This is a genomic window from Campylobacter sp. CNRCH_2016_0050h, from assembly GCF_025772605.1.
Taxonomy (GTDB): Bacteria; Campylobacterota; Campylobacteria; order Campylobacterales; family Campylobacteraceae; genus Campylobacter_D; species Campylobacter_D lari_D.
Window position 1 is genome coordinate 1 of the sequence record NZ_JAKMSK010000003.1, and the last position, 57,671, is coordinate 57,671.

At 29.4% G+C, this 57,671-nt stretch carries 52 protein-coding genes, 1 tRNA gene, 1 other RNA gene and 1 pseudogene (1 of these 55 running past the window's edge); 17 read left to right on the top strand and 38 right to left on the bottom strand.

The genetic code is table 11. From position 1 onward, the window contains the following. Nucleotides 1–1,113: DUF2920 family protein (locus L8X28_RS02020; RefSeq protein ID WP_263665377.1), on the top strand; the 1,113-nt coding region annotated here is incomplete at its 5' end. A 12-nt stretch (nt 1,114–1,125) separates the two neighbouring features. Here the strand turns inward: L8X28_RS02020 and L8X28_RS02025 are convergent. The 10 genes and pseudogenes from L8X28_RS02025 to dcd all read right to left on the bottom strand — a co-directional run bounded on the left by L8X28_RS02025 (nt 1,126) and on the right by dcd (nt 9,828). Beyond that, a complete protein-coding gene (locus tag L8X28_RS02025; RefSeq protein WP_214100219.1) occupies nt 1,126–1,344 on the bottom strand; it encodes an acyl carrier protein in 219 nt (72 codons plus the stop codon). After that, nucleotides 1,337–2,404, bottom strand: coding sequence for a beta-ketoacyl-ACP synthase III (locus L8X28_RS02030; RefSeq protein ID WP_263665378.1), 1,068 nt, complete (start codon nt 2,402–2,404; stop codon nt 1,337–1,339). The genes L8X28_RS02025 and L8X28_RS02030 overlap by 8 nt, the downstream gene beginning before the upstream one ends. Next, complete coding sequence (locus tag L8X28_RS02035) at nt 2,394–3,917, bottom strand: HAD-IIIC family phosphatase (protein ID WP_263665379.1); 1,524 nt, start codon at nt 3,915–3,917, stop codon at nt 2,394–2,396. The genes L8X28_RS02030 and L8X28_RS02035 overlap by 11 nt, the downstream gene beginning before the upstream one ends. Beyond that, entirely contained in the window at nt 3,914–4,816 is a 903-nt protein-coding gene (locus tag L8X28_RS02040) for a class I SAM-dependent methyltransferase (protein WP_173787020.1), read from the bottom strand. The genes L8X28_RS02035 and L8X28_RS02040 overlap by 4 nt, the downstream gene beginning before the upstream one ends. Continuing rightward, a complete protein-coding gene (locus L8X28_RS02045; protein WP_087699877.1) occupies nt 4,810–5,034 on the bottom strand; it encodes an acyl carrier protein in 225 nt (74 codons plus the stop codon). Before L8X28_RS02045 ends, L8X28_RS02040 begins: the two co-directional genes overlap by 7 nt. 2 nt (nt 5,035–5,036) lie before the next feature. Next, a complete protein-coding gene (locus tag L8X28_RS02050; RefSeq protein ID WP_263665380.1) occupies nt 5,037–5,819 on the bottom strand; it encodes an AAC(3) family N-acetyltransferase in 783 nt (260 codons plus the stop codon). Continuing rightward, nucleotides 5,816–7,078, bottom strand: a pseudogene (locus L8X28_RS02055) (DUF4910 domain-containing protein). Before L8X28_RS02055 ends, L8X28_RS02050 begins: the two are co-directional and overlap by 4 nt. 4 nt (nt 7,079–7,082) lie before the next feature. Beyond that, nucleotides 7,083–8,213, bottom strand: coding sequence for a UDP-4-amino-4,6-dideoxy-N-acetyl-beta-L-altrosamine transaminase (gene pseC / locus L8X28_RS02060; protein WP_263665381.1), 1,131 nt, complete (start codon nt 8,211–8,213; stop codon nt 7,083–7,085). After that, entirely contained in the window at nt 8,210–9,217 is a 1,008-nt protein-coding gene (pseB, locus tag L8X28_RS02065; RefSeq protein WP_258108148.1) for a UDP-N-acetylglucosamine 4,6-dehydratase (inverting), read from the bottom strand. The genes pseC and pseB overlap by 4 nt, the downstream gene beginning before the upstream one ends. Before the next feature lie 50 nt (nt 9,218–9,267). Further along, nucleotides 9,268–9,828: a dCTP deaminase gene (gene dcd, locus L8X28_RS02070; protein WP_012661997.1), complete on the bottom strand. Its 561-nt coding sequence runs from the start codon at nt 9,826–9,828 to the stop codon at nt 9,268–9,270. Between the two features lie 131 nt (nt 9,829–9,959). On the opposite strand from dcd, the gene accB reads away from it, so the two are divergent. Further along, a complete protein-coding gene (gene accB, locus L8X28_RS02075; RefSeq protein WP_039626958.1) occupies nt 9,960–10,409 on the top strand; it encodes an acetyl-CoA carboxylase biotin carboxyl carrier protein in 450 nt (149 codons plus the stop codon). A gap of 1 nt (nt 10,410) precedes the next feature. Beyond that, nucleotides 10,411–11,742 carry an acetyl-CoA carboxylase biotin carboxylase subunit gene (locus L8X28_RS02080; protein ID WP_263665382.1) on the top strand — a complete coding sequence of 444 codons (1,332 nt, stop codon included), beginning with the start codon at nt 10,411–10,413 and terminating at the stop codon, nt 11,740–11,742. A gap of 18 nt (nt 11,743–11,760) precedes the next feature. On the opposite strand, the gene L8X28_RS02085 is transcribed toward L8X28_RS02080, so the two are convergent. Further along, entirely contained in the window at nt 11,761–12,588 is an 828-nt protein-coding gene (locus L8X28_RS02085) for a peptidyl-prolyl cis-trans isomerase (RefSeq protein WP_263665383.1), read from the bottom strand. A 64-nt stretch (nt 12,589–12,652) separates the two neighbouring features. Between L8X28_RS02085 and gltX the strand changes: the two genes are divergently transcribed. The 4 genes from gltX to gdhA all read left to right on the top strand — a co-directional run bounded on the left by gltX (nt 12,653) and on the right by gdhA (nt 17,572). After that, nucleotides 12,653–14,044 (top strand): glutamate--tRNA ligase, encoded by a 1,392-nt coding sequence (gene gltX / locus L8X28_RS02090; RefSeq protein WP_263665384.1) that lies wholly within the window; start codon nt 12,653–12,655, stop codon nt 14,042–14,044. Beyond that, entirely contained in the window at nt 14,044–15,279 is a 1,236-nt protein-coding gene (locus tag L8X28_RS02095; RefSeq protein WP_263665385.1) for a malic enzyme-like NAD(P)-binding protein, read from the top strand. The genes gltX and L8X28_RS02095 overlap by 1 nt, the downstream gene beginning before the upstream one ends. Before the next feature lie 247 nt (nt 15,280–15,526). Beyond that, a complete protein-coding gene (locus tag L8X28_RS02100) occupies nt 15,527–16,192 on the top strand; it encodes an MqnA/MqnD/SBP family protein (RefSeq protein ID WP_133319772.1) in 666 nt (221 codons plus the stop codon). A 12-nt stretch (nt 16,193–16,204) separates the two neighbouring features. Then, a complete protein-coding gene (gene gdhA, locus L8X28_RS02105) occupies nt 16,205–17,572 on the top strand; it encodes an NADP-specific glutamate dehydrogenase (protein WP_263665386.1) in 1,368 nt (455 codons plus the stop codon). Nucleotides 17,573–17,594: 22 nt separating this feature from the next. On the opposite strand, the gene L8X28_RS02110 is transcribed toward gdhA, so the two are convergent. From L8X28_RS02110 to selA, 4 genes are read right to left on the bottom strand one after another with little or no spacing between them, the layout of a single operon-like run. After that, nucleotides 17,595–18,122 (bottom strand): hypothetical protein, encoded by a 528-nt coding sequence (locus tag L8X28_RS02110; RefSeq protein ID WP_133319770.1) that lies wholly within the window; start codon nt 18,120–18,122, stop codon nt 17,595–17,597. Further along, nucleotides 18,109–18,822: a thioredoxin fold domain-containing protein gene (locus L8X28_RS02115; protein ID WP_220566922.1), complete on the bottom strand. Its 714-nt coding sequence runs from the start codon at nt 18,820–18,822 to the stop codon at nt 18,109–18,111. Before L8X28_RS02115 ends, L8X28_RS02110 begins: the two co-directional genes overlap by 14 nt. A gap of 53 nt (nt 18,823–18,875) precedes the next feature. Then, nucleotides 18,876–20,681 carry a selenocysteine-specific translation elongation factor gene (gene selB, locus L8X28_RS02120; RefSeq protein ID WP_263665387.1) on the bottom strand — a complete coding sequence of 602 codons (1,806 nt, stop codon included), beginning with the start codon at nt 20,679–20,681 and terminating at the stop codon, nt 18,876–18,878. Further along, the gene (gene selA, locus L8X28_RS02125) at nt 20,674–22,005 is read right to left on the bottom strand and encodes an L-seryl-tRNA(Sec) selenium transferase (RefSeq protein WP_263665388.1); all 1,332 of its coding nucleotides are present in this window, start codon (nt 22,003–22,005) and stop codon (nt 20,674–20,676) included. The genes selB and selA overlap by 8 nt, the downstream gene beginning before the upstream one ends. 89 nt (nt 22,006–22,094) lie before the next feature. Between selA and L8X28_RS02130 the strand changes: the two genes are divergently transcribed. Further along, a complete protein-coding gene (locus L8X28_RS02130) occupies nt 22,095–23,747 on the top strand; it encodes a 4Fe-4S dicluster domain-containing protein (protein WP_263665389.1) in 1,653 nt (550 codons plus the stop codon). An 86-nt stretch (nt 23,748–23,833) separates the two neighbouring features. On the opposite strand, the gene L8X28_RS02135 is transcribed toward L8X28_RS02130, so the two are convergent. The 3 genes from L8X28_RS02135 to modA are packed head-to-tail and all read right to left on the bottom strand — an operon-like array spanning nt 23,834 to nt 25,814. Continuing rightward, complete coding sequence (locus L8X28_RS02135) at nt 23,834–24,688, bottom strand: ABC transporter ATP-binding protein (RefSeq protein ID WP_258108839.1); 855 nt, start codon at nt 24,686–24,688, stop codon at nt 23,834–23,836. After that, nucleotides 24,682–25,071, bottom strand: a complete 390-nt coding sequence (locus L8X28_RS02140) for a hypothetical protein (protein WP_263665390.1) — start codon at nt 25,069–25,071, stop codon at nt 24,682–24,684. The genes L8X28_RS02135 and L8X28_RS02140 overlap by 7 nt, the downstream gene beginning before the upstream one ends. Continuing rightward, complete coding sequence (gene modA / locus L8X28_RS02145; RefSeq protein WP_263665391.1) at nt 25,068–25,814, bottom strand: molybdate ABC transporter substrate-binding protein; 747 nt, start codon at nt 25,812–25,814, stop codon at nt 25,068–25,070. Before modA ends, L8X28_RS02140 begins: the two co-directional genes overlap by 4 nt. 211 nt (nt 25,815–26,025) lie before the next feature. On the opposite strand from modA, the gene L8X28_RS02150 reads away from it, so the two are divergent. The 3 genes from L8X28_RS02150 to L8X28_RS02160 are packed head-to-tail and all read left to right on the top strand — an operon-like array spanning nt 26,026 to nt 29,720. Beyond that, entirely contained in the window at nt 26,026–26,712 is a 687-nt protein-coding gene (locus tag L8X28_RS02150; protein WP_263664929.1) for a VacJ family lipoprotein, read from the top strand. 9 nt (nt 26,713–26,721) lie between these two features. Further along, the gene (locus tag L8X28_RS02155; RefSeq protein WP_263665392.1) at nt 26,722–27,291 is read left to right on the top strand and encodes an ABC transporter substrate-binding protein; all 570 of its coding nucleotides are present in this window, start codon (nt 26,722–26,724) and stop codon (nt 27,289–27,291) included. After that, the gene (locus L8X28_RS02160) at nt 27,291–29,720 is read left to right on the top strand and encodes an efflux RND transporter permease subunit (RefSeq protein ID WP_263665393.1); all 2,430 of its coding nucleotides are present in this window, start codon (nt 27,291–27,293) and stop codon (nt 29,718–29,720) included. Before L8X28_RS02155 ends, L8X28_RS02160 begins: the two co-directional genes overlap by 1 nt. 61 nt (nt 29,721–29,781) lie before the next feature. On the opposite strand, the gene L8X28_RS02165 is transcribed toward L8X28_RS02160, so the two are convergent. Beyond that, a complete protein-coding gene (locus tag L8X28_RS02165; RefSeq protein WP_263665394.1) occupies nt 29,782–30,399 on the bottom strand; it encodes a non-canonical purine NTP pyrophosphatase in 618 nt (205 codons plus the stop codon). A gap of 76 nt (nt 30,400–30,475) precedes the next feature. Here L8X28_RS02165 and L8X28_RS02170 point away from each other — a divergent pair, with 76 nt between their 5' ends. After that, nucleotides 30,476–31,777 carry an MFS transporter gene (locus L8X28_RS02170; RefSeq protein WP_263659273.1) on the top strand — a complete coding sequence of 434 codons (1,302 nt, stop codon included), beginning with the start codon at nt 30,476–30,478 and terminating at the stop codon, nt 31,775–31,777. 6 nt (nt 31,778–31,783) lie between these two features. On the opposite strand, the gene L8X28_RS02175 is transcribed toward L8X28_RS02170, so the two are convergent. Both L8X28_RS02175 and ruvB read right to left on the bottom strand, forming a co-directional pair. Continuing rightward, nucleotides 31,784–32,827 carry an AI-2E family transporter gene (locus tag L8X28_RS02175; RefSeq protein WP_133319757.1) on the bottom strand — a complete coding sequence of 348 codons (1,044 nt, stop codon included), beginning with the start codon at nt 32,825–32,827 and terminating at the stop codon, nt 31,784–31,786. Beyond that, nucleotides 32,817–33,827 carry a Holliday junction branch migration DNA helicase RuvB gene (gene ruvB / locus L8X28_RS02180; protein WP_220566281.1) on the bottom strand — a complete coding sequence of 337 codons (1,011 nt, stop codon included), beginning with the start codon at nt 33,825–33,827 and terminating at the stop codon, nt 32,817–32,819. The genes L8X28_RS02175 and ruvB overlap by 11 nt, the downstream gene beginning before the upstream one ends. Before the next feature lie 88 nt (nt 33,828–33,915). Between ruvB and L8X28_RS02185 the strand changes: the two genes are divergently transcribed. The 4 genes from L8X28_RS02185 (at nt 33,916) to L8X28_RS02200 (ending at nt 41,362) form a co-directional block, all read left to right on the top strand. After that, a complete protein-coding gene (locus L8X28_RS02185) occupies nt 33,916–34,326 on the top strand; it encodes a hypothetical protein (RefSeq protein WP_039619086.1) in 411 nt (136 codons plus the stop codon). A 1-nt stretch (nt 34,327) separates the two neighbouring features. Beyond that, nucleotides 34,328–34,686: a transfer-messenger RNA gene (gene ssrA, locus L8X28_RS02190) on the top strand. Between the two features lie 225 nt (nt 34,687–34,911). Continuing rightward, a complete protein-coding gene (locus tag L8X28_RS02195) occupies nt 34,912–38,664 on the top strand; it encodes a class I SAM-dependent DNA methyltransferase (RefSeq protein ID WP_263665395.1) in 3,753 nt (1,250 codons plus the stop codon). 1 nt (nt 38,665) lies between these two features. Continuing rightward, a complete protein-coding gene (locus L8X28_RS02200; protein WP_263660185.1) occupies nt 38,666–41,362 on the top strand; it encodes an AAA family ATPase in 2,697 nt (898 codons plus the stop codon). Between the two features lie 32 nt (nt 41,363–41,394). Here L8X28_RS02200 and L8X28_RS02205 read toward each other — a convergent pair whose 3' ends face one another. Continuing rightward, a complete protein-coding gene (locus L8X28_RS02205; protein ID WP_039619082.1) occupies nt 41,395–42,324 on the bottom strand; it encodes a ribose-phosphate pyrophosphokinase in 930 nt (309 codons plus the stop codon). 64 nt (nt 42,325–42,388) lie between these two features. Next, the gene (locus L8X28_RS02210; protein WP_133319755.1) at nt 42,389–42,793 is read right to left on the bottom strand and encodes an acyl-CoA thioesterase; all 405 of its coding nucleotides are present in this window, start codon (nt 42,791–42,793) and stop codon (nt 42,389–42,391) included. 64 nt (nt 42,794–42,857) lie between these two features. On the opposite strand from L8X28_RS02210, the gene ciaB reads away from it, so the two are divergent. After that, nucleotides 42,858–44,693: an invasion protein CiaB gene (ciaB, locus tag L8X28_RS02215; protein WP_263665396.1), complete on the top strand. Its 1,836-nt coding sequence runs from the start codon at nt 42,858–42,860 to the stop codon at nt 44,691–44,693. Nucleotides 44,694–44,711: 18 nt separating this feature from the next. On the opposite strand, the gene L8X28_RS02220 is transcribed toward ciaB, so the two are convergent. The 15 genes from L8X28_RS02220 to L8X28_RS02290 form a co-directional block, all read right to left on the bottom strand. Continuing rightward, the gene (locus L8X28_RS02220) at nt 44,712–44,906 is read right to left on the bottom strand and encodes a hypothetical protein (RefSeq protein ID WP_263665397.1); all 195 of its coding nucleotides are present in this window, start codon (nt 44,904–44,906) and stop codon (nt 44,712–44,714) included. Then, nucleotides 44,899–46,368 carry a DNA methylase gene (locus tag L8X28_RS02225; protein WP_263665398.1) on the bottom strand — a complete coding sequence of 490 codons (1,470 nt, stop codon included), beginning with the start codon at nt 46,366–46,368 and terminating at the stop codon, nt 44,899–44,901. The genes L8X28_RS02220 and L8X28_RS02225 overlap by 8 nt, the downstream gene beginning before the upstream one ends. Nucleotides 46,369–46,467: 99 nt before the next feature. After that, a tRNA-Ser gene (locus L8X28_RS02230) sits at nt 46,468–46,557 on the bottom strand. Between the two features lie 49 nt (nt 46,558–46,606). Then, entirely contained in the window at nt 46,607–47,161 is a 555-nt protein-coding gene (locus L8X28_RS02235; protein WP_263660189.1) for a PepSY-associated TM helix domain-containing protein, read from the bottom strand. Nucleotides 47,162–47,222: 61 nt separating this feature from the next. Further along, the gene (gene pssA, locus L8X28_RS02240) at nt 47,223–47,933 is read right to left on the bottom strand and encodes a CDP-diacylglycerol--serine O-phosphatidyltransferase (protein ID WP_133319743.1); all 711 of its coding nucleotides are present in this window, start codon (nt 47,931–47,933) and stop codon (nt 47,223–47,225) included. Then, the gene (locus tag L8X28_RS02245; protein WP_263665399.1) at nt 47,930–48,547 is read right to left on the bottom strand and encodes a phosphatidylserine decarboxylase; all 618 of its coding nucleotides are present in this window, start codon (nt 48,545–48,547) and stop codon (nt 47,930–47,932) included. The genes pssA and L8X28_RS02245 overlap by 4 nt, the downstream gene beginning before the upstream one ends. Further along, on the bottom strand, nt 48,547–50,469 hold the full coding sequence (gene ftsH, locus L8X28_RS02250) for an ATP-dependent zinc metalloprotease FtsH (RefSeq protein WP_263665400.1): 1,923 nt from the start codon (nt 50,467–50,469) through the stop codon (nt 48,547–48,549). The genes L8X28_RS02245 and ftsH overlap by 1 nt, the downstream gene beginning before the upstream one ends. Beyond that, on the bottom strand, nt 50,469–51,305 hold the full coding sequence (locus L8X28_RS02255; protein WP_263665401.1) for a 50S ribosomal protein L11 methyltransferase: 837 nt from the start codon (nt 51,303–51,305) through the stop codon (nt 50,469–50,471). Before L8X28_RS02255 ends, ftsH begins: the two co-directional genes overlap by 1 nt. Before the next feature lie 12 nt (nt 51,306–51,317). Continuing rightward, on the bottom strand, nt 51,318–51,695 hold the full coding sequence (locus L8X28_RS02260; protein WP_039619063.1) for a chemotaxis response regulator CheY: 378 nt from the start codon (nt 51,693–51,695) through the stop codon (nt 51,318–51,320). 113 nt (nt 51,696–51,808) lie between these two features. Then, nucleotides 51,809–53,572: a UDP-N-acetylglucosamine 4,6-dehydratase (configuration-retaining) gene (gene pglF, locus L8X28_RS02265; protein ID WP_263665402.1), complete on the bottom strand. Its 1,764-nt coding sequence runs from the start codon at nt 53,570–53,572 to the stop codon at nt 51,809–51,811. 1 nt (nt 53,573) lies between these two features. Continuing rightward, a complete protein-coding gene (gene pglE, locus L8X28_RS02270) occupies nt 53,574–54,734 on the bottom strand; it encodes a UDP-N-acetylbacillosamine transaminase (RefSeq protein WP_263665403.1) in 1,161 nt (386 codons plus the stop codon). After that, complete coding sequence (gene pglD, locus L8X28_RS02275) at nt 54,731–55,327, bottom strand: UDP-N-acetylbacillosamine N-acetyltransferase (RefSeq protein WP_133319737.1); 597 nt, start codon at nt 55,325–55,327, stop codon at nt 54,731–54,733. Before pglD ends, pglE begins: the two co-directional genes overlap by 4 nt. Continuing rightward, a complete protein-coding gene (gene pglC / locus L8X28_RS02280; protein ID WP_039626890.1) occupies nt 55,314–55,916 on the bottom strand; it encodes an undecaprenyl phosphate N,N'-diacetylbacillosamine 1-phosphate transferase in 603 nt (200 codons plus the stop codon). The genes pglD and pglC overlap by 14 nt, the downstream gene beginning before the upstream one ends. Further along, on the bottom strand, nt 55,909–57,036 hold the full coding sequence (pglA, locus tag L8X28_RS02285; RefSeq protein WP_263665404.1) for a N,N'-diacetylbacillosaminyl-diphospho-undecaprenol alpha-1,3-N-acetylgalactosaminyltransferase: 1,128 nt from the start codon (nt 57,034–57,036) through the stop codon (nt 55,909–55,911). The genes pglC and pglA overlap by 8 nt, the downstream gene beginning before the upstream one ends. Beyond that, a protein-coding gene (locus L8X28_RS02290) for an STT3 domain-containing protein (RefSeq protein ID WP_263665405.1) crosses the window boundary here: on the bottom strand, nt 57,033–57,671 show its 3' end. Its footprint extends 1,500 nt past the window's final position; the window shows 639 of its 2,139 coding nt (coding positions 1,501–2,139); the start codon falls outside the window, past its right edge — the gene reads right to left on this strand; it ends in the stop codon at nt 57,033–57,035. The genes pglA and L8X28_RS02290 overlap by 4 nt, the downstream gene beginning before the upstream one ends.

Here is a 57,671-nt window from a genome sequence, read left to right on the forward strand (position 1 = left end):
GTTATAAATGGTATTGGTGGAGATATAAAAGATGATTTATATATAAGTGATTATTGTGCTAGAAATTATAATGTAGCAGTTTTAAATGTAAATTATCATTGTATAGGGAATAGAACTCAAACAGGAGCGGAATCTTTTCTTGATAATATCGATAAGCTTATTTTTGATGCAAGCTTAAAAGCTATTGATATAGAAATTCCTTATGATATATCAAAACTTAATACTTTTGAAGAATTTCATCCTGCTATGGAATATCTTAATAAAGAAATTCAAAAAAAGAAAGACGCCTGGGATTTTGATAGAGATTATTATTTGGATTTAAGTGTGAGCTTACAGCCTACCAAAAATGAATATCAAAATTTTGGCATCATGCAAGCAACAGATATACTAAATGCTCTTTTATATATTAGAAAAAATTCTCCTTTTAAAGCTATGGGGGGGGGTATAAAGCATATTTTAATAGGATCATCCCATGGAGGATATTTAGCAAATTTATGTGCAAAGTTAGCTCCTTGGCTTGTTGATGTTGTAATAGATAATTCTTCTCATGTTAGTCTTACTAATTTATGGAGAGTTATAGGTTTTGGTAAAGAAATTGATTATACTAAATACTACTGCTTTGCATTTCTTAATTTTTATAGTAATATGAAGTTATATTTTTTCGATAAAACACTATGGACTACAAACAAACAATCCCCTTATTATTTTTCGCCTGCTAGAAAACTCATTAGAGAAACACTAAATAAAGATCATCTAAATATACAAGCAAAATATCCAAATCCAAAACACATTACTTATCATTCTAAATTTGATGAATATGTTCCTTTAGAAGAAAAAGAAGAATATGTTAATATCTTAAAAGAACATGGACTTGATGTTGAATTTATAAAGGTTGTAGATGAAAAACAAATAGATGGCAAATTTATTAAAGACTTAACTCATGGTATGGGTATACCTATAAAACTACTTATTAAAAAACACTTACCACAAATTTTACAAGAGCCTTTAAAAGATAAAACTTGTAAAAAAGAAATCTCATACAAGTGTGATGATTTAATATATACTTTTAAAGAGGAAAATGAGCAGATTGTTTTAAGTGTGGAAAGGGTTTAAACAAATATTTGTTTAAACACCAGCTAAAGCTAAAAGATCGCTTACTTTTTCACATTTTTTAAGATCATCACCGCTAATTTGCTTGCCAAGTGAGTTTTTAAATAATACCATGATAGATACAAAAGCTAAGCTATCCCATTCATCAATATCATCTAAAATCATATCTTCTTTTAGTGTTTCATCCATATGCATAGCTTCGCTAATAGCTTCTAATAATTCTTCTTTAGTCATTTTTTTCTCCTTTATAAATTGAAATTGTATCAGTTTTAAAGTTTTTATCAAAATTTATATAAGTACTCCCCCAAGCATATCCAGCACCAAAAGCACTTAAAATGGCATTAAAATCATTTTTTTGTATTTCACAAAGTAAAGCAGGTAAAGAGCAAGCACTTAAATTAGCATATTTTGACATCAAAAAATTTGGTGCTTTAGAGCTATCAATACCCAAGTCATTTATAATAGAATCAACTAAAAATTGATTGGATTGATGTAATAAAAAATAATCCACTTCATCTTTACTTTTTTCACAAAAATCAAGCATTTCTTTTATGCTTTGGCTCTCAAGATTAAGCGCTTGATTAAAAATTTCAGCCCCATCCATGTAAAGATTATCTAAGCTCCTATGCTTATTGGTTTGAAATATTTCTTTATTGGAGCTTTTACTCTCATCAAGTTTAGTAAAAGCTCTATTGGGTATGATGAGTTTGTCAAAACCTTCTCCATTAGAATAAAGCTTAAAAAACGATTTTTCATTTGCACTGCTTATGAGTGTTGCACTTACTCCATCGCCAAAGATTGGAGCTAAATTTGCATTTAAAGGGTTTATGGTTTTGCTTAAAGTATCACCACAAATTAATAAAATATTTTTTGCATTTTGATTTTCTAAAAAAGAAAAAGCTATAAATAAGCCATATAAATACCCCGAACACGCTTGATTTACATCAAAAGCTATGGTTTGAGGTTTTAAATTTAATCGTTTGTGAAGATAGTTTGCGCATGATGGCATAAAAAAATCAGGAGTTTGTGTAACAAAAATCACCATATCAAGCTTATTTTTATCAAAATCGAGCATTTTAAATAAATTTATACTTGCTTCATAGGCTAAATCTGTTGTGCTAATATTTTCATCAGCGATAAATCTTTCTTGTATGCCTGAAATTTTTTTCATTCTTTTTAGCATTTTGACATCATTTTGAAAAACATCTTCTAAGCAATCATCTATATTTATACATTTATTAGGCACGCAAACGCTTATGCCTGCTATTTTGGCTTTATTAAAACTAGCTTTCAATTATAAGTCCTTCGTAATTTATCATTTCTTTTTGGATTAGAGTAAAATTTTCTTTTATATTTGCATTTAAACTATATAAAAATTCTAAAAATGGCATATTTTTTTCACCCTTTTGAAAGTATAAAATACATTCTTTTGTATTAAAATGCACATGTAATAACTCTATAGCCTTATATAGCATAATTTTTTCAAGCTTTCTTCCTAAGGCTCTGCAACTTATGCAAATATCTTTTATGATTAAATTTGCTTCATCTTTATAAGCTACAAAAATTGCTATAATGCCACTATCACTTAATTTATCACTCATGCTTATAGTCAAAATAGCATGTTTTTGCATAAATTCTTCACACTCTTTTAAGCTTAATCTTGAGTAATTTGATATAAATTGATTAGTTTTATTAAGCAGTTGTGAAATTCTTTCAAGTTCATCTGCGTGGTTGATGTGAAATTTCAAACAAATTTGTAATTTTTCAAAATACTCTTTAGGGTTAAGCTTGCTAAGCTCTTGTCTTTGTAAATTTGCTTTAATATCAGCACTTCTTAACTCATCTTCCTTGCTAAAGCTTGTTTTTAAAAGTCTAGGATAGAGCTTTAAACTATAAGCACTATTTTCATCAGCTAGTAAGGTGTTAATATGAAGGTGTGATACATTTTCAATTTCGGCTATATTATCATCAATGAATAGCACACTATCAAAAGCTATATTAAAAAAATTTACAATTTCTTTAATATTTTCGTCTTTACTTTTCCAATTAGCCTTGATCATACTAAAATCATCAAGTTGTAATAAAAAGTCTTTTCTTTGTGAAAAAAGTTTTTTTACATCTTCTTCTTCATTTTTTGAAGCGATGGCGAGTAAAAAACCTTGATTTTTTAAATTTAAAAGCTCACTTTGCAAGGCTTTATGATTGCTAGATAAAGCAAGATTTTCAATGCCATCTTCGCCTAAAATTCCTTGGTATAAGGTATTATCAAGATCTATGATGATTGCTTTTAAAGTTGGTTGCAAGAAGCTAGGTAGGATTTTTAGTCCTAGAATTTGGGCTAATTTTACACAAGCTTTATTACTAAGTCTGCTTGCATTTATTTCAAAATTACTATCATCTATGATGAGATTTTCATCTAAAAAGGGCTTTAGTATTTTGCAAATACTATATTCTTTTAAGCTTGTATTACCAAGTAAAAGTGTGATGATAGGAGCGTTGCTAATGCTTGATAGTTCTTGTATTTTTTCTTTGATAAAATCATCTACATTTTTTTTATAATTGTTTAAATCTATAAATATGATGTTTAAATCTGCTTTTTGAAAATTATCATAACTTAAACTATCATCATAAGAGCTTATGTTAAATTCAGCCTTTAATTTACTAAAGGCTAAAAATGCATTTAGTATGCTTGAAATCACTTCAAAAGAGTGATTTCTAAAAACATTAATAGTAATTTTTTTATAATGATTTTCCTTGCTAAGTTTTATAAGATCATTTCTTTTTAAATTTGGTGAAAAAAGATTCATTCTTTGACCAAAACTACTGCCATTACAATAGCATTTTTTGTTTTTAGTGCTTTTTCTAAAGAATAATTATTCGCCATAAAATATTCACATTCTTTGATTTTCAATCCTGCTTTATTAAGTAATTCTTTAACTTCATCAGGATGAGAAAATAAATAAATATGATCAATTGCAGGAGCGTTGATAGGTATAGTCGCAAAGATTTCTCCATTATCATTTAATAAGGCTTTTACATCTTTCATAAATTGTAAAGGTTGTTCAACATGTTCTAAAACCTCTCCCATTACTACCAAATCAGCTTTGTTGTTAAACTCACATTTGGTAAAATCTTTACATATAAATTCGCATTTAGTATTTATTTTGCCAAACTGATTTTCTACCATATCCTTGCTCATTTGACAACTTATAGGAGATATATCGATGCCAAAATATTCTTTAAATTTTTGACTTCTTAGGGCTTTAACAAAAAATTCACCATGTCCTGGTCCTATTTCAAGATAGGTATTTTCTTGATTTTGTTTTTCATCTATATACTTAGCAAAATATCTTCTAACTTCAATATGAGCATTCCATATAAAAGAAGATATAGCAAGACCTACCATGTATTGCTTCATATAGTTTTCATTAAAATACACCATATTTTCTACTTCTGCTAAGGTGCTATATCTATATTTTCCAAATTCTATAAAATATCTAGTTTCTTCTAAAGTATCATTTAATACAACTATATAGCTTTGAGCTTGTTCTTCTAAAGTAATATTTAGTGTATCTTTGTAATAAACAATAAGCTTTTCTAAATCTTCATATTCTTCTTTAGAGAGTTGTAATCCATCTAAACATTTTTTGTGTAGTGGATTTTTTTCTTCTATTAGCTTAAATAATTCTTTTGTATTTTCTAGCATAATTTCTCCTTAATAGCTTGCAAAAGTTCATTTTGTGATTTTAGCTGACTTAATTCATCTTTGCTAAATTTGATTTCAAATTCTTCTTCTAAGCTCATGATTATATCAATATGATTTAAAGAAGTCCAATTTTTGCAATTTTGCATGCTTAAATTTGAATTTTCATCAACTTTTACTTCTAGTATATTTTCTAAAATTTCATAAAATTTATTTTCCATGATTAATCCTGTAATATAAAAATATTTTTATCTTCATCAAGAGCATTTTTTATCGCTTCTTTGTATTCTTTTGTATGAAATAAACATATAGTTGCACCACCAAAATTTTCGTATATAAAATTTTTTGTTTTTTTAGTAATATAGTTTATATTATCGACATTTGGTAAAGATTTTTTATCTAAATGTCTAACATAAAATTTTATTTTTTTATCATGCATTCTGTTTTGTTCGTCTATTATTTTTCCGTGAAAATCTTTAAAATATCTGTAATCTACTCGGTATTCTTCTTCGATATAATGAGTTAGAGTGTGTCCTGTAGTGCTTCCAAAAAGTATATATTTTCCATTTTCTTGTGTTAAAATATCATACACACAATTTTCTCCAAAACAACTTGTAGTGTCCTTTAAAAACAATTCTTCTTTGGCTCCTTTTATAGCAAAGGAAAATATAGGATCATTAGTGCGTTTTACTCCTGCTTGTTTGCGAAAATATTCATTTAAAGCACCCATTTTTGTAGGAGAATTTAATTTATCATAAACTTCATTTTTGCAAAAACTATAAGTAAAAGTAGGCATGATTAAAGTACCTTCTTTACCTATAACTTTAAAAAAACAATCTAATATAGTTTGTAAAAATTCATTTCTAGGAAGTAAAGGAATACCAAATTTCATCAATTCACTATGTACACACAAAATATCACCTTTTTTGATGCCAAGTTTTTTGAAAGCTTCTATTAAGTCAATATTAGAGTATTTTTTATCATTATGTTCTAAGAAATATTTCATTTTATCAATCCGTGAAATTTTAATTTTTCTATTAAATCTTTTAATTCATAAGCTTGCATGTTTAGCTTTGAGGCTATATCTAAAACATCGTTTTTACCATCGCAATATGCTAAAAAATTACATGATATTAGTATATCATTGGTTGAAGAAGTATTGATAGTGTGATATAACCCTCTTTTACCCAAATTTGGTTCACAAAATATCGTATTTTGATAAATTTCATTAACCTCTAAATTCATAATGATTTCTTGCATAGCTTTTAAGCCACCTTGCAATCCCTCTTCACTGATGAAATTTAAGTCATCCTTGCTAGTATGATATTCTTTATACTCTAGATACTTACTTCTACAAATTCCGACTACGGGTAAATTTACTAAAGGAGCACAGTATTGTCTCTCATCGCTTCCTCTATCTAAAAAGCTAAATTCTTTAAAATTATTTTTTTCTTTTAAGGTATGCAAAGCTACTTTATCTGCTAGGGTATTTTCACTTGGAGTGTGAATGAGTGAGTAAGCATTATCATCACCTATGCAAGAGAGTACAAAACCTGCTTTAGTGTGTTTTTACAAATACTTTAAATGTTTACTAAGATAAACTATACTCCCTATGGTTTCAGGAATAAAAACAAAACGATAATTATATTTTCTCTCTTTAAGTTCTAAAAGCCATTTAGCTAAAAACACAGCTACCACAGGGCCACTTAACTCGTTATTTGCCATAGATGGATGACAAAGGTAAGTAGAGATTAAAATTTCATCCTTTGTTTCTTGCGTGCTAGGTATGAGTAAATCAGCATAGTTTAAAACTCCATTTTCATGGTGCTTTGCGTCTATGAAAACTTTATATTTTCCTTCTTTTAGTTTAACTCTATCTTCATGTTTTATACAAAACCCCCAACACCTTTTATAATAGCTTGTCACATAAGGTATGGCATCAGGCATTTCTTCTATAGAGTAAAGGTGTTCTTGTAAGCTTGCTAGATTAAGCTCTGTGTCTATGCCTGTGCTATAGTTTAATACATGAAGATTATTTTGCTTAAAATCACAAATTTTTTCTCCATTTGGAGTGATGATATAAGCATCGTTTATTTCCCATTCAGCAGGTACTTCCCAATCAAATACTTTACTCCCGCTTGCTATAGAGTGAATTTTTAATATACCCCCCCCCATAGCTTCATCAAGTATTTTTAAGCTTTGTCTAAAGCCTTTCCCGGTAATACTTCTGCATATAGGAAAAAGCTCACAAACTAGCTCATACATACTTTTACTCACAATAAGCCTTTTTAGTTTCTTCTAAAATCTTAAATAAACTATCTTTAATAAATTGTGCTTCTTTTAAACTCATTTCTTGATGAGCAGGTATGCTAAGTTCAGCTTTATAAAAATTATCCGCATTTTCTAAGAATAAATTTCCATATAAGTTTTTATAATAACTAAACTCATAAGTAGGCTTATAATGCACTTGTACACCTATGCCCAAATTTAATAATTTTTCAAAAATAACCTCTTTTTGGCAATAAAACTCAGGAAAAAGCAAAATAGGATATAAATGTCTTGAGCTTTTTTTATAATCTTTGATTTTTATAGTGCTAAAATAAGGATTTTTTTCAAATTCTTTATCGTAAAAACTTGTGATGATTTCTCTTTTTTCTAGCATATTATCAAGTTTTTTAAGTTGATTTATACCCAAAGCACAAGCTACATCGCTTAAACGATAATTATAGCCTAGTTCAATCATATCACTATTCCAAAGCCTTTTTTTGACTATACCATGACTTCTTAAAAGCTTAATTTTTGAGATTAATTCCTCATCATTGCTAACAACCGCACCACCCTCAAAGGTTGTAATAGGTTTAACCGGATGAAAAGAAAATATGCTCAAATCCCCCATAGAGCCTACTTTTTGATCTTTATAAATAGCACCTAGGGCATGACTTGCATCATCAATTAGTGGGATGTTGTATCGTTTGGCTAAGGCTAAAATTTCATCCATTTCTACACTATTTCCCGCAAAATCAACCACGCAAATTGCTCCTATATTAGAGCTATCTTGGCTTAATCTTAAAGCAAGTTTTTTCTCATCAATATTTCCATCGCTTTTTACATCTATAAACTCAACCCTAGCACCTGCCATTAAAGCTGCATTTGCAGTTGCAGCAAAGGTAATGGGGGTTGTTAAGACAATTTTATCTTTTATATTTAAAGATAAATATGCAAGGTGTAAAGCAGAAGTAGCTGAATTTAGCACGCAAGCATATTTTACACCTACATATTCACAAAGGGCTTGTTCAAATTCTTCAACCTTTTTTCCACCGGTTAAAAAATCATCTTTTAAAGCCTCACAAACTACTTGTATGTCTTGTTCGTCAATATTTTGATGAGAATAAGTTATCATTTTTCAAGCTCTGTATGATTTATTATATTTAAAAGCTCTTCTTGGCTAATCCATGATGGATTATTATCAGAGCTATAAGAAAAGCCATTAGAAACTTTTTTACCCTTTTGTCCTTTTGCATTTATACTAAAATCAACATTAGTGTTATTAAATTGAATACTTGGACTAATAGCATAATAATTTTCAAATTCATAAGTTAAATGACTATCATCACTTGAAATCATAATTTCATGTAGTTTTTCACCTGCTCTTATACCTATGATTTTATGAGCTAAATTAGGAGCCATAGTTTTAGCTAAATCAACGATTTTCATAGAAGGAATTTTTGGTACGAAAATTTCCCCTCCATGCATATAGGCAAAATTATTCAGCACGAAATTAACCCCATCTTCTAAGGATATCCAAAATCTTGTCATTCTCTCATCTGTGATAGGAAGTTCTTTAGCGCCTTCATTGATGAGTTTTTTAAAAAATGGTATGACAGATCCTCTTGAACCTACTACATTACCATATCTTGTAACGCTAAATTTAGTATGAGAATTTCCTGCGATGTTGTTTGCTGCTACAAAAAGCTTATCACTTGCAAGCTTTGTAGCTCCGTATAAATTAATAGGATTGCATGCTTTATCGGTTGAAAGAGCGATACATTTTTCTACATTATTTTCCAAACACGCATCGATTACATTTTGTGCTCCATGGATATTAGTTTTTATACATTCCATTGGATTATATTCTGCAATTGGCACATGTTTCATAGCAGCTGCATGAATGACAAAATCAACATCTTTCATTGCTATGCTTAATCTTTCTTTATCTCTTACATCACCTATAAAATAACGCATGCAATCATCGTTAAATTTTCTTGCCATTTCAAATTGCTTGAGTTCATCGCGTGAATAGATAATGATTTTTTTAGGTTTGTATTTTTGAAGTAAAGTTTTAGTATAAGTTTTTCCAAAACTTCCTGTGCCACCGGTGATTAAAATGCTTTTTCCATTAAACATATATATTTTCCTATTACTTGACTAAGTTTTTATATCGGTTGAAAATAAAATTATTTTAAAATTCTTGGTAAAGTTATACCTGTTTGAGCTTGGTATTTACCTTTTTTATCAGCATATGTTACATCACAAGGCTCATCTCCTTGTAAAAATAAAACTTGAGCTATACCCTCATTAGCATAAATTTTAGCAGGTAGTGGGGTTGTGTTTGAAATTTCTATAGTGATATGTCCTTCAAAACCTGGCTCAAAAGGGGTTACATTTACTATAATGCCACATCTTGCGTAAGTGCTTTTGCCAAGACAAATAGCCAAAACATCATTTGGCATTTTAAAATATTCAACTGTTCTTGCAAGCGCGAAAGAATTTGCAGGTACTATACATACATCGCCTACAAAATCTACTACATTTTCTTCTACAAAATTTTTAGGATCTACAACGGTGGAATTTACATTAGTGAAAATTTTAAATTCTCTTCCAACTCTTATATCATATCCATAGCTTGAAAGCCCATAACTAACTATACCTTTACCTATGTTTGCTTCACAAAATGGCTCTATCATATTGTGCTCTAATGCCATTTTTTTGATCCAATTATCCGCTTTTAAGCCCATTTTTGTCCTTTATAATTAAAGTGAATTTTTAAATTATATCTTAAAATAAAAGTAAAAAATAAATAATTGAAGTTATTTTTAGTATTTTTATATATAATTATAAATTAAGTCTTATAAATTAAGGAGAATATATGACAAAAGAAGAAATCAAAGAACTAATGCAACTTTTTGCAGAAGCAAATATAAGCAAGATTAAAATAAAAGAACAAGATGGATTTGAAATAGAACTTGAAAGAGATATGTGTTGTGAATTACCAGCTCCAGCTCCTGTTGCTCCAGCTCCACAGCCAATTAATGTAAATGTAGTTAATGAAACCAAAGCAAGCTCAAACTCTTCTAATAAACCGACTATCAATAGCCCTATGGTAGGTACTTTTTATCAAGCTCCAAGCCCAGGTGCAGCACCTTTTGCTAAAGCGGGACAAACTATTAAAAAAGGAAGTACTATAGCAATTATTGAAGCGATGAAAATTATGAATGAAATCGAAGCTGAATATGATTGTAGGATAGTAGAAGTATTAGTTGCAGATGGTCAGCCTGTAGAATTTGGTATGCCTTTATTTGTGGTGGAGAAATTATAAAATGGAAATTAAAAAAGTTTTAATAGCAAATCGTGGAGAAATTACATTAAGAGCTTTAAGAACTGTAAAAGAAATGGGAAAAAAAGCAATTTGTGTGTATTCTACCGCAGATAAAGATGCTTTGTATTTAAAATATGCCGATGCGAGTATTTGCATAGGAAATGCTAGAAGTTCAGAAAGCTATTTAAATATCCCAGCTATTATTAGTGCAGCTGAAATTAGCGAAGCGGATGCGATTTTTCCAGGATATGGATTTTTAAGTGAAAATCAAAATTTTGTTGAAATTTGTGCAAAACATAATATCAAATTCATAGGCCCTTCAGTAGCTGCTATGGCACTAATGAGTGATAAAAGTAAAGCAAAACAAGTAATGCAAAGAGCAGGTGTGCCTGTAATCCCAGGAAGCGATGGGGCTTTAGGTGGGGTTGAAGCAGCAAAAAAACTTGCTAAAGAAATAGGCTATCCTGTGATTTTAAAGGCAGCAGCAGGTGGTGGCGGCCGTGGTATGCGTGTAGTTGAAGATGAAAAAGATTTAGAAAAAGCTTACTGGTCAGCAGAAAGTGAAGCGATGAGTGCTTTTGGTGATGGAACTATGTATATGGAAAAATACATCCAAAACCCACGCCATATAGAAGTGCAAATCATAGGAGATAGCTTTGGAAATGTGATACATTTGGGTGAGAGAGATTGCTCTATGCAAAGACGCCATCAAAAACTTATAGAAGAATCTCCTGCAATTTTACTAGATGAAAAAACAAGAGCAAGACTTCATGAAACAGCAGTTAAAGCTGCTAAGGCTATTGATTATGAGGGTGCGGGAACTTTTGAGTTTTTAGTGGATAAAAATTTAGATTTTTATTTTATTGAAATGAATACGCGTTTGCAGGTTGAGCATTGTGTGAGTGAGATGGTAAGCGGGGTAGATATTATCGAGCTTATGATTAAAGTAGCAGAAGGGTATCCTTTACCAAAACAAGAAGAAATTAAACTTAAGGGTCATTCTATAGAATGTAGAATTACTGCTGAAGATTCTAAAACTTTCTTACCTTGCCCAGGTAAAATCACAAAATATGTAGCTCCTGCAGGACGCAATGTAAGAATGGAAAGCCATTGTTATCAAGATTATAGTGTGCCTCCTTATTATGATTCTATGATTGGAAAATTAGTCGTTTGGGGAGAAGATAGAAACACAGCTATAGCTAAAATGAAAATAGCCTTGCAAGAGCTTATCGTAGGTGGGATAAAAACAACCAAAGATTTTCATTTAGCAATGATGGATAATGCAGATTTTATCAATAATAATTATGATACAAATTATCTTTCAAGACATTAATTGAAGATAGGTTTTAACCTATCTTAATTCTTCTATATGAGCATTTGCTCTTATTTTATCAAGATGATTTTTTAAGGCTTGTTCTTTTTGAGTTAGGGTATAGACATTGCTAACTTGATCTTTGATTAAATCAAATTCGATAGGATTTTTACCATATTTTTCTTTTACAAAATACACTATATAAGCGTTTTCGCCATTTAACACTGGAGTAAATTCTCCTATTTTTGTATTATTTAACAAAGCAAGTAATCTTGGATCTAAACTAGCTGCGTTTAAACTAATGGCTTTTGATTTAATTTGAGAATTTTTATACATAGGATTTTGTGCAAGCTGTTGTAAAAGTTCAGGATTGGTAGAATTATAAACAACTAAGTCTATATTTGAAAAAGTGCTAAATTTATCAAGATTGCTTTCATAAAAATGTTTTAGTGTTTCATCATCAATATTGATTTTTACATTTTGCATTATGCTTCTATAAAGTTTTTCTCTTTCAAGATCTTTTCTAACTTTGTTTTTAAAAACTTCAAAACTTAAACCATCTTTTTCTATCTTTGCTTGCAAACCATTAATGTCAGTTTTATTGCCTTTTGCTATTTGGGCTAATTTTTCATTAAGTTCAAAAGTGCTTACATAAATTCCTAGCTTTTTAGCTTCGCTTTGTTGAACTTTATCATCTACTAAAAATGCTATAGCTTTTTGTTTGTCATTAGTTTTTAATTCTTTCATAGTTTGTTCTATATCATAAAGAGTAATAGGTTGATTTTCTACTACCATTGCTACACCACCAAGGGTTTGAGCATATAAAATATTTGCAGCAAAACAACAAGATATTAAAAATTTTCTCATATAAAACCTTTATTTAAGTGTAAATATAGCATTATAACAATAAAAATTTAAAAAAGGTAAAAATATGCAAGAAATCACAACGCGTTTTGCTCCTTCTCCAACAGGATATTTGCACATAGGAGGGCTTAGAACAGCTTTATATAATTATCTTTATGCAAGAAAAAATAAGGGTAAATTTTTATTGCGTATTGAAGATACGGATTTAAAAAGAAATTCACAAGAAGCTACGCAAGCTATTATAGAAGCATTTAAATGGTGTGGGCTTGATTATGATGGGACGATTGAGTATCAATCTCAAAGATTTGATATTTATAAAAAATACATTCAAAAATTATTAGATGAGGGCAAGGCTTATTATTGTTATATGAGCAAAGAAGAGCTTGATGAGTTAAGAGCTAAGCAAGAAGCAGCTAAAGAGCGTCCAAAATATGATGGTAGATATAGAGATTTTAAAGGAATTCCGCCAAGTGGTATTGAGCCTGTGGTGCGTATAAAAGCACCACAAAGTGGAGAGATTAAATTTATAGATGGCATTAAAGGCGAGGTTAGTTTTAAGGCTGAAGATATTTTAGATGATTTTGTAATTGCAAGAAGCGATGGTAGCCCAATTTATAATTTAACCGTTGTAATTGATGATGCACTAATGGGTGTGAGTGATGTTATAAGAGGAGATGATCATTTATCAAATACTCCAAAACAAATTGTCCTTTATGAAGCACTAGGCTTTAAAATACCTAAATTTTATCATGTAGCTATGATACATGGTGAAGATGGTAAGAAACTTTCTAAGCGTCATGGAGCAACTGATGTGATGGAATATAAAAATATGGGGATTTTACCTCAAGCCTTGCTTAATTTCTTAGTGCGTCTTGGTTGGAGTCATGGCGATGATGAAATTTTTTCTTTAGAAAGTATGCAAGAGCTTTTTGATCCAAATCATATTAACAAAAGTGCTTCTTGCTATAATTTTAAAAAATTAGAATGGCTTAATGCTCATTATATTAAAACTTTACCTTTTGAAGAAATCAATAGACAATTAAAAGATTTAGGATTTGATTTAAGTCAGTATGAAAAAGCAGGCTTTTTGCTAGATATGTTAAGAGAGAGAGCTAAAACCTTACATGATATTATTAGTGGGGCTAAAGTGTTACTAAATAACCCAAAAGAATATGATCAAAAGGCTGTAGATAAATTTCTCAATGTTGCAAATTTAACTTATTTGGAAAAATACGCTATGGTTTTAAATGAGCAAAAAAATGCTTGTGAATTTGAAGAATTAACTAATCAATTCTTAGAAGAAAATAATCTTAAGTTAAAAGATCTAGCTCAAGCTATACGCATTGCACTCACAGGAAACTCGGTTAGTCCTAGTATATTTGAAGTATTGGAATTTTTAGGAGTGCAAAAGGCTAAACTTAGGATAAAAAATTTACTAAATTATATGAAGGAAAAATAATGAATTTAAAAGAAGAGGCTTTAGAGTATCATTTAGGTGGTAAAGTAGATATTGTTGCTAGAAAGCCTATGGATAGTGCACATGATTTATCTTTGGCGTATTCTCCTGGGGTTGCTGAACCTTGTATTGAGATAGCAAAAGATGAAACTTTAGCTTATAAATACACTAATAAAGCTAATTTAGTTGCTATAGTAAGCGATGGTAGTGCGGTTTTGGGACTTGGCAATATAGGAGCGAGTGCAAGCAAACCTGTTATGGAAGGAAAAGCTTGTTTGTTTAAAAAATTTGCTAATGTTAATGCTTATGATTTAGAAATTAATGCTCATAGTATAGATGAAATTGTTACTTTTTGTAAAGCTATAGCGCCTACTTTTGGAGGAATTAATTTAGAAGATATTTCAGCACCAAAATGCTTTGAAATAGAAGCTGCTTTGCAAGATCTTGGAATTCCTGTAATGCATGATGACCAACATGGAACTGCGATCATTTCTACAGCAGGATTAATGAATGCTATGGAAATTAGTAGTAAAAAATTTGAAGATATTAAAGTAGTGGTAAGTGGTGCAGGTGCAGCAGGTATTGCAAGTGCTAGAATGTATAGAAATTTAGGGGTTAAAAATATCGTTTTAGTAGATAGTAAAGGTGTGATTAATACTCAAAGAGATGATTTAAATAAATACAAACTAGAATTTGTAAGCGATACCAAAGATAGCACTTTAAGAGAAGCTTTAAAAGGTGCTGATGTATTTTTGGGTTTGAGTGCACCTAAGATTTTAGATGATGAGATGATTTTAAGTATGGCAAAAGATCCCGTGATTTTTGCATTAGCTAATCCTGTACCTGAAGTAATGCCAGAAGATGTTAAAAGAGTTAGAAACGATGCTATAGTTGGAACAGGTAGAAGTGATTATCCAAATCAAATTAACAATGTTTTAGGTTTTCCTTTTATTTTTAGAGGAGCTTTAGATGTAAAAGCGACTAAAATCACTGAAAATATGAAAGTAGCTGCTGCTAAAGCTTTGGCTGATTTAGCTAAGCTTGAGGTAACTGATGAGGTAAAACAAGCTTATGGAGTAGAAGAGCTTAGCTTTGGTAGAGATTATGTGATACCAAAACCATTTGATAGCAGGGTAAAAGCTGTAGTTAGTGCTGCTGTGGCAAAAGCTGCGGTTGAAGATGGAGTAGCTTTGATAAATAATTTTGATTATCAGAGATATTTTGATAGTTTAAAATAATTTTTTATAAATTAAGTTTTATTTAAAATAATTTTTTATTATAAAACTTAATTTTATCTATTTTTTATTGTTTATATGAGTTATAAAAACATATTTTTTAAAAATCATTTAAAAAATATGTTTTAAATGTTACTTTTTTTCTTTTTAAATTATATAAATTTGATATTACTAGTGTTTTTAATAAAATTAATTTATATTTAAGATATTTTTTAATAGGATATTTTTACTTAATCATAGAAAGGTCGAGATGATTTTTGGTAAGATAGATTATCTTAATTTACTCCCTTTACATATCTATCTTAAAAAATCAGCTTTTCCTAGCTATGTTAAGCAAACTACAGAATATAAAAAAGGGGTTCCTAGTAAGCTAAATCGCCATTTGTATTTTAGACGCATTGATGCAGCGATTATCTCAAGTGTTGAAAGTCGTAGAAAAAAATACAAAACCTTAAATGTGGGGATTTGCGCAAGCAAAAAGGTAAAAAGCGTTTTAGTGAAAAAACAATCTGAAAGCAAAGAAGATGCAAGCTCTGCAACTTCTAATGCTCTTGCAAAAGTTTTAAAGCAAAAAGGGGAGGTTATCATCGGTGATAAGGCTTTAAAACTTTATTTGCAAAATCCAAAAGATTATATTGATTTATGTGAATTATGGTATGAAAAGACAAAACTACCTTTTGTTTTTGCTCGATTTTCTTGTATTAAAAATTTTTCTATTTATAAAAAAATGATGAAAAATTTCACAAAAAGTAAAATTTTCATTCCACAATATATTTTGCTAGATTATTCTAAGTCAAGAAATCTTTCTCAAAAAGAAATTAGTGCATATTTAAAGCTAATTTACTACAAAATAGGAACAAAGGAGCAAAAGGCGCTAAAAAAATTTTTAGCTAATGCAAACAGCAAGATACTATAAAAAGGACAATTTATGAGTATAGCTAAACAATATATCAATGAAACCTTAGAAAAAATTCAAGCAACTTCCCCAAGACAACCTATCTTTTTTCAAGCAGCAACTGAGGTGTTAAATTCTTTAGAACCTTTACTCGAATCTAACAAAACTTATCAAGATCATGCTATATTAGAGCGTATTGTTATGCCTGAAAAAACGACTATATTTAGAGTTGTATATATTGATGATGCAGGTAAAGCTCAAACGCATTTTGGTTATAGAGTGCAGTTTAATTCTAGTTTAGGACCTTATAAAGGTGGGATCAGGTTTCATCCTAGTGTAGATTTAGATGTTTTGAAATTTTTAGGTTTTGAACAAATTTTCAAAAACTCTCTAACAGGTTTAATGATAGGGGGAGCTAAAGGTGGAGCAAATTTTGACCCTAAAGGCAAAAGCGAAGCAGAAATTATGCGTTTTTGTCAAGCTTTTATGGCCGAGCTTTCAAAAATCATAGGTGCAAGCACTGATGTGCCAGCAGGTGATATAGGGGTTGGCGCTAGAGAAATTGGATATATGTTTGGAGCTTATAAGAAAATTAGCTCTAATTTTGATGGAACTTTAACGGGAAAGAAAATTCCATGGGGTGGAAGTTTAGTAAGAACAGAAGCAACAGGGTATGGCTGTGTGTATTTTACTCAAGAAATGCTAGCAAAATATAACAATGCATTAGAAGGAAAAGAGTGTGCAGTTTCAGGTAGCGGAAATGTGGCAATTTATACCATAGAAAAATTACATCAACTTGGTGCAAAAGCAATCACAATAAGCGATAGCGATGGATTTGTTTATGATAAAGATGGGATAGATTTAGATTTATTAAAAGAAATTAAGGAAGTAAAAAGAGCTAGAGTGAGTGATTATGCAATGCTTAAAAAAGGTGCTATTTTTACTCCAAAAAGTGCGTATAAACAAGGTTGTAATGGAGTATGGAGTATACCTTGTGATATAGCTTTTCCAAGTGCTACGCAAAATGAATTAAATTTAGAAGATATTAAAACCTTATATCACAATGGTTGTCGTATGGTAGCAGAGGGAGCTAATATGCCAAGCACACTTGAAGCGATCGATTTTATGTTAAATCAAAAAGACTTTTTATTTGCGCCAGCTAAGGCTGCTAATGCAGGTGGTGTAGCGACTTCTCAACTTGAAATGCAACAAAATGCAAGTATGTGTCAATGGAGCTTTGAGGAGGTTGATGCAAAATTACATAAGATTATGAAAAATATTTTTGAAAATTCATACGAGTGTGCAAAAGCTTATAATCATGAAGGAAATTTAGTAGTAGGTTCAAACATAGCAGGCTTTAAAAAAGTAGCTGATGCGATGATTGATCATGGTTATATTTAAAAAGATGGCTTAAATGCCATCTTTAGTGTATATAAAAAAAGCTTGTTATTTGATTAGCGATTTTTTCTTCTAAAGACTCTTTGGCTCTGTCTATATTACCAAGATAGGCAGTTCTTGCTAAAAGCGAGGTGCTTTGAGTAGAGTTTTTGGAGCTAATTTGTAAATTAACTTGCAAAAGATAGTAATTTTCTACTTCCATTTCAAAAACATCATCTATTTTATCAAAGTCATTATAAAAAAATCTCGCATTAGAAGCGCGTAATCTTTGTGCGTAAGAAAATTTCTTAAAATCTACTATATTGATATAAATTTTATAATCACTTTGAACATTATTTAAAACTAAGCCTAAATTTTGTAATTTTTGAGCGAGCTTGGCTTCTAAATTTGTGTTTAATTTTGAAGGATTATTGATGTGTAAAGAAAAACTTTGATTTTTATTAGCATGCAGGAAAATACCTTCATTATTTGTTTGGATAAAAGTTTGCATAGGGCCTGTGCAAGCACTTAAAAATAGTGCAAACACAAGCAAGAAAAAATTATTTTTGAGCATCGATTATAGTTGGCACAGCACGAAGACCAAGTTTAGAGTATTTTGCGAAAGTTTCTCTTACTGCTTTAACCTCAGCTTCACTAGGTTTTTTATAATCTTTTAAATTTTTATCATAATATTTTTTCATGATGGCGATTTTTTGTGCATCATCTTTAGCATTTTTACTTTCTTTGTAAATTAATGCAGATTTTTCAAAAGCACTAGTATCATGGATAGGGGTTAAGATAAATTTAACCTGATGAGTTTTTAGTGTTTCTTCTATTTTATCTAAATGCATTCTACAATATGGACATTCAGGATCGCTAAAAACATAAAGTAAAGGTTTGTTTTTATCGCCTAAAGAAATAAACATTTTTTCTTTTTTAAGTTCAACTAGAGCTTTTTTTGAAAATTCAGCTTGTTGTTTTTCCATGAGTTTTGCTTGATAAACTTGAGAGTAAAATTCACCTTTTTTTACATCAATTACTTCAGTTGTGATGATATTATCTTGAGTGAAAACGATTTCTTGGAAATTTTTACCACTAATTTCAAAATTAACTATCACAGCTTCAAAGTTAGTATCAGGAATTTTTTCTCTACTAGAAACACTAATGTTTGCATTTGATAAATTTGGATTTTTCTTAAAAAAATTAATAATTTCTTCATTGCTTGCAGCAAATAAAGAGCTAGCAAGGGTTAAGAGAGCTAAAGATTTTTTCATCATTTTCCTTTGTTTTAAAATTTTTGCACATTATAAAATGTAATCTTTAACACTTAGATTTTTAATATTCTTTTTTCCTCTATTTTTTTAACTTGAGGATAGTTTTTATCAAGATATTCTAAATAAGCTATGGCATATTTTCTTGAAATTTGAAAATGATTTTTAACAAAAGCTACATCTAAATGATGATTTTGCAAAAGTTTTAAAAACTCTTGCATGAGATTTTCAAGAGTATTTTTTTCTATAAAAAGATTATGTGCTAATCTTTTGACTTTATTTTCTTTGGTGAGTTTTTTTAAGATAAGATCCCCATTTTTCCTATCAAGCTCTAAATATTCATAAAGATTATAAGGTGCAGTAGGTTTTATACCTTCTTTTTTTAAAATTTCATAAAGCTCACAATGAGCCTTTTCTTGTAATTTTTCAAAATCTTGTCCTTTTAAAAACCATATGCCATCTTTAAAATCTAATTTTTCTTGCATTTGCTTGAGTGTATAAGCGCAAAAGCTCTCACTTGCCCAGCTAAGCCTTAAGGCGATAGAATGAGGCGAGATTAAAGCATAAGGATTTTTAGAGAAAATAAAATCAATAAATTCTTTCAAAGTTTGCATAGCATTTAAATCATATACATTTAAAGCTTGCTCATCGACAAAAACATGATTTAAGCTTTTTGCTAGGTTCAGGGCTTGCTCATGAGTGAGTTTAAAGCGTTGATAGCTTGAAAGCAATCCAAAGCCAAGTTTGTGAGTTTGTTTTAAAAACTCAAATACCTTTTTTAAATCTTTTTGTTCTAAAAGTGCTAAATACTTAGCTTTTATATCTTTTTTTAAAGGCTCACTTACCGCATTAAGAACCACACCACCGCTTTTAATACGCCCATTTTCAAGCAAGATGAATTTATCATCAAAACACAAAGGTAAGCTTTTATCAAATTCTAAGTTAATATAAGTTTTATCTTCAAATTCTTTGATTACACTAATTTTTGCATTAAGCTTTTTTGAGCCACTACAAAATTCTAAAATACTCCCGTGTTTAATCTCTGTATTAAAAACAACTCCATCGATACTTTTAAAACTTTTAAAAACACCTTTTTTACTTAATATATAGCCTTTTTTTAACTCATGATAATCACAATTTAAACTCAAAGCAACTCTATTATAAGCTTTTGCTTCTAAAACATTTTCTTCATGAATTTGTATATTTTTTACAATGATATCTTTTTGATTTTCAATGCAAAATATTTTTTCATTTTTGCTTATTTTTCCTTCATTTAAACTCCCTGTTACTACCGTTCCTATACCTTTTAGAGAAAAAACCCTATCAATGTAGTATCTAAAAATCAAATTTTCATCATTTTCTTTAGGCTTTAAACTAAGTAGATAGTTTTTTAAATTTAATATACTTTGCTCATCATAAATGCTAGTTGGAAAAACTTTTAAGATATTGATTTTAAAGGCTTTTAATTCTTTTAAAAGCTCTGCTTGCTTTTGTACTAAATCCTTGCATAAATCAACCTTACTCAAAATAAGCACTACATCTTTTACGCCTAAAAATTCCAAAACCCTTAAATGCTCTATACTTTGAGCCTTTAAACCCTCGTTTATATCTATGACAAACATACATACCCTAAAACCAAAAGCACCACTTATCATAGTTTTAATTAAACTTTCATGCCCAGGCACATCGATAAAAGCAATATTTAAATTTTCACTTTTTAAATTTGAAAAGCTAAGATTAATCGTAATGCCTTTTTCTTGCTCTTCTTTTAAATTATCACCTTCAAAACCATTTAAAGCTTTAATAAGCGAAGTTTTACCATGGTCAATATGCCCAGCAGTGCCTATGATGATACTATGCATGAAATACCTCTTTAATAATGCTTATTATTTTGTTTAAATCTTTTTCTAAAATACTTCTAAAATCTAGCACAAAATGCCCATTTTCAACACGGCCGATTACGCCTTTTTTTCTAAATTTTTCTTGTAAAAGCAAAGCTTTCTCATCAAAACTTAACACAAAAGTATCTAAGCTTTTATCAGGCATAGAGCCACCACCTACTAAACTTTTAGAAGCTTTTAACTCACATTTTATAGGAATTTTTTCTTTGATAAAGAGTGCCTTTTTTTCTATGGTTTTTAAATCATCATTTAAAAGTTTTAGTGTGGGGATTTTTTCATATTCTTTTTCTAAGTAAGCTTTGGCAGTTTCATTTAAAAAAGCTAGAGTGATTTTATCAACCCTTAGCATTCTTAGAAGTTGATTTTTTTTTAATTGTTGAATGTATTTTTTCTTTCCAAGTATAATGCCTGCTTGAGTAGAACCAAAAAGTTTATCACCGCTAAAACTTAAAATATCACAATGTTTTAAAAGCTCTTTCACACTCGGCTCGTTTTTACTAAGTTGTTTATTAATCTTTTCACACCAGCCAGCACCCAAATCATAATAAGATATGAGTTTTTTCTTTTTTGTCAAAGCGTGAATTTCACTTAAGCTTACTTCTTCAAAAAATCCTTTAAAAGCAAAATTAGAACGATGGGTTTTTAAAATCATCTTAGTATTTTCATTGATAGCTTTTTCATAATCATATAAATGAGTTTTATTAGTCGTGCCTATTTCTTTTAGTTTAACTCCAGCTGCTAGCATAACTTCAGGAATTCTAAAATTTCCCCCAATCTCAACTAACTCACTTCTTGAAGTAATAACTTCTTCATTTTTTGCTAAGGTGTTTAAGATCAAAAATACAGCAGAAGCGTTGTTATTAACAACTAAACAATCTTCACAATTAAATAATATTTTTAAATTTGCACTAAGTGCGTCATACCTTGAGCCTCTTTTACCACTTTGCATGTTAAACTCTAAATTTGAATAAGAGCAGATGATTTCTTTAGTTCTTTCAAAAATACTCTCATCAATAATGCTACGACCAAGATTAGTGTGTATGATAACTCCACTAGCATTGATCAAACTTTGACTTTGCATATTTAAAAACTCATCAATACTTTGAGCAATTTTACTTAGCAAATCTTGCAAGCTAAAATTTAAATTTTCATTTTTACTTAGTTCTTTTTTACAATTTGAAACAACTATTTTTGCAAAATGAGATCTTAAATACAAAGGATAATTAGCCAAGTTTTCATCGTTTATAAGTGTATTTATGGGTGGAAAATTTCTAAATTTGTTCATCTTAAACCTTAAGAATAAATTAGTAAAATTATAACTTTTTTATAATGAAATTTATATAATTAAGATTAAAAAATTTAAAAGAGAGTATTATGAAAGATTTTGTATTTTTAGAAAATGAAGATTTAATTCCTTTAAGTGATGATATTAGCATAGTTCAAAAAGCCTGTAATGAAGAAGTTTTTATAGGAAATTCAAAGCTTTTAAATCCTGAAGTTTATGCACCTGAGATTAATTTTTACCTTAAAAACTCACAAGATGATGTGCTTAAAAAAGCCAAAACTATTGAGTCTTTATACAAGATTAGATCTAAAGTTTATGATTTAGGACTTGATTTAGAATACACCAAAGAAGTGGGTAAAAATGTAATTATTGTAAGCAATGAGGATCAAGATGAGCTTATTGAAAGCTTAAAAAAACAAGAATACAAGGTTTTAAAACTAAGTAATGAGCAATGTTTGGGTGTTTTAGGTTGCGTGGGCGAGCTTTGTGTGATAGCTTTAAAAGATAATGAGCAAGTAGAGATTGATTGTGATTTTTTCTTATATGATATAAAAAAAGAAAGTTTTGATCAACAAAGTGGTTGCTATGATTTAACTACTTTAAGTCAAGAAGAGCTTATAAAACTTTTAAATTCTAATTCTCCAAAATATAAATTTAGAAATTATATTAGTTATGATGATAGCATTTGTCAATACCATGAAAGAAGAAGTATTCATTGTGGAAAATGTGCTGAAATTTGTCCTAGTGTGGCTATTTTAAAAGATGATGAGCAAAGAAAATTAGAATTTTCTCATGTGGATTGTTTAAGCTGTGGTGATTGTGTGGGGATTTGTCCTAGTGGAGCACTTGATTATGCACCTATGCCACGCAATAGCTTTTATGAAATTTTAAAATTTTATGAAGATAAAATCATTTTAATAATCCCTGAGAAAATGTCTATAGAAAATTTAAATATCACTTTAAAAGAAGATGTAATGCCTTTTATGATTAAAGGCGAAAACTATCTTGATCAAGCACATTTTTTAGCTATGCTTCAAACAAGTGGTGCGAGTGTGATTTTTTATAGTGATGGCTTATCGCAAGGTGCTTTAGAAGTGATAGCTTTGATGAATGAAATTTTTCAAAGAAAATTTAAACAAAACGCAATTTTTCTAGCTAAAGATGAAAAAGAACTTTTAGAAGCTATAAATCAAGCACATTTTATAGAAAATCTCAAATTTATTTCTTATAATCCTGCGCTTTTAAAAAGAGAAGATTTTGCTATAAGATTAAGAGAACTTATAAAGGAAGAAAATTTAGGCAATATCCCAAGTAAAGAATGGATACGCTATGGAAAAATCACCATCAATGCAGACACCTGTACTTTATGTCTTTCTTGTGTGGGAGCTTGTAATGTAGGAGCTTTAGTGGCTGATACTAAAGATAATTCTTTGAAATTTAACGCAAGTTTATGTACTACCTGTGGGTATTGTGAGGCAAGTTGTGCTGAAAAAGATACTTTAATGCTTCAAAGAAGTGGGATAGATTTGGAAAAAGAGTATTTTTCTTTTATGGTTTTAGCTCAAGATGAACTTTTTGCTTGTGTAGAGTGTGGAAAAGAATTCGCTACTAAAAAGGCCATTGAAAAAATCGCTAGCATTATGAAACCAAGATTTATAGGTGATGAAGCTAAGATAAAAACACTATATTGCTGTGCTGAATGTAAAGCAAAAGTAATGATACAAAGTATGAATGTGCTTTAAGCCAAAAGGCTTAAGCACTAAGTTTTAGCTTGTATTAAAAATTTTATATAATTTTTTAATATACAAGTTAATTTAAATTATAGTTTTTATACTTTGCTTAAATTTAGCGCAAAAGCTTTTTGGCTCAAAAGCACTTCATCATTTTCTTTAAAATCTTTAGCTTCTAAAGGGCTTAGTGCTACTTGGCTGATTTGATTACCTATGGCAAGTATGGCTATAAATATGCTATCTTGCTTTTGTAGTTTTAAAATGCGTGCTTTTATGGCAAATTTTTGCGAGCCTTGTGTCTTTAAAAAAACTTCATTAGGCGAGCCTTCTTTGATGATAGCTCCATTTTCTAAAATGATGACTTTATTAGCTAGTTTATAAACTTCACTTACATCATGACTGATTAAAATAGTAGTGATTTTATAAGTTTTGTGTATATTTAAAAGATAATCATGCAAGTGTAGTTTTATCTCATTATCTAGGGCGCTAAATGGCTCATCTAAAAGTAAAAGTTTGGGTTTTTGCATAATGGCTCTTGCTAAAGCTACGCGTTGTTTTTGTCCCCCGCTTAGCTCTAAAATATGACTTTTTTTGTGTTTGCTTAAATCTAAAAGTTCTAAAAGTTCATTAGCAAATTTTAGATCTTTTTTGGCAAAAAGTAAGTTTTGCTCTACATTCATATTTTCAAATAAAGCATAATCTTGAAAAACAAAGCCAAGTTTTCTTTTTTGTGGGCTTAGAAAGTTTTTATCATCAAAAAATATCGTATTATTAAAAGTGCAAATTCCTTGTGCTTTTTCAAAACCTGCTAAAATTCTCAAAAGCGTAGTTTTACCACTACCACTTTTTCCAAAAATAGCACAAAATTCTCCTTCTTTAACTTCAAATTTAACCTTAAGTTTAAATTCTTTTTCTTTATTTTTAAAGATTTTTTCAAAATCAAGTTTTAGCATAAATACTCTTTGATAAATAAAGCACTAGGATGTACATAAGCAAATACAAAATCATTTTTTTGATAATTTTGCTCTAAAAACTCATGGGTACTAATTTGAGCTTCGAAAGTGCAAATTTCATTTTCTAATCTTACGATAGTGATGATTTGTCCTTGAAAAATATCAATGATTTTTGCATAAAAGGTATTTAAAAATGAATTTTCTAAATTTTTTTTACTAAGCAAGCACTCGCTACTTTTAAAAGCTAGTAAAACTTCTTGATTAATGCTTGCTTTTTCATCAAGTTCTAAAGCAAGCATAAATAATTTATGTTTTTTTATAAGAAATTCTACCCAGTTTATATTTTCATGATTTTTTATAGTGTTTATTTTAGCTTTAATCATGGGATATTATAGCCATAAGCTTTGAAAATTTCCTTAGCCTTTTTGCTTAAAATAAAATCATAAAATTTTTTAGCTTTGGCATTATCTTTACCATAAGAAGTGATAACAATACCTTGATTGATTGGCTCATAAAGCTTTGGATTGATTAAAATATAATTTTTTCCTTCTTGGAGTTTATAAGATTTTAGTGTATCTTCATATAAAGCACTTGCTGCTATAAAACCCACATCAGCTGCTTTTAATGTTTGAGTAAGTGCTTCTCCTATGGATTTTGCCTCGATGATTTTAGCTTTTGTTTGCTCATAAATTTTAGCATTTTGTAAAGTTTCTATACTAGCTTGACCATAAGGAGCAGCTTTGGGATTAGCTATGGTGATGATTTTTACTTTTTCTTCTTTAAGTGTGTCTAATCCTTTGCTTAAATCCATTCTAACACTGAGTAAAGCTAAAGCTCCTTGAGCATAAATAACAGGTTTTGTGCTAGTAAAATTATCATCATACAAGCTTTGTGCAAATTTCATATTTGCAGCCATAAATATATCAAATGGCGCACCATTTTTAATTTGTGAGACTAAATTTCCACTAGCGCCTAAGCTTACATTGATACTAATATCAGGGTTTTCTTTTTGAAATTCTTTTTGCAAGGCTTTAAAAGCGTAAGCTACATTTGCAGCTGCAGCGATATTTACATCAGCACTATAGCCAAAAATACACAAAAAAAGTAGGGTGAAAATTTTTTTCATTTTTTATCCTTTTAGTAGTAAATTTTGAAAAAATTATAGCTTATTTTTAAAAGCAAAAATAAATTTGTGTTTTTTGCATATTTTCTAAGACTTATTTCATAAGCAAATAAAAATTACTAATTTTTTTTAAAGAATATTTTTAATGTAAAAATTTATTTTAATTTTTGTATAATATAAGATTTCAATTTATGAAATTTTAAAAGGAAAAAGCTTGTTAAAATACATACTAACTTTGTGTTTATTTTTTAACACTTTGATTTTAGCAAATGACTTTGAAGATTTTGAACAAGAATATCAAAAAAAAGAAGTCAAAGATAGCTTTTATACCTACAATAAAGCTATGAGTAAATTTAATTATGATCTTTATACTTATTTTTTAAGACCGGTTGTGCTTTCTTATAAAAGCATTACTCCAAGTTTTATAAGAACAGGTGTAAAAAATGCTTTTGATACCACAAGATCACCTTTTAGATTTATTAATCATCTTTTAAGTTTAGAATTTAGAAAAGCTGGTGAGGAATTTGGAAGATTTTGTGTGAATGTGATTTTTGGATTTGGTTTGTTAGATAGTGCGAGTAAAACTCCTTTAAAAAGTTATGAAGCTGATTTTGGAACGACTTTGGGCAAATGGGGAGTAGGTAGTGGAGCGCATTTAGTGCTCCCGTTTTTAGGCCCTTATAATGTAAGAGATGCTTTAGCTTTGCCTGTAAATTGGTTTATGGTGCCTGAGGGGTATATTGAGAATTTTTGGGTTGGTGTGGGTGTAAATGCTGCATTAAAACTCAATGAATTAAGTTTTGAGTATGAAAAAATAGATGATATTTACCAAAATAGTGTAGATTATTACATTTTTATACGCGATGCGTATGAACAAAGACGCCAAGAACTCATCAAATAAGGAGATAAAATGAAAAAAATCATAGTTTTGCTTTTTAGCGTAGTATTTGCTTTTGCTTTAAATTTGCAAGATATTTCTAAAACCATACAAGAAAAAATTGATGAGAGCTTAAAAATTCTAGATCAAAATAAAAACGATAAAGCTAAAGCAGCGGAAAAAATCTTTGCTTTATTTGATGGTGTTTTTGATTATGAACTTATGGCTAAACTTAGTCTTTCTACAAGATATGAAAAATTAAGTGAAAATGAAAAAAATGAATTTAACAAAGCTTTTGAAAAAAACCTTAAAAAAAGTTTCACAGATAAGCTTGCTTTGTATGATTCTCAAAAATTAAAAGTGATTAATTTAGAAGAAAAAAATAAAAGAGCCTTTTTAAAAACTTCTATGATAGTAGATGGTAAAGAAAATTTTGTAATCTTTAAATTTTATGATAAAAATAATGATTGGCAAATTTATGATGTAGATATTTTTGGTATAAGTATTATACAAACTTATCGCTCACAATTTAAAGATGTCTTGCAAAATGGCGATTTTAAAACCTTGCTTGAAAAGCTTTCTAGTGTTGATTTTTCTAAATAATGCTAAGTAAAATTTTAAAAATCTTTCTTAATTTCCCAAAGCTAACTTTGGGGATTACTTTAATCTTTTGTATATTTTTTAGTTTTTTTGCTAAAAATTTAAGTGTTGATGCAAGTGCTGAAAGCTTGCTTTTAGAGCATGATGAGGGTTTGAAACTATATAGAGAAGTTTCAGCGCGTTATGGCAATGATAATTTTTTAATGCTTGCTTTTGCTCCTAAAAATAAAGATATTTTTGCTAAAGAAAATTTAGAAACTATCAAAAACTTAACCCTTGATTTAGAAAAAATCAATGGAGTGCAAAAGGTATTTTCTATCGCTAATGCACCTTTACTTGCAAGTTCTAAAGGTAAAGAGTTAAAAGAGCTTATCCAAAATATACCTAATATTTTTAGTCAAGATGTGGATATTAATCTAGCTAAAAAAGAAATTTTAAATCAACCCTTTTATAAAAATAATATTATCTCAAAAGATGGAAAAACAACGGGAATTTTGATTTATCTAGCACCTGATCTTATTTATAATGACTTGATTAATTCAAGGGATAATGCGCAAAATGAAAATGAAAAAGAGTATTTTAGAGCCTTGATTAAAAAGCACCAAGAAAGCTCAAGGGAATTTAGTGCAAAAAGATTAGAAGAAATTACTAAAATAGTATCTAAATATAGTCAAAATGGAGACTTTTTACACCTTGGTGGTGTTGAAATGATCGCTAATGATATGATTAATTATGTAAAAAGTGATTTAAAAATTTATGGACTTAGTTTAATAGGGCTTTTATTTATAGCACTTTGGTGGTTTTTTGGCTCTTTGCGTTTAGTGTTTTTGGCTTTGGGAATTTGTGTGGTTTCACTTTTTACTTCAAGCGGGATTTTCGCGCTTTTGGGCTTTGATATTACTGTGGTGTCTTCAAACTATGTAGCTTTGGTACTCATTATCACTGTCTCTGTTGTGATACACTTAATCGTGCATTTTATAGAAAATTTACACAAACACCCAAAAGCTAGCGTTTATAAGCTTTTGCTCTCAACCTTACTTGATAAAGCAAGTCCTAGTTTTTTTGCTATTTTAACCACGGTTGTTGGGTTTTTAAGTTTTGTTTTTTCAGATATTGAGCCTATTGTTAAACTTGGTATTATGATGAGCCTTGGCATCAGTGTGAGTTTGATTTTAGCTTATATTTATTTTGCAAGTATTTTAGTATTAATGCCGCGTTTAAATTTTAAAGAGCTTAATCAAAATTCGTTGAAATTTTTAAGTTTTTGTGCAAATGTAAGTTTAAAACATAGAAAATTTATCTATGGTATAAGTTTATTTTGTGTGGCTTTTGCTTTGTATGGAATTTTGCAAATTAAAGTAGAAAATAGTTTTGTGAGTTATTTTAAAGATAGCTCTAGGATTAAACAAGGTTTGTTGATTATAGATAAAGAGCTAGGTGGAACTATGCCTTTAGATGTGATTGTCAAATTTAAGCAAAATCCAAAACAAAATGAAAGCTTAGATGAGTTTGAACAAGAATTTGATGATTTATCCAAAGATGATAGGTATTTTTTTAGTAGTGAAAAAACAAGAATAGCTGCTAAGGTTCATGAGTTTTTAAGTAAGCAAAAATATGTAGGTTCTGTGCTTAGCTTGCAAAGTTTGCTAGAGCTTGGAAAAAGCATTAATGATGGTAAGACTTTAGATGATTTTGCTCTAGCGTTTTTGTATGAAAATTTAGATGAGAATTTTAAAAAGCAAGTTTTAACCCCTTTTGTTAGTGTAGAAAATAATGAGTTGCGATTTAGCGTGCGTATGCTAGATAGTGATCCAAATTTAAGACGCGATGCTTTTTTAAAACAGCTTGAAAAAGACTTAAATGAGCTTTTGCAAAATGATAATGTAGAGGTTAAAATCAGTGGTATTATGCCTTTGTATAATAATATGCTTCAAAGTCTTTTTTCATCACAATTTGACACTTTAGCCTTTGTGGTGCTTGTGATTTTTGCTTTGTTTGTGGTGATTTTTAGAAGTTTTGTTTATGCTTTTGTGGCAATTTTGGCCAATCTTATACCTTTAGCTTTAGTGTTTGGCTTAATGGGTGTTTTAAATATACCACTTGATATTATGAGTATTACCATAGCTGCTATTTGTATAGGAATAGGGGTTGATGATATGATTCATTATATTCATCGTTTTAAAGAAGAATTAAAACATAAAAGCTTAGAAGAGGCCATAAAAGCTTCGCATATAGGTATAGGAAGTGCGATTTATTATACTAGTGTTACGATTATTCTAGGTTTTTTAGTAATGATTAGCAGTAATTTTATCCCGACGATTTATTTTGGCTTGCTTACGGTTTTGGCTATGAGTTTGCTTTTGTTTGGTTCGCTTTTTTTATTACCAAGTTTTATTTTAACTTATCATTATTTTAAAACAAAATTAAAATAAAGTAAAATCCAAATCACATAAACACCAAAAGCAATAAGCATATATTTTATAAATTGTTTCATTAATACTCCATTTTTTCTAATACCCTTAAGATATAAGTAGCAAACATTAGCGCTTGTGAGCGGTGTGAAATTTTTAATTTTACTTGCTCATCTAATTCACCTAAGGTTTTATCAAAACCTTTTGGGATAAATAAAGGATCATATCCAAAGCCATTATTACCCCTTGGAGTGTCAATAGCAAGGCCATGCATATATCCATGCGTGCTAAAATGTCCATATTTTGAGCTTATAGCTATGGCTGCAGTGTAAAAAGCTTTGCTTTGATGTAGATTTTTTTCATGTAAAGCTTGGATGAGCTTGTTTCTATTGGCCTCATCAGTGCCTTCTTGAGAGTATCTTGCAGAAAAAATCCCTGGCGCATTGTCTAAAGCCTCTACGCTTATACCACTATCATCGCTTAAGGTGATAAATTCATCTTGTTTTTTTTCTAAAGCATTAAAAATAGCTTTAGATTTTATCAAAGCATTTTCTTTAAAACTTATGCCATCTTCGATGATTTCAAAAGGGGTGATGATTTCATTTAAGGCATAAATTTCATAAGTAGTTAAAAATTTTTTGATTTCTTCTACTTTGTGTGCGTTAGAAGTTGCTAGAATGATTTTTAATTTTTTCTTCATAAATTACTCTTTTTGTTTTGACTTTAAAAAAAGTTTATCAAAATCATAGTAAAATTATCCTTTATAAGGAGAAAAGATGTTAAAAACCGTTTTACCTTTGTCTTTTATTGTAGGAACTAGATTTTTCGGATTATTTATAGTTTTGCCGGTTTTAAGTTTATATGCTTTAAATTTAAAAGGAGCCAATGAGTTTTTAGTAGGACTTTTAGTAGGTGTGTATGCTCTAACTCAAATGGCATTGCAAGTTCCTTTTGGAATCATTTCAGATAAAATAGGGCGTAAAAAAACTATGCTAATAGGACTTGTGGTGTTTATCATAGGTTCTTTGGTATGTTCATATGCTGATGATATTTATACGATGATGTTTGGAAGGCTTTTACAAGGAGCAGGAGCCATAGGAGCAGTAGCTACTGCTATGATAAGTGATTTTATCAATGAAGAAAATCGTGGTAAGGCCATGGCTATCATGGGTTCATTTATAGGACTTTCTTTTGCAGCTTCTTTAGTGCTTTCTCCTTTAATGAGTGCTAAATTCGGACTTTCTAGTTTGTTTGATTTAAGTGCCATTTTAAGTCTAATTTGTATCGTGCTTTTATTTAGCGTTGTGCCAAAAGAGCATACAATAGTACATGAAAATACTAAAACCCCATTAAAAAAACTTTTAAAAGAAAAAAACTTAGCTTTGATGAATCTTACTAATTGTATGCAAAAAATGCTTATGAGTATTGCGTTTTTAAGTATTCCTTTGGTTTTAGTACATGAGTTTAATTACCCGAGTGAGAATTTATGGCATGTTTATGTTAGCTCTATGGTGCTTGGGTTTTTAGCTATGGGTTTATCAGGATCTTTGGGAGAAAAAAGAGGCTTAAGTAAAGAGATATTGCTTTTAGGTGTGGCGTTTTTTATCATTGCTTATATTATATTTGCTTTTTCGCATAATGCTTTAGTGTTTATGGTGGGTGTTGTAGTGTTTTTTATAGGATTTAATTTACATGAGCCTATTATGCAAAGCTGTGCAAGTAAATTTGCTAAGGTAAATGAAAAAGGCGCAGCTTTGGGTGTGTTTAATGCTTTTGGCTATTTTGGAAGCTTTTTAGGTGGTGTCGTTGGAGGGTATTTTTTACACCATTTTAGTTTAGTTGCTCTTGCTTTTATTTTGATAGCTTTGTCTGTAATTTGGTTTGTATTGCTTTTGTTTTTACAAAGTCCGGCAGATTTTAAAAATGTCTATTTATCTTTAGAAACAAAACATGATTTAAATATGATTAAAGGCATAAATGGAGTTTTAGATGTGTATAAAAACTCTAAATTTTTAGTGATTAAATACAATAAAAAACTTACAAGCGAAGAAGAAATTTTAGCGATTATTGAAAAATAATCGCTTTTATACAAAATGCTTTTCTTTTAAAATCACATATAATTTTAAAGTAGAAATAAAGAAAGTTAAAATAGCAGGCCCAAGGATAATACCCCAAAAGCCAAAACTTGAAATTCCTGCTATCATCGCAAAGAAAATTAAAAGTTCGTTAATTTGTGTTGGAATTTGAACAAGTTTTTCATTGATCCATTTAATGATATAGGGTTTTACTAAAGTATCTGCGATAAAAGATATCATTACCACGCTATAAATGAAAATCACTAAAGCACCGCTTAGATTATTATTTGCAAATTCATATAAAGAGACAGGCACATAAACTAAGGCCCCACCTACCACAGGGATTAAAGAGCTAAAGCAAAATAATATTCCCATTAAAATCGCATCATAACCATAAAATTTAGTAATGATAGCAAAAAGCACCCCTTGTAAAATGGCATTTAGCACCATAGAATAAAACACCACAGACATTACATTACTCACTTCACTTAAAATGCCTTGAGTTTCTTCTTTTTTCATAGGCACTATGCTTTTTATATAGCCAATGAGTTGGGCTCCATAAAGATTAGCAAAGAAATAAAACACACAAATTAATACCATATCAGTTAGAAATTTAGTGCCAAATTTAGTTGCGCTTGAAAGATAGGTTAAAACATTTTTAGAGATAGAATTTAAGTCAATACTTGCTAATGCTTCTTTGATTTTAGGTTCTATAAAACTTAAAGATTCAGGTAGGTGTAAAGAATAATTTTTAAAATATTCTATGGTATTGTGAAAATAGCTTATATCAAAACCTTTTGCAGCCTTTGCTAGTTCTATAATAGCATATACAAAAGGGATAAAAAATAAAGCTAGCATAAAAGCAGTAGTAGCTGCTGCAGCAACGACTTTTTTACCTTTAAAAATACTTAAAAATTTAACATTAACATTAGAAGTAGAAACAGCCATTAAACTTGCTATGGCTATATTCATCAAAAAAGGTTTAAACAAAAAAAGTACCCAAAATAAAATGATCAAAATAAAACTAATCAAGAAAAAATTACTACTTTTCATCAAATAAACCTTTGTTATATTTTAATTTTAAAACATCAAAGCTTTTTAAGCTTGCAATGCGACCTTTGGCTGTTCTTTCTATATAGCCATTTGCTAGTAAATATGGCTCTATCACATCTTCTATGGTATTTTCATCCTCACTTAATGCTGCGGCTATACTAGAAAGTCCTATAGGTTTTCTTTTAGCTTCAGTTAAAAGCTCTAAATACCGCAAATCCATCGCGTCAAAACCAAGCTCATTTACCCCTAAGGAATCAAGTGCTTGTTTAGCTCTTTTTTCGCTAATGATTTCTTCATCATTTACATCAGCAAAGTCTCTTACACGCTTAAGCAATCTTAATGCTATTCTTGGGGTTGAGCGACTGCGTTTGGCTATTTCTAAAGAAGCTTTTTTTTCACAAGTTTTATTAAGCTTTAGAGCTGCTTTTTCTAAAATAATAGCAAGCTCTTCATTTTTATAAAATTCCAAGCGAAATTGCATACCAAAGCGATCGCGTAAAGGATTGCTTAGCATACCTGCTCTTGTAGTAGCACCTATTAAAGTAAATTTAGGTAAATCGATTTTGATTGTTTGTGCAGCAGGGCCACTACCGATGATAATATCAAGACGAAAATCCTCCATAGCAGGATAAAGCACTTCTTCTATGGCGGGACTTAAGCGATGAATTTCATCGATAAATAAAATATCTCCCTCGCTAAGATTAGTTAAAATCGCAGCTAAATCCCCGCTTTTTTCTATCATGGGTGCAGCGGTAGTTTTGATATTTGCATTCATTTCATATGAGATAATGTTTGCTAAAGTTGTCTTACCAAGTCCTGCAGGCCCACTAAAAAGGATATGATCGAGACATTCATTTCTTTTTTTAGCAGCTTTAATAAAAATTTCTAAATTTTTTTTAATGTTTTCTTGTCCTATGTAGCCATCAAAATTTGAAGGTCTAAGGCTTGTTTCATAAGTTTCATCAGGGGAGAATTTTTCAATCTCTACGATTCTATCCATATTTTTTCCATTTTATTTTGCTAAGAAATTTTAATTTTATCTAAAATTTGCTAAAATAAACATTTAAACTTAGATTATAGAAGTTTTTATGGGAATTTTAGAGCAATTAGAGTTAGATTACGAGCTTGAAGAAATCGAGCGTTTTTTGTATTTTTTTAGAAGTCTTTGCGATGTTTTAGAGCCTTTGATAGTAAAGCTAAGCAGCGATAGCTCAAAATACAAAGAAGCTTTAAAAGACTTAGAGCAAAATATCCACAATGTAGTTTGGGCTGCTAAAAGATTAAATTTAGATGAGATTGCAAATTTTTGTACATTTTGTGAGGAAATTATGCAAGAAGCAGCTAAATTTGATGGGCCTGCTAGCGATGAATTTGTGGATTGGATGTTTTTAGTGGGTGAGCAGCTTGATAGATATTGCAGTGATTATGAAAAAAATGCTTCTTTTTTAAGTGTATTTAACCCTCAAATTGCAAATGTTCCTGATAAAATTTCTAAATAACGGGGACGACTTGGCTTCGACAGGAGTAGAGTGGCCTTGGTGGCATGTCGCTTTGAGCAAAGCGTATAAAGCTCAAATTAAAATTAAACGCAAACAACGTTAAATTTGCTCCTGCTTACGCTAAAGCTGCGTAAGTTCAGTTGAGCCTGAATTTTAAGTGATACTATCTAGCTTAGAATTTGGTCATTTTTGATAGTGTAGATTGAAATTTGACAAGTTTTGATTGAAGTTAAAGTCTTAGTCTAGCTTGAAATTTTGGAAGGTGAGTTTGGCTAGATGAAATTTTCACCTTTGCTAAGCATGTAGATGCCGTGGTTGTTTTATTTTTGGACAGGGGTTCAATTCCCCTCGTCTCCACCAAATTTAATCTTTCATATATCAATTTATTAGAATTTAGTATTTTAATAATATAATTTCATCAAAGGTTTCTTATTATTGATAGGACTTCAAGGAAGGCTTCTTTTTAGATAGATGGTAAGGTTTTTATTAATTCTAAATTTAAATTCATTATAAAGCTTGATAGTATTTCTTAGCATTTTAAAAAGTTCTTTTTGTTATCATTTTAAAAAATACTAAGGTTGTTCTATGAATTTTTATGAAGAAATTAAAAAATATCTTGATAATAATCTTTTTACCAACTATGCTCTAGAGGTGGATTTTCCAAATATTTATAATTTTACTAAAAATGAAAACACATATAAAACAACCTTAGATAATATAATCTGTCTATACAACGCCACTCAAAGAAATTTTCAAAATTATAACGAACATCAATTTGAAGATGAATTTATATCAAAAGTGTTAGACATTTTAGGGTGGAAATTTATAAGACAAGATGAAAAGATCATACAGGGTAAATTAGAAAAGCCCGATTTTTTGCTTTTTAGTGATGAAAATATAAAAGTAAATTATGAAAATTTAGACAAAGAAACAAAAAAATCAAGTAATGAATTCACTATTATCATGGAGTCAAAAGCCTATAATGTACAAATAGATAATAAAAAAGTAAAAGAAAATCCCCATTTTCAAATTTTAAGATATCTTAGTAATCTTAAGAAAAATTATGGCTTTTTAACTAATGGTAGATTTTGGCGTTTTTATGATAACTCTACACTTAGTGCAAACAAGGTATTTTATGAGATAAATTTAGAACAAATCATAAAAGATAAAAACTACCAAGCTTTTGCGTATTTTTATAGTATTTTTGCTTCAGCAAGTTATACGGAAGAAAAACACATAGAAAAATCTTTACAAGTTAATAAAGAATCAAAAATAAAAATAGAGGATGATTTAAAATCTATCATCTATGGAACTAATGGCAATGAATCTTTATTTGAATTTATAGGTTCTAAGATTTATAACAAAACTAAAGCTGATTTAAAGCTAATCTATGAAAATTCTTTATATTTTGTGTTTAGGCTTTTATTTATTGCTTATTTTGAAGATAAATTTGAAAATATCTTAGAAAAGCATAAATACTTCAAAAGCAAAATTAGCATAAAAACTTTATTGCAAAATTTAAGCGATGATGAAAGCTCAAGTGCTGGCTTTGGCGATTTAGAAATGATATTTCAAATTTATAATAAAGGCAAAGGCAATTTTGACATGCCTGTTTTCAATGGTGGGTTGTTTGATGAGAGCAAAACCACTCTTTTAAACACACCAAAGATTTTCAGCGATAAAGACTTGAAGAAAATTTTAGAACAATTATTATACTACAAAGATAAAAATTTAACTTTTAAAAGAGATTATAAAACCTTAAGCATAGAGCATTTAGGCACGATTTATGAAGGCTTGCTTTCTTACTTTTTTGAAGTAGCAAATGAAGATATTTACTATGTAAGCTATAAAGAAAAATCAAAAGAAATAGAGTGTTATTTTGATAATTATGACTTTAAAATTTTAGAAAAATCAAAAAAATTAGAAAAATACACCTTTTATGAAAAAGGACAAATTTATCTAAAAAATACTAGCAACTCAAGAAAAGCAAGTGCAAGCTTTTATACACCTCAATCCATAGCTAATTTTTTAATCCAAAGTGCTTTAAAAGACAAACTAAACAATGAAAACATTTTGAAATTTAAAATTCTAGACAATGCTTGCGGTAGTGGGCATTTTTTAGTTGCGGTTTTAAATGCTATCACGCATATTGTTTTATCAGATTTTGAACATTTTACAAATTTAAAGCAACTCCACGAACAAGAAAAAGAAAATATCGCAAATCATATAAAAGATTTCACGCAAGATTATGAGTTAGATGAAAGTGATGTTTTAAAACGACTTTTGCTAAAACGCATTATTTATGGAGTGGATTTAAATCCATTTAGTATAGAGCTTACTAAGCTTAGTCTTTGGATAGATAGTTTTATCTTTGGAACCCCACTTTCTTTTATAGAACATCACATAAAATGTGGCAATGCTTTGCTAGGCTCAAGTATAAGTGATTTTGAAAATTTAATAAAGCAAAATAAAGAAAATATTTTCACAAATTCCATTACTCAAGAATTTGAAATTTTACAAGAAGTATTTGAAAAGCTTGATAATCTACAAGATACCAACGAAGAACAAATCAAACAATCCAAACAAATCTATCAAAATGAAATCACACCAAAACTTGATAAGTTAAATTTATATCTAAACTATATCAACTCACTTCATTTTGCTAACAAAGAAGAATTGCAAATTCTAAAAGCCCTAAGTCAAGATGATATACAAAATTTAAGCCAAAATAAACAAGCAAAAGCTATCATTAGCAAATATCAAAAAGAATTTAACTTCTTTAATTATGAGTTAGAATTTCCTGAAATTATAGAAAATCAAGCATTTAAAGGCTTTGATATCATCATAGGTAATCCACCTTGGGATAAATCAGAATTTAGTGACAATGATTTCTTTCCACAATATAAAAGCGATTATAGAAGCTTAATCGCTAGCAAGAAAAAAGAAATTCAAGACAATTTGCTAGCGAAAGATTATATAAAGCAAAATTATGAAAAACAAAAAGCATATATAGATGTAATTAATGTTTATTATAAAAACACATTTATGTCTAATTCTTTAACAAAAGATATTAATTTATTTCGTCTTTTTGTAGAAAAAAATCTTTCTCTTTTAAAACAAGATGGAAATTTAGCTTATGTGCTTCCTAGTGCTTTGATGTTTGAAGATGGAAGTTTGACTTTAAGAAAAGAAATTTTAGAAAATAAAACTTTAGAGTATTTTTATAGTTTTGAAAACAACAAAGCTATCTTTATAGATGTTCATAGAAGCTATAAATTTGCTCTTATGCTTATAAAAAACACGCAAGCAAATCACACTCACAAAATCAAAACAATGTTTTATAAAACAGATATAAACTCATTAAAAAACAAAGATGAAATTTTAACTCTAAGCTTAGAAGATATCAAAAAGTTAAGCCCAACTCACTTAGCCTTAATGGAGCTAAAAGACAAGCAAGCTTTAGAAATTCTAAGAAAATCTTATAATGCTTTTCAAACCTTGTCTTTTGATTATATAGATTTTAGAAGAGAGCTTGATATGACAAATGATAAAGATTTGCTTATAGAAGAGTTTAGGGAAGGACTTTTACCCTTATATGAAGGCAAAATGATACATCAATTTAATGCAAATTTTAGCCAAGCTACTTATTTTTTAGAAAAGGCTAAATTTGATGAGCGTTTAAAAAGCAAAGAACTTTTAAGAGCTAAAAAGGCCACCGGCAAAGAACTAAAGCCTGAATTGATAAAGTATGATAGAGAATTTTTTAGACTTGCTTATAGAGCTGTTGCAAGAGATACTGATGAGAGAACTTTGATAGCTTCTTTATTGCCAAAAAATTGTGGTTTTGGACATAGTATGTTTGCAAATGTACCAAAACTATATATTTTAAAAGATGATGAAATTTGTATAGATGTAGTGCCTTATGAAAGAATTTTATTTACTTTGGCTTTGTTTAATTCTTTAGTGGTTGATTTTATCATAAGAAATATGGTGCAAATCAATGTAAGTAAAACCTACTTAGAAAGAATTCCTCTGCCTCAACCAAGTGATAAAGAAATTCAAAACAATGAAATCTATAAAACTCTAGCTAAAAATGCCTTACTTTTGCAGCTTTATAATGATAAAAATCATCATTTTGATGAGCTAAAACAAGAATTTAACATAAAAGATGATGAAATTCCAAAAACTAAAAAAGCTTATGATGTCTTAAGAGCAAAAAATGATTTATTAGTTAAAGAACTTTATAGTTTAAGTGATGATGAATTTTCTTACATGATAAGCACTTTTAAAGTCTTAAACGAAAAACAAAGTGAATATATAGCATTATTAAGGAATTAAGATGGAAGATAAATCTGTTTTAGAACAAATTATAGTTATTAGTCAAAATTTTAATAAAAATATAAAAAAACATGAGGATGATAGAGGGTTTTTATCTCAAAATATACTTAATGAGTTAAGGAATTTAATAGAGCATATTGCTTTGTATATTTACAATAGAGATACAAATAATAATTTTAGTAGTCACTATGATAATATAAAAGTTGCAATTGTATATATAAGCGATAAAGCTAAATATGTAAATATTAGAAAAATGCATAATTTTTTACAAATAACATCTTCACATTACACTCCAGATGAGGAAACTTCAGAAAGATTGATGTTAAAATATATTTCTATTTTAATTAAAATAAAGCAATTTTGTAAAAATAATTTAAACTTAGATATCTTGCAAAATATATATGAATTTCCTATTAAGCTTGATAATCTAAGTTTGCAATATTATGAAAGAGTTGTAAATAAAATCAATAATACAAGTGTATTTGAAAGAGAAAGAACTGATAAATTTTATATACATAAAGTCAAGCCATTTGTTGTAGATAAAAAAATATATTATGAGATAACATTTGCATTAGCTAAAAACTATACAAGTAAATTTGATAAAATCATAGCTTTTTCAAAAGAATATATTCCTGATAATTATGCTGTTGAATTAAAACTATATGATACTAGTATATGGTTGAAATCATTTAAGATACCCATTATATTAATAATCAATTGGAATGTAAGCATAAGACCTTGTGAGTTAAAGAATTTTTGTGCTATTTTTGGATTAGCTAATGTTAATTTTACAAGAAATGCAAAGTATGAGAGAATCATGCAATTTTTAAAATACAATGAATTGAGCTTGCTAGATATTGTAAAATTAAATGATATAGAATATCAAAACATCAAGAATGAATTTAGTGAAAATAAATTTAATGATTTTTTTAAATGTCTTGATAAGACAAGGGATATTATTACAAATAATAAAAAAGGAAAAAATATCCTTAGTTATTTATTAAATAGTATGAACAATGTTGTTATAAAATATCAAAAAGGTGATTTTGCTAATGAAAAATTATCAAATTTATATTTAAAAAATTCCTCCATACCTTTTGAAGATATGCCTTTTTGTACTTCTTTGACAGGACATAATCCTAGATTAATTGACTTATATGAGTGTTTAGATGTGAAAGATAGAAAGCATGAATTATTAGCCAGAACTATTAAAAATAACTCAAAAATTCATGGAAACTTATATAAGGATATTGAGGATTTTGGGCAAATTTCTAAAGAAAGTATTTTAGAACTAGTTAGAAAACACAATGATTCTATTGAGTATAAAGACCATAAGCCAAAAAGACATATAGAAATATTATATGAAAAATATTTATATATTAATGAAGATGAAACAGCGATAAAAAATATTATTTTAAAGCTTAAAAATTTTACCCAAAGTGGCATAGAAAATTATCAAAAAGATATAGAAAAATGGCTAAAGAATAACAACTTAGATTGTGAAGAAAAAAAGAATTTTCTAGAAAAAATGTTTTGCGATTCAAAATTAGCATTGATATATGGTGCAGCAGGAACAGGTAAAACCACATTAATAGAATATATTTCTAATTTTTTTAAAGATAAAAATATATTATTTTTGACAAATACTTACACAGCATTAGATAATATAAAAAGAAGAATAAAAAATCCATTATGGAGTTTTAATGTTGTATCTTCTTGCGTAAAAAAAAGAAAAGAGCAAGTATATGATGTTGTGATTGTTGATGAGTGTAGTACGATTGATAATAAACATATGTTTGAATTTTTAGATAAAGTAAAATGTGATGTTTTGGTTTGTGTTGGAGATGTATATCAAATAGAAGCTATTGATTTTGGAAATTGGTTTTTATTTGCTCAAAACTTTTTTAAAGATAAGCAAATAGAGCTAAAACATATTTACAGAACTAATGATGAAAGATTGCAAGATTTATGGAAAGAAGTAAGAGAGCTAGGGGAAAATATACTTGAAAAGCTTTCTAAGAAAAAAATATCTGAAAAAATAGAAAATTTTAATTTTAATACGCAAAAAGAAGATGAGATTATTTTATGCCTTAATTATGGTGGGTTATATGGTGTAAATAATATAAATAGGCTTTTACAAGAAAATAATCCTAAGCAATACATTCAATTTAATAGCTTATATTATAAAATAGACGATCCTATATTGTTTAATAATGAATCTTCTTCAAGATTTGGACAAGTCATTCACAACAACTTAAAAGGATCGATAGTAGATATAAAGAAAGGAAAAGGATGTGCTTTTTTTGTGGTAAATGTTTATAAAAATATAAGCGAAGAGAGTGAAAAAGATTTTAAAATTACTAAAAAATTTAATAATGAATATACAGAAATTACTTTTAGAGTAGATGAAATAAATTCTGATGAAGAGGATGAAAAAGAGCATGCTATTCCTTTTCAAGTAGCTTATGCTATTTCTATACATAAAGCACAAGGTTTAGAATATGATAATGTTTCTATAATTATTTCAGATGAAATAGAAGAACAAATAACACATAATATATTTTATACAGCTATAACAAGAGCTAAGAAAAGATTAAAAATATATTGGTCAGCCGAAACTGAAAATAAAATATTAAATTCATTAAAACTTAAAGATATTAAAAAGGATTATAATCTTTTATCATCTAAGTTAAAATAAGTTTTCTTTGCAAGGCTATCCTTGCAAAGAATTTATACAAATAAAGAATTCACACTTTCATTGTGATAAACTCTGCGTATTACCTCGCCAAAAATAGGTGCTACGCTTAGGACTTTGATTTTATCCATTTGTTGTTTTAAAGGTATAGTGTCAGTTACTACTAGCTCATCAAGCGCATCTTTGGCTATTCTTTCATAAGCTACGCCACTAAGCACAGGGTGGGTACAGCAAGCTATAACTGACTTTGCACCTTTGCTTTTAAATACTTCAGCAGCTTTTACTATGGTTCCTGCTGTATCGATAATATCATCTACCAAAATTACTTCTTTATCTTTTACATCACCGATGACATTCATCACTTCGCTTTCATTAGCCTTTTCGCGTCTTTTATCTACTATAACTATATCAAGTCCTAAAGCTTTTGCTACGCTTCTAGCTCTTGCTATACCGCCTATATCAGGACTTGCAATGATAGGGTTTTTATAGTTTTTATTTTTAATATAATCATTAAAAATAATACTTCCATAAAGATTATCCACAGGTATATCAAAAAAGCCTTGAATTTGTCCAGCATGTAAGTCTATAGTAGCTACTCTATCCACACCGGCTGATTCTATAAGATTTGCTACTAATTTTGCAGTAATAGGCACCCTAGGACTTGCTTTTCTATCTTGTCTAGCGTAACCAAAATAAGGGATGATAGCTGTGATAGAGCTTGCACTTGAGCGACGCAGAGCATCTGTCATGATTAAAAGTTCCATTAGATTATCATTTGTTGGAGCACAAGTACTTTGAATGATAAATACATCTTTACCACGCACGCTTTCATCTATTTGAATGCTAATTTCACCATCACTAAAACGCTTCACACCCGCATTGCTTAGAGGCAGTGAAAGGTATTTTGAGATTTTTTTAGCAAATTCCTCATTTGCTGAACCAGAAAATATTTTATATCCGCGCATATATAAGCCTTAGAAAGTTTTCTGTGATGATATAAAATTTTTTTTGAAAATACAATAAAACATATCAAAAGCCGTGTAATCTTTTTAAATCCGCATCAATAGGAAGTTTATTTCCATCTTTATCTACACTTACATAAGTTACCACAGCTGAAGTTACATGCATGCAATATACACGGCCATAATCATTGGCTCTTTGGGTAACTACTTCTACTTCTACGGTGATAGAAGTATTACCTGCTTTGATGATTTTTGCATAGCAAGATACCAAATCACCTACAAAAATTGGTTCTTTAAAAATGATCTTATCCACTGCTACAGTTACTACTCTTTGCGGAGAAAGCTCCCTTGCTGCAATGGCTCCAGCTAGATCAATTTGTGACATGATCCAACCACCAAAGATATTACCAGCGGGGTTTGTATTGCTTGGCATAGCTATAACTCTTAGTTTAGGTTCTCCCATATCTTTCATACATTCTCCTTGTGTTTTAAAAAAAACATTATAATTAAGTTTTAAAAATAAAGAAAGGTAAAAAATGAATGATTTTAAGCAAATAGCAAAAATTGTGAAAAATAGGAAACAAAATATCAATAGTCTTTATAATATACTTCAAACTAATCAAAGTCATCCTTTGATAGATAGAGCTTTAGAACTAGCTAATCTTGAAAATGAAAAAAGCAATGTTTTGGCAATGTTGCGTCGTTTGGTGGATTTAAAAGAGGAAAATTTAGTCCAAGAACTTGAGAAAAAAGGTTTAAATGAAGAAGAAATTTCTCAAATAAAATATAAAGTTTTTTCTTTGGTAAGAGCCTTTTATGAGGTAGAACATCAAGATTTAATAGATGAGATTAAGAGTAAAAATTTACTTGATGAGTTTTATTTGGCTTTAGTTCAAGGTGTGCATAATATAGGCGTAGTTATGAATTCTTTTGAGCTTGTTTGGAGCAAGCAAATTTTAGGTACAAATAATAAAATCTTAAAAGAACAATTTCCAAATTTAAGCGATGCTTTGGAGTTTTTAAAACAAAATGAGCTTTATCAGCTTAATCAAGATGGTGAAATTTGTGAAAGAAGCTATGGGGCTTTAGTTAAAATAGGAACACTTTGGAGATTTTTACCTTATGCAAAAGCTTTTGAAAATGAGGTTTTAAAGCTTGAATATGAGTTTGATAAACTTTTAGAAAAACTAAGAAATTGTGTGTTAGATGATGAAAAAAATGCTTATATTGATTATATAGAAAAATTAAAATTTGCTTTTTGTGAAAAAGATAATAATGAAGTGGTTAAAAAATGGCAAGAAGCAGAGCTTGCGTGGATGGAAGTAAAATGCCCATTACAAATCGGCCATCCTTTAGAATACTATGAAGACTCTTACACACATGCAGTAGCACTTGAGTGGGATATACGCTTAGAAGATGTGAGTGATTTTAATGGGAGTGAGTTTAAAGGTAAAATCAAAGAAAGTTTTGCAATGGTGTATGCAAATTTAGATGAAGAAAATGAAGTTTTGTTTGATGAAGTGAATTTTAATCTTGAAAAAACTCAGCTTTATATTTGTATGCCTATGATTTTTTATGGAGCAGAGCTTAAGGGGCTTTTTTCTGCTCAAGTAGTGCCAAATGATGAGTATGTAAGCAATATAGCAGGTAAAAAGATCTTTGCTTTTTTAAATTATGTTTATGAAAATGCTAAAACTAAGCCCTTTATGAAGCTTTCTTCTATGGTATTTGAAAAAGAATTTTTAGATTATGGTAGAGAAATTTTATTTTACAATGAAAAATTATGGAAAAGAATTTATGAAGTTTCTACCATAGGTCATGAGTTTGGGCATATTTTCTTTGTGGCAAATGATAGTGAAAAGAAAATGAATGAAAGTGGCGTGTTTAAAAATATAGAAGAGTTTAAAGCTACTGCGGGTGGGCTTGTGAATTTCTTTTTACATGAAGAAGATGATTTAAAGCTTCCTGTATTTTATGAGCTTATTAAAAGGGCTATAGGATTGATTGCTTGGCAAAGAGTAGAGGAGGTTAAGCCTTATTATACAGAAGGTTTGATTCATTTGTCATTGTTGTTTAAATCAGGGGTGTTATCTTTTGCAAATGAGAAATTAAACATTAAATTTGATGAGGAAGCTTATGAAGCCTTTAAGGCTGTGTTTATGCAAAATTATTATAAGTTAGCAAGACATTATATGTTAAAAGAAGATGCTAAAAATTATTTAGACGAATTTTGTGTTTTAGAAGATGAGGTATTTTTACCGCTTGATGAAGAGTGTAAAGAATTTGTAAAATACTACTATGAATTACACAAACTTTATGGCAATGAAATCGATGAAAGTGGAGAGTTTGAAAAATACTCTAATGCAAAATAAAATTTTATCAAGAAGAACTTAGCTTTCTTCTTGATATTTACTATTTTCTAATGCTTTTTCCATATCTTTTTGCGTTTTTAAAATAGCTTTACTAAAGCCATTTAGTACTGAAAATGGAGTAAATTGTGCCGCTCTTTTTTCTCTTGACATTGGTGGAAATTGTTTTGATTTTTGATATTTTATATCTATTATATCTTTATAATCATCATGCATTATGACCTCCTATTAAAGAAGTAATTTCTTTAGTCTCATCATCCAAGCTTGAAGCTTTTAAAATAGCTTTTTTACCAAATTTTTGCATGATTTGAAGTCTTGCTTTTTGGAGCTTTTCTTCTTTTTCAAGTTGATTTTTTTCTTGCAAAATTGCGTTAAAATCACTAAATAAATTTAATTCTTGGAAATTTTCTTGAGCTTTATCTGTGATATTATTTAAACTTAGGCTGATTTTTCTAATACTTAAGTTTTTATCACTGATTTTATAAAAAAGTTCTAAGGTTTTTTTGTTGATGATTTTTAAAGAATGGGTAAAATTTTCTAAATTCATACTTCCGTGAGCATTTTTAGGTATAGCTCTTCCGTAATTATCTTTAGTAATAACTCCTTTGTAAGAATCAAAAAAACTTGAATTTTCTAAATTGCTTTTATCATATTGTATATCTAGTGTGATATGGTTTGTTTTAAGGTTATTTTGTATAAGTTCAAGTACTAAATGATCTACAAGTTCTTTTAAAACTTTTATTGTTTGATTATTATCATATGCAAAAGGCAAAACCTTAGCCATGATTTTAGAGTGATTTTGTGATTTGTAATTTTTAATATCTTTCATTGTGCAAGTTTCAACGCCCCATGCATGATCGATCAAAAGTTCAGCATTAACACCAAAGTGTTTATAAAGCAAAGCTTCATGTTTTAAAGAAAATCTTGCAAGATCTCCCATAGTATAAATGTTTAAATCTGTAAGTTTTAAGGCAATACCTTTACCTATACGCCAAAAATCTTTTAAAGGTTTATGCTGCCACAATTTATATCTATATAATTTTTCATCTAAAAAGGCTATAAGCAAGCCATTTTCATCTACTTTTTGTCTTTTAGCGAGTATATCCATAGCAATTTTAGCTAAGTATAAATTTGTGCCTATACCTGCTGTTGCGGTGATTTTACTTGTGTGTGAAATATCAAGTAAAACCTTAGTAAGTAGCTCATAAGCTGAAAGTTTGTATTTTTCAAGATAAGAACTAAGATCGATAAAAACTTCATCAATAGAGTATATATGAATATCTTTAGCATCAAAATACTTCAAATAAATGCTGTATATTTTTGTGCTAAATTCTATATAAGTAGCCATTCTAGGCTTAGCAATAATGTAGTCTAATTCTAAATTTAAATCATTTTCAAGTTCTAATATACTAAAACTTTTAGCTTTAAAGTGGTGTTTTTGAGCTTGTTTTAGTCTTTCTTGGTTGATTGAATGGATTTTTTGTTTAAACTCAAAAAGTCTTAATCTACCGGGTATATTGTAAGTTTTTAACGCGGGTGAAACTGCTAGTATGATGGTTTTATCCGTTCTTGTTTCATCTGCTACAATAAGATTAGTTGTTAAAGGATCTAAATTTCTTAAAACGCACTCAGCTGATGCATAAAAAGATTTCAAGTCAATAGAAGCGTAAATTTGCATAGTATGTGAAGCTTGCCTTTAGATTTATTAAGTTTTGATGGTATTAATTATAACAATAAAAATTACTAAAATAGATGAAATAAAATGAAATTTATAAGGTGGCGGACAGAGAGGGATTTGAACCCTCGAGACCCGTTAAGATCTGCACCCTTAGCAGGGGTGTGGTTTCAGCCACTCACCCATCTGTCCGTATTAAAAGGGAAAGTATATCTTATTGTTTATAAGATATACCTTAAATTTATACACTGAAATAAGCTATGATTAAAGTTATAATAAAACCAGCACCTAAAACTGCTATTTGTTTACCTCTATCTTTGCGTATAGCTATAATAGTGATTAAAAGTCCTGAAATATAAAGTATTATCATAGCAAGTGCAAAAGCTAACCCAAGTACAGAAAAGTACCACATACCTTTATCTTTATGAAGTAAAATCATATTTCCAAGCAAGCTTCTATCTTTTGTTGTAATTTCATAGTTATTCTCATCTAATTTTATAATACTTGCTATATAATTTATAGTCCCAAGTTCTATGCCATCGCCTTTTTTGTTGAGCTTTGGTTCCAAAGATGAAGGAATTTTTAAGTTGTTTTTCTTTAAAAAATCAATTAAAAATTCAGCTTCAGCACCCTCTTGAATAATAGCTTGAACTTTGTAATTTTGAATTTTAGCTCCACTTTCTCCATCAAAACCAGCTATATAAGCAAAACCTGTGATTGCATATAAAAATGCAAGTGGTAAGAAAAATAAACTAATGTAAATGTGAATTTGTCTGAATAATTTGTTTTTATTCATTTTTACTCCTTTTTGAAAAATAATAAAAAGTATATTGATAGAAAATGAAGTGAAAATAAAATTAATATTTTTTAAATTTACGAGCTAGGGTAAAAAAACTACGAACAATCCCATAAAGCACATATAAACTAGCAATAATCAATGCACTTTCTAAAAAATACAGATAAAGCATAGAAAATAAAATTACTAAAAGGATTAACACCTTCAAAACATTTGCTCTTTTTAAATCGATTTTCTTAAAACTTGGATACCTTATGTTGCTTACCATTAAAAAGGCTAGAAGCATTTGGATACATATTATTATTAAAGAAAAATCATGTAAAAAATCATAATATAAATAAGCACTTACCCATAAAGCACTTACAACTGCTGCTGTTGGTATAGGTAGACCTATAAAAACCGATGGTTCATAAGTTCCTGTTGTGACATTAAATCTTGCCAAGCGTATAGCGCCAAAAACTACAAATAAACCAGCTATTAATGAGCCAAAACGACCATATTCATAACCTATGCTCATATAAAAAAGCATAGCAGGTGCTACACCAAAGGCTATTAAATCAGCTAGTGAGTCAAACTCAACTCCAAATTTAGAAGTAGAGTTGGTAGCTCTTGCAACGCGTCCATCTAAACCATCGCAAATTAATGATAAAATGATATAAATTAATGCTTTATCAAAGTTTTGATTAATAGAAGCAATCACTGAAATAATACCTAAAAATATGGAAGCGGCTGTAAAAAGATTAGGTAAAATATAAATTAGTTTAAAATTCATGGATTTAAATACCCTATTAATGTACCAATGCGTACTTTATCATTTTCATTTACGCAAATTCTAGTGTCTTTTGGAAGTAATAAACTCACACTGCCATCAAACATAAAACCTATATTTTGTCCATGGTTTAAATGATGGCCAAAATCATCAATATGAGCTTTTCTATTTAATGCTCCAAAAATAACGCGTAATGCCCATTGTTTGCTCTTGGAATTAGCTAAAAACAACATTCTTTCACCCATTAAATTTGTATTTTTCATAAATGGACATAAAAAAAGTCCGTGCCTTATTCTAGTTTCTTCTATATTCATATCAAGCGGAGCTATGATATTTCCTTGGGAAAAAATATTATTGATAATTTGCACTTCTATACACTCGCCAAGTTCTTTATACGAGCTTGTTTTGATACATTTGATTTTTCCTTCTATGGGAGCTATAATGGTGTTTGGATCTGCTATATAATCAATTTTTTTAGCTCTAAAAAGATAAATAAAAAATATAAAAATACACCATAAAAGCCAAGAAAATCCCCATATAAATTGAAATATTGCAAAAACTATAGCTAGAACTATAAGCAAACTCCAACCAGTTTTTGCAATAAAATTTGTTTTCATTAGTTTTCCTTAGTAGCTTCTTGCTCTTTTTCTTCTAGGCGTGTTGGAAGATTATTTTCTTCTTCATAGTTTTTAATAATCTCTCTTACTTTGGCACCATCAATAGTTTCTTCTTCATAGAGTGCTTGCACCATCACCTCTATAGCACCGCTATAGGTTTTTAAAATTTCTTTTACACCTGCATAGCGTTCATCCAATGTTTTCTTTACATACTCATCTAAATCTTGAGCCATTTTATCAGAATAATCTTTTACAGTTTGCCCACCACTTAAGAAAGTATTTCTTTGCTTTTCAAGTACCATTAAGCCAGCAATTTCACTCATACCATACATAGAAATCATAGCTTTGATAATATCAGTTGCACGCTCAAGGTCATTGCTTGCACCTGTCGAAATTTCTTTAATGAAAATTTCTTCAGCCGCGCGTCCTCCTAAAAGCACATCAACTTCAGCTAAAAGTTCATGTTTTTGCATTAAAAATTTATTTTCTTCAGGGGTATTGAGTGTATATCCTAAAGCTGCTAAACCACGAGGAATAACAGAAACTTTACTTACTTTTTTAGCACCTTTTGTAGTTTCAGCTATTAAAGCATGGCCGCACTCATGATAAGTTACGATTTTTTTCTCTTTATCATTAATTCTGCGTGATTTTTTCTCAAGTCCTGCTATGGCTCTTTCTACTGCCTCTACTAAGTCTTTTTGCTCCACATGTTTTTTAGAATCCCTACCTGCAAGCAAAGCCGCTTCATTAATGATATTTGCCAAATCAGCACCCGCAAGACCTGCTGTTAATCTTGCAATATCTTCTACTTTTACTTCAGGTGAAATTTTAACATCTTTCATATGGACTTTTAAAATATCACATCTACCTTTAAAATCAGGCTTATCTACTAAAACTTGCCTATCAAAACGCCCCGGTCTAAGTAGTGCTGCATCAAGTACTTCAGGACGATTTGTCGCTGCTAGAACAATTACTGGTGAGCTTTCGGTACCAAAACCATCCATTTCAGCTAGAAGTTGATTTAAAGTTTGCTCTCTTTCATCATTTCCGCCCATCATACCGCTTGCTGCGCGTGATTTACCTATAGCATCGATTTCATCTATAAATACAATAGCTGGAGCTTCTTTTTTAGCATTTTCAAACAAATCTCTTACTCTAGAAGCACCAACTCCTACAAACATTTCTATAAAAGATGAACCTGATACGCTAAAAAATGGCACATCAGCTTCGCCTGCCACTGCTTTTGCAAGCAAAGTTTTACCTGTACCTGGAGGACCAACAAGCAAAAGTCCTTTTGGAATTTTTGCTCCAAGATTGATGTATCTTTCAGGATATTTTAGAAAATCAACAATTTCTTTAACTTCTTCTTTTGCTTCTTCAACACCTGCAACATCATTAAATTTAACCTTCGGTTTTTCTGAATTTACAAGTTTTTTAGAACTTCCTATACCAAGTATAGATCCACCCATATTTTTTTGCATACGAGAAGCTAAAAACATCCATATACCAAAGAAAATAAATACTGGCAAAACCCAAGAAAGTAAGATATCTATAAACCAATTGCTTTCATTAAAAGCACCATAGGAAACGCCTTTTGAGTCAAGTAAAGGAACAAAAGTAGCATCATTTGGAACTTTTTTGGTAATATATACCATATTTCCTGCTTTAGATACAGCTTTTATAGTAGTTTGACCTATATTAACTTGGGCAATTTGATTATTTTCAATTAAAGTTTTTAATTCAGAATAAGTAACTTTTTTAGTGTTTTCTCCGCCCATAATACCTATGCTACCATCATCTGAAAATCCTTTAAATAAAAGAATCATCACAATGGCAAAAATAGCAAAAATAAAAATGGGATTTTTGTTAAAAAAGTTATTATTGTTTTGATTATCTTTTAAATCATTTGGTTTTTTATTCATTATTGCAATTCCTTTTTATAAACTAAACTCAACCATTCTCCTTTGTGTTTGCATTCTAACAAAGTGAAATCTTTGAATTTATTTTTAATCCTTTCTTCATATTTATTTAATATACCAGATAAGATCAAAATTCCACCTTCTTTGGTTTTTTCTTTAAGATCTTTTTCTAGTATGATCAATATATCGGCAATGATATTTGCCACAACTATATCATATTTATGTAAGCTTTTATTAATAGAACCTACCCAAATATCATCAAAGCTAATTTGATTTAATTTTGCGTTTTCTTTACTTGCAACTATAGCTAATTCATCTGTATCGCAAGCTTGTACTTTGGCTCCAAGTTTTGCCATGATAATGCTTAAAATTCCACTTCCACAACCCACATCTAAGCAAAATTTGGAATTATCTGTATATTTTTGTAGAAATTCTATACAAGTATAAGTACTCTCATGATGTCCTGAGCCAAAAGCTAGAGCAGGATCTATAATGATATTAATTTTATCTTGTTTAGCTTCTTGCCAAGTGGTGTGAATATGGATATTATCGATCGTCAAAGCTTGTATACCTTTTTTATACTCTTCTATCCAATTTTTATTTTCTTTTTTTTCTAAGGTAGAGTGGAAATTAATATGAGTATTTAGTTTTTGACATAATTTTTGATGAAAATCATGCAAGGCTATTTTAATGAGTTCTATATCTTCTTCTGATCTTATATAAATACCATTGTTTTTTTCTTCTATAGCGTCTATCTCTAGAGAAAAGATAAGATCAAGGAATAAATCTAAATATTCCTTGTCTGTTTGAAAAAAAAGTTCGTAATAATGTGTTTGCATAAAAACTTATAATTAGCCTTCGTTTGTTCCTAAAACATCTTCAAGTTTTTCTTTTAACACTTGAGGAGTAAAAGGTTTTACAATATAGTTATTTACGCCTGCTTTTAAGGCGGTAATAACTTCTGCTTTACCACCTTCTGTAGTTACCATAATAATTGGCATATCAGCATATTTTTCTTCCGCTCTTACTTTTTTTACTAATTCCAAGCCATTCATTTCAGGCATATTCCAGTCAGTAATTAAAATTTTAATATCATCATTTTGTGAAAGTAAATCCCAAGCTTCAACCCCGTGTTCAGCTTCTAAAACATCCTTGTGGCCTAATCTTACAAGGGTATTTTTGATTATTCTTCTCATGGTAGAACTATCATCAACTACTAATAACTTCACTTTTTTTCCTTTATCTTGATGTAATTACATAAAACTGTAATTGTATCGTTTTTATTTTTATTAATCAATTAAAAGTTTATATTATATCATTTTAAAATAAAATTAGAATTTAATCACTCTCCGTTTTTATTGTGATTAAATTCAGGCACAATCTCCTTTAAAACTTTTGCAGGATCTGTGCTGTGGAGTAATTTTTCTATTTCTTGATTTAAAATTTTTAAATCTTTAAGATCACTAGTGGTAACAAATATACTTTCATATTGAGTTTTTAAATCATTTTCATGGATTAAAAGCTCTTCGTAAAGTTTTTCACCTTTTCTAAGCCCAGTGATTTTGATTTCTAACTTTTTATTAGAAAGTAAAAGCATTTTTTGAGCTAAGTCCATGATTTTAACAGGCTCACCCATATCAAGTACAAATAATTCTCCACCTTTGGCAATAGCCGCAGCTTGTAAAACAAGTTGCACAGCCTCATCTACTAACATAAAATAACGCACTATATCAGGATGAGTAAGAGTAAGTGGCTCATTAGCTGCAATTTGAGCTTTAAATTTAGGTATTACACTTCCACTTGATCCTAAAACATTACCAAAACGCACACAAGCTACTTCAAAATTTTCACAACTTGAGCTTAATGTATAAAGTTCACAAATTCTTTTTGTGCAACCCATGATGTTAGTCGGTCTTACAGCCTTATCAGTGCTTATCATAACAAATTTAGCAACTTTATAAGCTTTTGCAAGATCGATTAAATTTTTAGTACCAATGATGTTATTTAAAATAGCTGAATGTGGATTTTGCTCACATAAAGGTACATGTTTGTAAGCTGCTGCATGTAAAATCAAATCTATGTTTTTTTCTTGTAAAAGTTTCTCTAACGCTTCTTTGTCTAATATACTCATCATAATAGGTTCGATTTTTTCTTTATGTAAGCTTAATTCTTCATTTATTTTATATAAATTATACTCACTATGATCAAGCATGATTAAGCGTTTTGCGCCAAATTTAATGCATTGTTTGCAAAGCTCACTTCCTATAGTTCCACCAGCCCCACTAACTAAAACTACTTTATCTTTGATAAAATCAATCACGCAAGCATTATCCAAATCTTTTGGCTTACGCGCTAATAAATCTTCGATACTTATATCTCTTGCTTCATTTTGCGTAAAAGAAAAAAGCTTTATATCATTAACCCCATAAGCAATGAGTTCGTCAAAAAGCTTTTTTAATTCTTCTTGCTCAAGTTTTAAAGCAATGATAGCAGTATGAATTCCTTCAGCAGTATATTTTCTGATTGCTTCTTTTTCTTCAACTATAAATTTATCACAATAAGTACCTATTAAATTTTTACGCTCATCTACTACAGCTACAGGAAAAAGTCCTAAGCTCCCTTCTTTAGCTCCTTTTAATAAATGCAAAGCCTTTGAAGTGGCGCCAACTACTATACAAGGATGTTCTTCGTTGTATTTTGGCTTTCTAAAATCAACTATCATTCTTTTGCTTATACGCAAACTTCCAATTAGCATACAAGATAAAACAAAGTCTATTCCTATAACGCTTCTTGGAAAAGGATTAAAAAAATCATCATAAAAATAATAAATTGCTAAAAATACAAGCTCAGCCAAAGCTAAAGCGATGACTAATTTACGCGCTTCATTAAGGGAGAAAAATCTCCAAGCAACTTGATAAATTTTAAAAAAAGCTAGAAAAATGATTTTAAGTAAAATCAAAATCACAGCACTTTTAAACATACCTTCATAAAATTCACTTGGGATGTCTGCACTAAAGCGTAAAGAAAAAGACAAATAAATACTTATAACAAAAAGTAAAATATCAGCACCTAGAAAAAATCCTAAGCGTTTGCTTTTATAATCCATCTTAGTCCTTTAAGGTGTTTAAGATTAAAGTAGAAACTTCCTCTACATCAGCTTTGCTCATAGTAGTTGCACTTGGAAGGCAAATTCCATTACTAAAGAAAAACTCACTATTACCATTTAAGTAAGCATCGCAGCCTTTGTAAAGTTCTTGCAAATGCATTGGCTTCCAAAGTGGACGACTTTCGATTTTATTATCTTTTAAAACTTGTATGATTTTTAAAATTTTATCTTGAATTTGAACATTTTTATTTTCACATATACAATGTTTTTCATAGGTATTAAGTTTATTTAAATCAAAATCAAGTAAAGCAGTGCTTAACCAGCGATTTGACTTGGTATTTTCAAGCTCATCTAAAAAAGTAAAAGTTCCACTTAAAAATTCTTTATACCAGCTATAAATTTCACGCTTTTTGCTCACTCTTTCTTCTAAAACTTCCATTTGAGCAGTACCGATTGCACCTAAGATATTGCTCATTCTATAATTATAGCCATATTCTTTATGCTCATAATGAAGGCAATTTTCTCTAGCTTGGGTACTATAAAATCTTGCTTTTTCAAGATTAGCATGATTTTCACTCACAAGCATGCCACCACCACCTGTTGTGATGATTTTATTACCATTAAAAGAATATACTCCAAAATCCCCAAAAGTACCTAAGGCTTTATTTTTGTAAAAACTTCCCAAAGCTTCAGCAGCATCTTCGATTAAAAAAATCTCATTTTCTTTACAAATTTGGACGATCTCATCCATTTTAGAAGCATTACCATAAAGGTGTGTTAAAATGAGAGCTTTTGGCTTTTTAGGACTTTCTTTGATAGCTTTTTTTAATAAATTTACATCTAAATTATAAGTTTCATCACAATCAATAAATACAGGCGTAGCATTCATGTAAGAAATAGGTGCTACTGAAGCAATAAAGGTAAAACTTGAAGCTAGAACTATATCGCCTTCTTTGATGCCCAAAACTCTTAAAGCTAAATGAATAGCTGCAGTGGCTGCATTTAGAGCAAGTGCGTTAGAACTTTTTGTATAATCTTTAATACTTTGTTCTAAGGCATTAACAAATTCACCCAAAGGTGCTATATAATTACTTTCAAAAGCATTGTGTATGTATTCTAATTCTTTTCCACTCATATGTGGTGCTGATAGAAAAAATCTCATTTTACCTCCTTTATTTTCTTGGCAGGAACTCCAGCATAAATGCCTTTAGAAGTTAAGTTTTTAACTACAACTGCTCCTGCGCCTAAAGTTATATCATCATTTAAACTTATACAAGGAATAACACTTGAATTAACTCCTAAAAAACAACGCTTTCCTATTTTTACATTTCCTGTTAGTTTAGCTCCAACGCTAATATGGCTAAACTCATCTACAAAACACTCATGCTCAATCACACAAGCAGTATTTAAAATCACACCTTTTGCTATGCTAGCTTTAGCATTAACTACGACATTTGGCATGATTAAAATACCCTCATCATCTAAAAAAGCACTTGGGCTAATAATAGCACTTTTGTGTATCAAATTAACTAATCTAAATCCATCATCTTTTGCTTTTTTGAAAAGTTTTTCTCTAATAGAGTTTGCGCCAATAGCAATAAACATATCGTGTTTTTCTAAATTGGAGTGATATTTTAAGCCTTTATTATCATCTAAAAAGATGATTTTTTCATATCCTAAATTTCTAGCTACATCAGCACAGACTAAACCATGCCCACTAGAACCATATATATAAATACTTTTAGTTGTGTCCATTGAATTTATCCGTTGTAGCTACTCCTTCTTTATTAACCCCGCTTCTTTTTAAAACTTTAATAATGGTCATAAAAAAGATTTTAAGATCAAATAAAAAAGAGCAATTTTGCACATATTCTACATCATATTTAAATTTTTGCTCCCAAGAAATAGCATTGCGTCCATTAATCTGTGCCCAACCTGTAATGCCTGGTCTTACATCGTGGCGTTTTTTTTGCTCTTGATTGTATAAGGGCAAGTATTCTACAAGTAAAGGTCTTGGGCCTATGAAGCTCATATCGCCTTTTAATACATTAAAAAGCTGCGGTAATTCATCTAAACTCAAGCTTCTAACTAGCTTACCAAAAGGCTTTAAGCGTAATTCATCAGGAAGTAATTCTCCATTTTCATCGGTTTCATCACTCATAGTTTTAAATTTATAAATATAAAAAATTTTTTCATTTAATCCTGGTCTTGCTTGTTTAAAAAGCACACTTCCTTGAACGATTTTTAAAACAATACCTATAAGCACTATAAAGGGTAAAAAAATAATCAATAAAATCAAAGCCAAAAAAAAGTCAAAAACACGCTTTAAACCATTTTTATACATTTGCAAAACCCCTATAAAAGTCAAGATATTTCAAAGCTATGATATTTTCATCATAATTTTGCGCTCTAAGAAAAGCATTTTGTGCTAAAGTATTTTTTAGTTTTTCATCTTCTAGTAAAACTGCGATTTTTTCAGCTAAATCCTTGCTATCTTTGCTTTTACAAATTAAACCGTCTATGGCATTATTCACTGCTTCAATGCAACCTTCAGCATCACTTACCACACATGCTTTTTTACAAGCTTGTGCTTCTAAAACCGTTCTTGGATAGCCTTCTTTATAGCTTGGTAAAACAAAAATATCGCATAAATTTAATAAATGTGCAATATCACTTCTTGCGCCAAGATAAAAAACATTATTTGAGTTTAAAAATTCTAATGGTGCACAAGATTTATTATCATCTCTTCCACCCACTAAAACAAAATTTGCCTTATCTTTTAAAATTTGGCTTGTTTCATAAAATTCTTTAATTCCTTTATGCCAAAGTGCTCTTGAAATCATTAAAACGATAGGTTTATCAGGCATATTATGTTCTTTTAAAAAAGCTTGTTTTTCTTCTGTGCTAATTTTTAAAGGTAAAAATTGTTTTAAATTTAGCCCTACGGATTTTATGATTTTGATTTTTTCTTCTTTTAAGCCTAAATTTTTCATAAATAAAGCATTGCTTTCATTGACAAAAATAAAACCATTAGCAAGTTTAAAAGAAATTTTATAAAGTAAATTAATACTCATTCTTACTAATTTGCTTTTAAAATCATCATCTATATAAAAACTTCCTAAGCCCTCAACTAAACCAAAAGTGTATTTAATACCCGCCATTTTAGCTGCTATAATACCTGTTGTATTGCTTTTGTGAGCGCTTGTTTGTAAAAGATCTAAATTTAAGCTTTTGAGTGTATTTTTTAAACTAAGTAGATTTTTAAAAACAATTAAAGGATTAACACTTGATCTAGCTAAATCATAAAAGCAAACCTTATAGCCTAGCTCTTGTAGCTTAATAGCAAAATCATCTTTTGGAGTGATGATTATAACTTCATGATTATTTTTTTCTAAAGCTCTAATGAGTGCAAGACGAAAATAATACACACTCATTGCGCTATGGGTTAAAATTCCTATTTTCATCTTTTTAGCCTATAAATTTTCGCTCTTGCATCATTAGTGACTTGCTCAAATAAATCTTGATCGTATTGATTTAATAAAAACATTTGTATGTAGGCACTATTATAAAGATTTTCATCTAAAATCACAAAGCTTTTATATTCTCTTAAAAAGAGTAAATAAATTTGAGCTTTTGAATCAATTTCATTGTAATAAAATTTGCCATTAGTGATGGATTCTATATCTACAAAAGCTTTTAAAGGTATAGTTGTACCTTCTAGTTTTAAAGCTCTAAAATCATTAATAATTTCTACTCCATTATCAAGCATAACAGAACCTGTTGTTTTATCTTGAGCTATGGCATTAGCTTGAGAGAAAAATAAACTTTTTTCTTGCTCTCCATTGTCAGGATTTGTATTTGCAAATTGTGCTACCACGGGCATGATACGCAACATTCTATAAGGCATGTAAATATATACATCTCTAGTTTTATTGGTATCAAATTTAAAATCTTTATCATTTAAACTTTCTAAAAAATCTTTAGCACTTGTTTGGTTATAATCTTTTACCATAGCTTTTAAAACATCAGGATAATTTTCTTTGAAAGATTTTTCAGTGTATTCTACGCTAAGTCTTGCCATGTTAGCTGCTGGAATTTG

Excerpts from the sequence above, each read along its gene's own strand:
- L8X28_RS02025 (WP_214100219.1), bottom strand. The coding sequence starts at position 1,344 with ATGACTAAAGAAGAATTATTAGAAGCTATTAGCGAAGCTATGCATATG.
- L8X28_RS02035 (WP_263665379.1), bottom strand. The coding sequence starts at position 3,917 with ATGAATCTTTTTTCACCAAATTTAAAAAGAAATGATCTTATAAAACTT.
- L8X28_RS02040 (WP_173787020.1), bottom strand. The coding sequence starts at position 4,816 with ATGCTAGAAAATACAAAAGAATTATTTAAGCTAATAGAAGAAAAAAAT.
- L8X28_RS02045 (WP_087699877.1), bottom strand. The coding sequence starts at position 5,034 with ATGGAAAATAAATTTTATGAAATTTTAGAAAATATACTAGAAGTAAAA.
- L8X28_RS02050 (WP_263665380.1), bottom strand. The coding sequence starts at position 5,819 with ATGAAATATTTCTTAGAACATAATGATAAAAAATACTCTAATATTGAC.
- pseC (WP_263665381.1), bottom strand. The coding sequence starts at position 8,213 with ATGATAACTTATTCTCATCAAAATATTGACGAACAAGACATACAAGTA.
- pseB (WP_258108148.1), bottom strand. The coding sequence starts at position 9,217 with ATGTTTAATGGAAAAAGCATTTTAATCACCGGTGGCACAGGAAGTTTT.
- dcd (WP_012661997.1), bottom strand. The coding sequence starts at position 9,828 with ATGGGCTTAAAAGCGGATAATTGGATCAAAAAAATGGCATTAGAGCAC.
- accB (WP_039626958.1), top strand. The coding sequence starts at position 9,960 with ATGACAAAAGAAGAAATCAAAGAACTAATGCAACTTTTTGCAGAAGCA.
- L8X28_RS02080 (WP_263665382.1), top strand. The coding sequence starts at position 10,411 with ATGGAAATTAAAAAAGTTTTAATAGCAAATCGTGGAGAAATTACATTA.
- L8X28_RS02085 (WP_263665383.1), bottom strand. The coding sequence starts at position 12,588 with ATGAGAAAATTTTTAATATCTTGTTGTTTTGCTGCAAATATTTTATAT.
- gltX (WP_263665384.1), top strand. The coding sequence starts at position 12,653 with ATGCAAGAAATCACAACGCGTTTTGCTCCTTCTCCAACAGGATATTTG.
- L8X28_RS02095 (WP_263665385.1), top strand. The coding sequence starts at position 14,044 with ATGAATTTAAAAGAAGAGGCTTTAGAGTATCATTTAGGTGGTAAAGTA.
- L8X28_RS02100 (WP_133319772.1), top strand. The coding sequence starts at position 15,527 with ATGATTTTTGGTAAGATAGATTATCTTAATTTACTCCCTTTACATATC.
- gdhA (WP_263665386.1), top strand. The coding sequence starts at position 16,205 with ATGAGTATAGCTAAACAATATATCAATGAAACCTTAGAAAAAATTCAA.
- L8X28_RS02110 (WP_133319770.1), bottom strand. The coding sequence starts at position 18,122 with ATGCTCAAAAATAATTTTTTCTTGCTTGTGTTTGCACTATTTTTAAGT.
- L8X28_RS02115 (WP_220566922.1), bottom strand. The coding sequence starts at position 18,822 with ATGAAAAAATCTTTAGCTCTCTTAACCCTTGCTAGCTCTTTATTTGCT.
- selB (WP_263665387.1), bottom strand. The coding sequence starts at position 20,681 with ATGCATAGTATCATCATAGGCACTGCTGGGCATATTGACCATGGTAAA.
- selA (WP_263665388.1), bottom strand. The coding sequence starts at position 22,005 with ATGAACAAATTTAGAAATTTTCCACCCATAAATACACTTATAAACGAT.
- L8X28_RS02130 (WP_263665389.1), top strand. The coding sequence starts at position 22,095 with ATGAAAGATTTTGTATTTTTAGAAAATGAAGATTTAATTCCTTTAAGT.
- L8X28_RS02135 (WP_258108839.1), bottom strand. The coding sequence starts at position 24,688 with ATGCTAAAACTTGATTTTGAAAAAATCTTTAAAAATAAAGAAAAAGAA.
- L8X28_RS02140 (WP_263665390.1), bottom strand. The coding sequence starts at position 25,071 with ATGATTAAAGCTAAAATAAACACTATAAAAAATCATGAAAATATAAAC.
- modA (WP_263665391.1), bottom strand. The coding sequence starts at position 25,814 with ATGAAAAAAATTTTCACCCTACTTTTTTTGTGTATTTTTGGCTATAGT.
- L8X28_RS02155 (WP_263665392.1), top strand. The coding sequence starts at position 26,722 with ATGAAAAAAATCATAGTTTTGCTTTTTAGCGTAGTATTTGCTTTTGCT.
- L8X28_RS02160 (WP_263665393.1), top strand. The coding sequence starts at position 27,291 with ATGCTAAGTAAAATTTTAAAAATCTTTCTTAATTTCCCAAAGCTAACT.
- L8X28_RS02165 (WP_263665394.1), bottom strand. The coding sequence starts at position 30,399 with ATGAAGAAAAAATTAAAAATCATTCTAGCAACTTCTAACGCACACAAA.
- L8X28_RS02170 (WP_263659273.1), top strand. The coding sequence starts at position 30,476 with ATGTTAAAAACCGTTTTACCTTTGTCTTTTATTGTAGGAACTAGATTT.
- L8X28_RS02175 (WP_133319757.1), bottom strand. The coding sequence starts at position 32,827 with ATGAAAAGTAGTAATTTTTTCTTGATTAGTTTTATTTTGATCATTTTA.
- ruvB (WP_220566281.1), bottom strand. The coding sequence starts at position 33,827 with ATGGATAGAATCGTAGAGATTGAAAAATTCTCCCCTGATGAAACTTAT.
- L8X28_RS02185 (WP_039619086.1), top strand. The coding sequence starts at position 33,916 with ATGGGAATTTTAGAGCAATTAGAGTTAGATTACGAGCTTGAAGAAATC.
- L8X28_RS02195 (WP_263665395.1), top strand. The coding sequence starts at position 34,912 with ATGAATTTTTATGAAGAAATTAAAAAATATCTTGATAATAATCTTTTT.
- L8X28_RS02200 (WP_263660185.1), top strand. The coding sequence starts at position 38,666 with ATGGAAGATAAATCTGTTTTAGAACAAATTATAGTTATTAGTCAAAAT.
- L8X28_RS02205 (WP_039619082.1), bottom strand. The coding sequence starts at position 42,324 with ATGCGCGGATATAAAATATTTTCTGGTTCAGCAAATGAGGAATTTGCT.
- L8X28_RS02210 (WP_133319755.1), bottom strand. The coding sequence starts at position 42,793 with ATGAAAGATATGGGAGAACCTAAACTAAGAGTTATAGCTATGCCAAGC.
- ciaB (WP_263665396.1), top strand. The coding sequence starts at position 42,858 with ATGAATGATTTTAAGCAAATAGCAAAAATTGTGAAAAATAGGAAACAA.
- L8X28_RS02220 (WP_263665397.1), bottom strand. The coding sequence starts at position 44,906 with ATGCATGATGATTATAAAGATATAATAGATATAAAATATCAAAAATCA.
- L8X28_RS02225 (WP_263665398.1), bottom strand. The coding sequence starts at position 46,368 with ATGCAAATTTACGCTTCTATTGACTTGAAATCTTTTTATGCATCAGCT.
- L8X28_RS02235 (WP_263660189.1), bottom strand. The coding sequence starts at position 47,161 with ATGAATAAAAACAAATTATTCAGACAAATTCACATTTACATTAGTTTA.
- pssA (WP_133319743.1), bottom strand. The coding sequence starts at position 47,933 with ATGAATTTTAAACTAATTTATATTTTACCTAATCTTTTTACAGCCGCT.
- L8X28_RS02245 (WP_263665399.1), bottom strand. The coding sequence starts at position 48,547 with ATGAAAACAAATTTTATTGCAAAAACTGGTTGGAGTTTGCTTATAGTT.
- ftsH (WP_263665400.1), bottom strand. The coding sequence starts at position 50,469 with ATGAATAAAAAACCAAATGATTTAAAAGATAATCAAAACAATAATAAC.
- L8X28_RS02255 (WP_263665401.1), bottom strand. The coding sequence starts at position 51,305 with ATGCAAACACATTATTACGAACTTTTTTTTCAAACAGACAAGGAATAT.
- pglF (WP_263665402.1), bottom strand. The coding sequence starts at position 53,572 with ATGGATTATAAAAGCAAACGCTTAGGATTTTTTCTAGGTGCTGATATT.
- pglE (WP_263665403.1), bottom strand. The coding sequence starts at position 54,734 with ATGAGATTTTTTCTATCAGCACCACATATGAGTGGAAAAGAATTAGAA.
- pglD (WP_133319737.1), bottom strand. The coding sequence starts at position 55,327 with ATGGACACAACTAAAAGTATTTATATATATGGTTCTAGTGGGCATGGT.
- pglC (WP_039626890.1), bottom strand. The coding sequence starts at position 55,916 with ATGTATAAAAATGGTTTAAAGCGTGTTTTTGACTTTTTTTTGGCTTTG.
- pglA (WP_263665404.1), bottom strand. The coding sequence starts at position 57,036 with ATGAAAATAGGAATTTTAACCCATAGCGCAATGAGTGTGTATTATTTT.